Source organism: Spartinivicinus ruber, assembly GCF_011009015.1.
Lineage (GTDB): Bacteria > Pseudomonadota > Gammaproteobacteria > Pseudomonadales > Zooshikellaceae > Spartinivicinus > Spartinivicinus ruber.
The window spans coordinates 295,514-353,184 of the sequence record NZ_CP048878.1 but is presented as its reverse complement, the minus strand read 5'-3'; the positions used below and the strand labels follow the sequence as shown (position 1 = coordinate 353,184).

Annotated in this window: 49 protein-coding genes and 1 other RNA gene (1 of these 50 cut by a window edge); 24 read left to right on the top strand and 26 right to left on the bottom strand. The window is 39.4% G+C overall.

The features are described from left to right. Positions 1–98, bottom strand: partial view of a rhodanese-like domain-containing protein gene (locus tag G4Y78_RS01620; RefSeq protein WP_163831030.1) — the 5' end (the start) only. It extends 316 nt beyond the left edge of the window; 98 of the gene's 414 nt are visible here — the first part of the coding sequence; its start codon is at positions 96–98; the stop codon falls past the left edge of the window. 420 nt (positions 99–518) lie between these two features. Between G4Y78_RS01620 and gpmM the strand changes: the two genes are divergently transcribed. The 3 genes from gpmM (at position 519) to G4Y78_RS01605 (ending at position 4,942) form a co-directional block, all read left to right on the top strand. Then, positions 519–2,069 carry a 2,3-bisphosphoglycerate-independent phosphoglycerate mutase gene (gpmM, locus tag G4Y78_RS01615; protein WP_163831028.1) on the top strand — a complete coding sequence of 517 codons (1,551 nt, stop codon included), beginning with the start codon at positions 519–521 and terminating at the stop codon, positions 2,067–2,069. A 220-nt stretch (positions 2,070–2,289) separates the two neighbouring features. Beyond that, a complete protein-coding gene (locus G4Y78_RS01610) occupies positions 2,290–3,471 on the top strand; it encodes a murein hydrolase activator EnvC family protein (RefSeq protein WP_222937620.1) in 1,182 nt (393 codons plus the stop codon). A 154-nt stretch (positions 3,472–3,625) separates the two neighbouring features. Then, complete coding sequence (locus tag G4Y78_RS01605; RefSeq protein WP_163831024.1) at positions 3,626–4,942, top strand: S41 family peptidase; 1,317 nt, start codon at positions 3,626–3,628, stop codon at positions 4,940–4,942. Between the two features lie 82 nt (positions 4,943–5,024). On the opposite strand, the gene guaD is transcribed toward G4Y78_RS01605, so the two are convergent. Further along, a complete protein-coding gene (gene guaD / locus G4Y78_RS01600) occupies positions 5,025–6,335 on the bottom strand; it encodes a guanine deaminase (protein WP_163831022.1) in 1,311 nt (436 codons plus the stop codon). A gap of 345 nt (positions 6,336–6,680) precedes the next feature. After that, complete coding sequence (locus tag G4Y78_RS01595; RefSeq protein WP_163831021.1) at positions 6,681–7,355, bottom strand: TetR/AcrR family transcriptional regulator; 675 nt, start codon at positions 7,353–7,355, stop codon at positions 6,681–6,683. A 425-nt stretch (positions 7,356–7,780) separates the two neighbouring features. Here G4Y78_RS01595 and G4Y78_RS01590 point away from each other — a divergent pair, with 425 nt between their 5' ends. Beyond that, a complete protein-coding gene (locus tag G4Y78_RS01590; protein WP_163831019.1) occupies positions 7,781–8,908 on the top strand; it encodes an ABC transporter substrate-binding protein in 1,128 nt (375 codons plus the stop codon). An 82-nt stretch (positions 8,909–8,990) separates the two neighbouring features. Next, positions 8,991–9,806 carry a S1/P1 nuclease gene (locus G4Y78_RS01585; protein ID WP_163831017.1) on the top strand — a complete coding sequence of 272 codons (816 nt, stop codon included), beginning with the start codon at positions 8,991–8,993 and terminating at the stop codon, positions 9,804–9,806. Between the two features lie 325 nt (positions 9,807–10,131). On the opposite strand, the gene hisF is transcribed toward G4Y78_RS01585, so the two are convergent. The 4 genes from hisF to hisB all read right to left on the bottom strand — a co-directional run bounded on the left by hisF (position 10,132) and on the right by hisB (position 13,147). Further along, complete coding sequence (gene hisF, locus G4Y78_RS01580; RefSeq protein ID WP_163831015.1) at positions 10,132–10,905, bottom strand: imidazole glycerol phosphate synthase subunit HisF; 774 nt, start codon at positions 10,903–10,905, stop codon at positions 10,132–10,134. A gap of 212 nt (positions 10,906–11,117) precedes the next feature. Beyond that, positions 11,118–11,852 carry a 1-(5-phosphoribosyl)-5-[(5-phosphoribosylamino)methylideneamino]imidazole-4-carboxamide isomerase gene (gene hisA, locus G4Y78_RS01575; protein ID WP_163831013.1) on the bottom strand — a complete coding sequence of 245 codons (735 nt, stop codon included), beginning with the start codon at positions 11,850–11,852 and terminating at the stop codon, positions 11,118–11,120. A gap of 23 nt (positions 11,853–11,875) precedes the next feature. Next, positions 11,876–12,526: an imidazole glycerol phosphate synthase subunit HisH gene (gene hisH / locus G4Y78_RS01570; RefSeq protein ID WP_163831011.1), complete on the bottom strand. Its 651-nt coding sequence runs from the start codon at positions 12,524–12,526 to the stop codon at positions 11,876–11,878. 27 nt (positions 12,527–12,553) lie between these two features. Next, positions 12,554–13,147, bottom strand: coding sequence for an imidazoleglycerol-phosphate dehydratase HisB (gene hisB, locus G4Y78_RS01565; protein ID WP_163831010.1), 594 nt, complete (start codon positions 13,145–13,147; stop codon positions 12,554–12,556). A 313-nt stretch (positions 13,148–13,460) separates the two neighbouring features. On the opposite strand from hisB, the gene G4Y78_RS01560 reads away from it, so the two are divergent. The 3 genes from G4Y78_RS01560 to G4Y78_RS01550 all read left to right on the top strand — a co-directional run bounded on the left by G4Y78_RS01560 (position 13,461) and on the right by G4Y78_RS01550 (position 17,561). Further along, the gene (locus G4Y78_RS01560; protein WP_163831008.1) at positions 13,461–14,126 is read left to right on the top strand and encodes a fumarylacetoacetate hydrolase family protein; all 666 of its coding nucleotides are present in this window, start codon (positions 13,461–13,463) and stop codon (positions 14,124–14,126) included. A gap of 140 nt (positions 14,127–14,266) precedes the next feature. Then, positions 14,267–15,487, top strand: a complete 1,221-nt coding sequence (locus tag G4Y78_RS01555) for a M12 family metallo-peptidase (RefSeq protein ID WP_163831006.1) — start codon at positions 14,267–14,269, stop codon at positions 15,485–15,487. A gap of 547 nt (positions 15,488–16,034) precedes the next feature. Continuing rightward, positions 16,035–17,561, top strand: a complete 1,527-nt coding sequence (locus G4Y78_RS01550; RefSeq protein WP_163831004.1) for a helix-hairpin-helix domain-containing protein — start codon at positions 16,035–16,037, stop codon at positions 17,559–17,561. Positions 17,562–17,668: 107 nt separating this feature from the next. Here G4Y78_RS01550 and G4Y78_RS01545 read toward each other — a convergent pair whose 3' ends face one another. Together G4Y78_RS01545 and G4Y78_RS01540 are read right to left on the bottom strand one after the other, a co-directional pair. Next, entirely contained in the window at positions 17,669–19,216 is a 1,548-nt protein-coding gene (locus G4Y78_RS01545) for a substrate-binding periplasmic protein (protein WP_163831002.1), read from the bottom strand. Between the two features lie 132 nt (positions 19,217–19,348). Beyond that, positions 19,349–20,266, bottom strand: a complete 918-nt coding sequence (locus G4Y78_RS01540) for a LysR family transcriptional regulator (RefSeq protein ID WP_163831001.1) — start codon at positions 20,264–20,266, stop codon at positions 19,349–19,351. Positions 20,267–20,388: 122 nt separating this feature from the next. Here G4Y78_RS01540 and G4Y78_RS01535 point away from each other — a divergent pair, with 122 nt between their 5' ends. Next, positions 20,389–21,222, top strand: coding sequence for an SDR family NAD(P)-dependent oxidoreductase (locus G4Y78_RS01535; protein WP_329604965.1), 834 nt, complete (start codon positions 20,389–20,391; stop codon positions 21,220–21,222). A 234-nt stretch (positions 21,223–21,456) separates the two neighbouring features. On the opposite strand, the gene G4Y78_RS01530 is transcribed toward G4Y78_RS01535, so the two are convergent. Together G4Y78_RS01530 and G4Y78_RS01525 are read right to left on the bottom strand one after the other, a co-directional pair. Continuing rightward, positions 21,457–22,695 (bottom strand): adenylate/guanylate cyclase domain-containing protein, encoded by a 1,239-nt coding sequence (locus G4Y78_RS01530; protein ID WP_163830999.1) that lies wholly within the window; start codon positions 22,693–22,695, stop codon positions 21,457–21,459. 17 nt (positions 22,696–22,712) lie between these two features. Next, a complete protein-coding gene (locus tag G4Y78_RS01525; RefSeq protein ID WP_163830998.1) occupies positions 22,713–26,237 on the bottom strand; it encodes a LamG-like jellyroll fold domain-containing protein in 3,525 nt (1,174 codons plus the stop codon). A 166-nt stretch (positions 26,238–26,403) separates the two neighbouring features. Here G4Y78_RS01525 and G4Y78_RS01520 point away from each other — a divergent pair, with 166 nt between their 5' ends. Continuing rightward, on the top strand, positions 26,404–27,549 hold the full coding sequence (locus G4Y78_RS01520) for an IS4 family transposase (protein ID WP_163830996.1): 1,146 nt from the start codon (positions 26,404–26,406) through the stop codon (positions 27,547–27,549). 391 nt (positions 27,550–27,940) lie between these two features. Here G4Y78_RS01520 and G4Y78_RS01515 read toward each other — a convergent pair whose 3' ends face one another. Both G4Y78_RS01515 and G4Y78_RS01510 read right to left on the bottom strand, forming a co-directional pair. Beyond that, the gene (locus G4Y78_RS01515) at positions 27,941–29,323 is read right to left on the bottom strand and encodes an aminoacyl-tRNA deacylase and HDOD domain-containing protein (protein WP_163830995.1); all 1,383 of its coding nucleotides are present in this window, start codon (positions 29,321–29,323) and stop codon (positions 27,941–27,943) included. 198 nt (positions 29,324–29,521) lie between these two features. After that, on the bottom strand, positions 29,522–30,925 hold the full coding sequence (locus G4Y78_RS01510; protein ID WP_163830993.1) for an MATE family efflux transporter: 1,404 nt from the start codon (positions 30,923–30,925) through the stop codon (positions 29,522–29,524). Positions 30,926–31,351: 426 nt separating this feature from the next. Here G4Y78_RS01510 and G4Y78_RS01505 point away from each other — a divergent pair, with 426 nt between their 5' ends. Next, entirely contained in the window at positions 31,352–32,257 is a 906-nt protein-coding gene (locus tag G4Y78_RS01505; protein WP_163830991.1) for a LysR substrate-binding domain-containing protein, read from the top strand. Positions 32,258–32,317: 60 nt separating this feature from the next. On the opposite strand, the gene G4Y78_RS01500 is transcribed toward G4Y78_RS01505, so the two are convergent. Beyond that, positions 32,318–33,121, bottom strand: a complete 804-nt coding sequence (locus G4Y78_RS01500) for a substrate-binding periplasmic protein (RefSeq protein WP_163830989.1) — start codon at positions 33,119–33,121, stop codon at positions 32,318–32,320. A gap of 321 nt (positions 33,122–33,442) precedes the next feature. Next, the gene (gene rpiA / locus G4Y78_RS01495; protein ID WP_163830983.1) at positions 33,443–34,117 is read right to left on the bottom strand and encodes a ribose-5-phosphate isomerase RpiA; all 675 of its coding nucleotides are present in this window, start codon (positions 34,115–34,117) and stop codon (positions 33,443–33,445) included. Between the two features lie 233 nt (positions 34,118–34,350). Between rpiA and ilvA the strand changes: the two genes are divergently transcribed. Beyond that, positions 34,351–35,874: a threonine ammonia-lyase, biosynthetic gene (gene ilvA, locus G4Y78_RS01490; protein WP_163830981.1), complete on the top strand. Its 1,524-nt coding sequence runs from the start codon at positions 34,351–34,353 to the stop codon at positions 35,872–35,874. Here the strand turns inward: ilvA and G4Y78_RS01485 are convergent. Beyond that, positions 35,857–38,283: a diguanylate cyclase gene (locus tag G4Y78_RS01485; protein WP_163830979.1), complete on the bottom strand. Its 2,427-nt coding sequence runs from the start codon at positions 38,281–38,283 to the stop codon at positions 35,857–35,859. The genes ilvA and G4Y78_RS01485 overlap by 18 nt on opposite strands. Before the next feature lie 71 nt (positions 38,284–38,354). Beyond that, the gene (locus tag G4Y78_RS01480; RefSeq protein WP_163830977.1) at positions 38,355–38,819 is read right to left on the bottom strand and encodes an EVE domain-containing protein; all 465 of its coding nucleotides are present in this window, start codon (positions 38,817–38,819) and stop codon (positions 38,355–38,357) included. Positions 38,820–39,293: 474 nt separating this feature from the next. Between G4Y78_RS01480 and G4Y78_RS01475 the strand changes: the two genes are divergently transcribed. Beyond that, a complete protein-coding gene (locus G4Y78_RS01475) occupies positions 39,294–39,476 on the top strand; it encodes a hypothetical protein (protein WP_163830970.1) in 183 nt (60 codons plus the stop codon). A 91-nt stretch (positions 39,477–39,567) separates the two neighbouring features. Here G4Y78_RS01475 and G4Y78_RS01470 read toward each other — a convergent pair whose 3' ends face one another. The 4 genes from G4Y78_RS01470 to G4Y78_RS01455 all read right to left on the bottom strand — a co-directional run bounded on the left by G4Y78_RS01470 (position 39,568) and on the right by G4Y78_RS01455 (position 41,061). Next, positions 39,568–40,287: a 5-formyltetrahydrofolate cyclo-ligase gene (locus G4Y78_RS01470; protein ID WP_163830968.1), complete on the bottom strand. Its 720-nt coding sequence runs from the start codon at positions 40,285–40,287 to the stop codon at positions 39,568–39,570. 12 nt (positions 40,288–40,299) lie between these two features. Next, positions 40,300–40,479: non-coding RNA, 6S RNA (gene ssrS, locus G4Y78_RS01465), on the bottom strand. Between the two features lie 55 nt (positions 40,480–40,534). Next, positions 40,535–40,855, bottom strand: a complete 321-nt coding sequence (locus tag G4Y78_RS01460; RefSeq protein ID WP_163830966.1) for a cell division protein ZapA — start codon at positions 40,853–40,855, stop codon at positions 40,535–40,537. Next, the gene (locus G4Y78_RS01455; RefSeq protein WP_163830964.1) at positions 40,852–41,061 is read right to left on the bottom strand and encodes a TIGR02449 family protein; all 210 of its coding nucleotides are present in this window, start codon (positions 41,059–41,061) and stop codon (positions 40,852–40,854) included. The genes G4Y78_RS01460 and G4Y78_RS01455 overlap by 4 nt, the downstream gene beginning before the upstream one ends. Positions 41,062–41,272: 211 nt before the next feature. Here G4Y78_RS01455 and G4Y78_RS01450 point away from each other — a divergent pair, with 211 nt between their 5' ends. The 7 genes from G4Y78_RS01450 to gcvH all read left to right on the top strand — a co-directional run bounded on the left by G4Y78_RS01450 (position 41,273) and on the right by gcvH (position 49,113). Further along, positions 41,273–41,860 (top strand): UPF0149 family protein, encoded by a 588-nt coding sequence (locus G4Y78_RS01450; RefSeq protein WP_163830962.1) that lies wholly within the window; start codon positions 41,273–41,275, stop codon positions 41,858–41,860. Between the two features lie 33 nt (positions 41,861–41,893). Next, entirely contained in the window at positions 41,894–43,207 is a 1,314-nt protein-coding gene (gene pepP / locus G4Y78_RS01445) for a Xaa-Pro aminopeptidase (protein WP_163830960.1), read from the top strand. 21 nt (positions 43,208–43,228) lie between these two features. After that, positions 43,229–44,488 (top strand): 2-octaprenyl-6-methoxyphenyl hydroxylase, encoded by a 1,260-nt coding sequence (gene ubiH / locus G4Y78_RS01440; RefSeq protein ID WP_163830958.1) that lies wholly within the window; start codon positions 43,229–43,231, stop codon positions 44,486–44,488. A gap of 12 nt (positions 44,489–44,500) precedes the next feature. Then, positions 44,501–45,742 (top strand): UbiH/UbiF/VisC/COQ6 family ubiquinone biosynthesis hydroxylase, encoded by a 1,242-nt coding sequence (locus G4Y78_RS01435; RefSeq protein ID WP_163830957.1) that lies wholly within the window; start codon positions 44,501–44,503, stop codon positions 45,740–45,742. Between the two features lie 115 nt (positions 45,743–45,857). Further along, positions 45,858–46,871, top strand: a complete 1,014-nt coding sequence (locus tag G4Y78_RS01430) for a Fe(3+) ABC transporter substrate-binding protein (RefSeq protein WP_163830956.1) — start codon at positions 45,858–45,860, stop codon at positions 46,869–46,871. 69 nt (positions 46,872–46,940) lie between these two features. Further along, a complete protein-coding gene (locus G4Y78_RS01425) occupies positions 46,941–48,569 on the top strand; it encodes an ABC transporter permease (RefSeq protein WP_230425677.1) in 1,629 nt (542 codons plus the stop codon). Positions 48,570–48,720: 151 nt separating this feature from the next. Next, on the top strand, positions 48,721–49,113 hold the full coding sequence (gcvH, locus tag G4Y78_RS01420; RefSeq protein ID WP_163830955.1) for a glycine cleavage system protein GcvH: 393 nt from the start codon (positions 48,721–48,723) through the stop codon (positions 49,111–49,113). 73 nt (positions 49,114–49,186) lie between these two features. On the opposite strand, the gene G4Y78_RS01415 is transcribed toward gcvH, so the two are convergent. Beyond that, on the bottom strand, positions 49,187–50,038 hold the full coding sequence (locus G4Y78_RS01415) for a transporter substrate-binding domain-containing protein (protein WP_230425676.1): 852 nt from the start codon (positions 50,036–50,038) through the stop codon (positions 49,187–49,189). Between the two features lie 245 nt (positions 50,039–50,283). Between G4Y78_RS01415 and G4Y78_RS01410 the strand changes: the two genes are divergently transcribed. Beyond that, on the top strand, positions 50,284–50,778 hold the full coding sequence (locus G4Y78_RS01410; RefSeq protein ID WP_163830953.1) for an NlpC/P60 family protein: 495 nt from the start codon (positions 50,284–50,286) through the stop codon (positions 50,776–50,778). 95 nt (positions 50,779–50,873) lie between these two features. On the opposite strand, the gene G4Y78_RS01405 is transcribed toward G4Y78_RS01410, so the two are convergent. Then, positions 50,874–51,446 (bottom strand): hypothetical protein, encoded by a 573-nt coding sequence (locus G4Y78_RS01405; protein WP_163830952.1) that lies wholly within the window; start codon positions 51,444–51,446, stop codon positions 50,874–50,876. Positions 51,447–51,754: 308 nt separating this feature from the next. On the opposite strand from G4Y78_RS01405, the gene elbB reads away from it, so the two are divergent. Together elbB and G4Y78_RS01395 are read left to right on the top strand one after the other, a co-directional pair. Continuing rightward, entirely contained in the window at positions 51,755–52,408 is a 654-nt protein-coding gene (gene elbB / locus G4Y78_RS01400) for an isoprenoid biosynthesis glyoxalase ElbB (protein WP_163830950.1), read from the top strand. Between the two features lie 183 nt (positions 52,409–52,591). Then, a complete protein-coding gene (locus G4Y78_RS01395) occupies positions 52,592–53,059 on the top strand; it encodes a thioesterase family protein (RefSeq protein WP_163830948.1) in 468 nt (155 codons plus the stop codon). Between the two features lie 230 nt (positions 53,060–53,289). Here G4Y78_RS01395 and G4Y78_RS01390 read toward each other — a convergent pair whose 3' ends face one another. After that, complete coding sequence (locus G4Y78_RS01390; protein ID WP_163830946.1) at positions 53,290–54,024, bottom strand: GDSL-type esterase/lipase family protein; 735 nt, start codon at positions 54,022–54,024, stop codon at positions 53,290–53,292. Positions 54,025–54,614: 590 nt separating this feature from the next. On the opposite strand from G4Y78_RS01390, the gene G4Y78_RS01385 reads away from it, so the two are divergent. Continuing rightward, on the top strand, positions 54,615–55,646 hold the full coding sequence (locus G4Y78_RS01385) for an acyltransferase family protein (protein ID WP_163830944.1): 1,032 nt from the start codon (positions 54,615–54,617) through the stop codon (positions 55,644–55,646). A 17-nt stretch (positions 55,647–55,663) separates the two neighbouring features. Here the strand turns inward: G4Y78_RS01385 and G4Y78_RS01380 are convergent, their stop codons facing one another. Both G4Y78_RS01380 and G4Y78_RS01375 read right to left on the bottom strand, forming a co-directional pair. Beyond that, complete coding sequence (locus tag G4Y78_RS01380) at positions 55,664–56,620, bottom strand: radical SAM protein (RefSeq protein ID WP_230425675.1); 957 nt, start codon at positions 56,618–56,620, stop codon at positions 55,664–55,666. Then, the gene (locus G4Y78_RS01375; protein ID WP_163830943.1) at positions 56,621–57,667 is read right to left on the bottom strand and encodes a methyltransferase domain-containing protein; all 1,047 of its coding nucleotides are present in this window, start codon (positions 57,665–57,667) and stop codon (positions 56,621–56,623) included. It lies immediately after the preceding gene. Positions 57,668–57,671 lie beyond the last annotated feature (4 nt).

Below are 57,671 nucleotides of genomic sequence, written 5' to 3'. Positions count from 1 at the left end.
GCTTTGCGCCCTTCGGTATAAATTAAAGCCGCTAATAGCGCTATAAATGCAGTAACCAAGTATGGATGGTTGACAACAAACTCTATCAATTTCTCCATTTGTATTCAGACCTTGCGATTAAATAGGGTGGCAAGTATACAGGTTTCAATAACCAGGCTAAATAGCTGTTAACAGGTTAAATGACAAACATTGAACGCTATAAAAACCCCATTGCCCCCTAACCCGAATATTTCATCAGATATCAAAGGTTCTGGGCATTCTGACTAAACAGTTCGCTTTATTTTCTGACAAGCCTTGGTGGCTCTATGGCTCGAGGTAAATGGAGCAAAATGTAACGCCAGAAAGTGCAGAAATTTGATAAACAAGCCTGGGTACAAACTTAACAATGGTTTCACTCAACTACATGGATTTTTTCTGTGGTTTGATGAAATATTCGGGCTAATAGACCTCTAATTAGAATCTCGCTAATATCTCATTACTCGCTTTTTGTACCATTTACTATTGAGCAGCACTGAATTATGAGTAACCAACGACGTACTACCGCCTTACTAATTCTTGATGGCTTTGGCTATAGCGAAACCTCAGAGTCCAATGCAATTGCTGCGGCAAACACCCCTGTTTGGGATAAACTGTGGCAGCATAATCCACACAATTTGATTTCAGGATCAGGCATCGATGTGGGGTTACCCGATGGCCAAATGGGTAACTCTGAAGTCGGCCATATGAACCTAGGTGCAGGACGGGTTGTTTATCAGGACTTTACCCGCATCACCAAAGCCATTGCGGACGCGTCTTTTTTCACCAACCCAACGCTGACAGGCGTTGTTGATAAGGCTATTGCTGACAACAAGTCAGTTCACATCTTAGGCTTATTATCACCTGGTGGTGTCCACAGCCATGAAAATCATATTTTGGCTATGATTGATTTGGCTGCTCAGCGTGGTGCCAAAGCAATTTATGTGCATGCATTTTTAGACGGTCGAGACACTCCACCACGGAGTGCTGAAGCTTCTTTGAAGCGCATCGAAGCAAAGCTTGCTGAACTGGGTAAAGGACGCATCGCCAGCTTAATTGGTCGTTACTTTTCCATGGACCGTGATAATCGTTGGGACCGAGTTGCTGCTGCTTACAACATGCTTACTGAAAGTAGTGCTGAATTTTCTGCAGAAGACCCAGTTGCTGGTTTGCAGGCTGCTTACGCACGGGATGAAAATGATGAATTTGTTAAAGCTACTGTTATTACCCCTGCTGATAATAAGCCAGCAGCAATCGAAGACGGTGATGCAGTAGTGTTTATGAACTTCCGTGCTGACCGAGCCAGACAATTGACTCGCGCTTTTGTTGAAGACGACTTTACTGGCTTTGAGCGTAATTGCCGCCCTAACCTGGCTGGCTTTGTCATGCTCACCCAATATGCTGCAGATATTCCTGCACCTTGCGCCTTTCCACCGGCTTCTTTAAAAAATACCCTAGGTGAATATCTATCATCTTTAGGTAAAACCCAGTTACGAATAGCGGAAACTGAGAAATATGCTCATGTAACCTTTTTCTTCAGTGGCGGCGAAGAAACACCTTATGACGGCGAAACCCGAATATTGATTAACTCTCCAGATGTTGCCACTTATGACCTCAAGCCCGAAATGAGTGCACCGGAAGTAACTGATAAATTAGTTGAAGCAATTACCAGTGGTCAATTTGACCTTGTGGTTTGTAATTACGCTAATGGTGATATGGTAGGCCATACGGGCAATTTTGATGCAGCAGTGAAAGCCGTTGAATGCTTGGATGAGTGCGTTGGCCGAATCATCCAAGCACTAGAACAAGTGAATGGTCAGTGTTTAATTACCGCTGACCATGGCAATGTAGAACAAATGAGTAATGAAGAGACTGGTCAGGCCCACACTGCCCATACTTGCGAACCTGTACCATTAGTCTATGCTGGCCCCAAGGCTATTAAAATTAAAGATGGTGGTATCTTGTCAGACGTTGCTCCCACTATCCTCAGCTTAATGGATATACCTGTTCCAGAAGAAATGACAGGAAAGGTATTGATTGAACCTGCAAACTAGGGGTGGTACATACGTCAAATAAGGTAAACCCATGCTTATTTCCTCATAATCCAAAAAAGAAAACTCAAAAATTAGCGGAATTAATCTACCGTTTCTCTCTCTAAAAACCCAACTTATAAGTTGGGTTTTTACTTTGCGACATCTTTAATTAGCAGGCATACTTAAAAAACACCTCCTGGTGTGTTTATTTTAATTTTTCTAACTACAAGTGTTGTAATCAATGTTGAAGTTAATTTTTTCTCTAACCAGACAGCTATATAAACCTATCTGCATTTGTTTAGTTAGCAGCACCATGTTACTCAATAGTGGCATGAGCTGGGCTAATCCTGAATTACAGGAAAAAGAAAAGCAGTTAAAACAACTACAGACTGAAATTCAAAAAACTCAGCAACTACTGCAAAAAATCAAACAGCAACGCTCTAATGTTCAGCAATCCCTGCAAACCAATGAACAAGAAATGGAACGGCTTCATAAGAAGGTACAAGAAATTGAAGGCCGGCTGCAGGAGGGCCAGAAACAACTAAAAAAGCTCCAAACTAGGCAACACCAGCTTAGTGTTGCCAAACGCCAGCAACAGCAGCAGTTAGAACAAACCATGTTACTGGCACTATATACCGGCCAAGATTCCCATATAAAAATGCTGCTTAACCAGCAGCAGCCTACAGATGTAGCCCGCACTCAAAAATACCTTGGCTACCTGGCTCAAGCACGTCAGCAAAAAGTCACTGAGTTTAACCAAACCATTCAATCTCTTACTCAGGTGAGTCAGCAAATTGAAACCACTAACACTGAATTAAAACAGCAACAATTGGCCCTCGTCGAACAAAAGCAAACACTTACAACAAAAAAAGCAAAAAGACGCTTATTACTAAGGCAATTGGAACAAGAGCTTGCTCAACAGGACCAAGCTCTGGCTAACAAACAAAAAGAACGCTCAGAGTTAGAACAAGTCCTTAAAACCCTAGCAAAAACCATAACACCACTACCGCTTCCTGGTACCCCTTTTTACAAGCAGCGAGGCAAATTACCTTGGCCAATCCAAGGACAAATCACAAACCGCTATGGCAGCCCGAAAAAACAAACTAAATTAAAGTGGCAGGGTCTATTCATTCAGAGTACAGAGGGCGCATCAGTGTCTGCAGTGCATCATGGTCGAGTAGTATTCGCAGACTGGCTACGAGGCTCAGGACTGTTAATTATTGTGGACCATGGCGACAGCTACATGTCTCTTTATGCACACAACCAAACCTTGCTGAAAGAAACCGGGGAATGGGTAAAAGCAGGAGAATCTATTGCAACTGTCGGGAATACAGGCGGAAACAGTCAAACCGGGCTTTACTTTGAGATAAGGCACAAGGGGCGGCCACAAAACCCAAGTGGCTGGATAGTTGCCCGCAAGTAAATAACCTGCTAATTAAAGTGATTCAAGGACTGATTTAATGGATAAAGATCACGAATTGCGAGGGCCTCAGCAGAGGATGTTACAAGGGCAGTGGTTTTACAGTATCTCATAGGATATAAATACCTTATTAGAGTTCTTAAATCGAGAGTTTTTAATGATCAGCAAACGCTTAAAGTTTTCACCATCAGTTCGTCATCTCGCTTTCGCAGTGACTGCCTTAGTTAGTAGCCTAGCGTTTGCCGAAGTCGATTCAGATCAACCCCTGAAAGGTCGCCTGCCATTAGAAGAACTTCGCACTTTCGCTGAAGTGTTTGATCGTATCAAGGTGGCATATGTTGAAAATGTAGACGATAAAACCCTCTTAGAAAATGCTATCAAAGGCATGTTAACAGGGTTAGACCCCCACTCAGCCTACCTTGATCCCAAAGACTTTGAAGATTTACAAATCAATACCACCGGCGAGTTTGGCGGACTTGGTATTGAAGTTGGCATGGAAAACGGTTTTGTTAAGGTAATTACCCCGATTGATGACACACCTGCAGAGCGTGCTGGGATAGAAGCGGGTGACCTTATTATTAAGCTTGATCAAAAGCCAGTAAAAGGAATGAGCCTAAACGAAGCCGTTGACATGATGCGAGGCAAACCTGGCGAGCCCATTACCTTAACAATTGTCCGTGAGGGGTCAAGCAAACCTTTTGATATCGTGGTTAAGCGTGACATTATTAAAGTGCAAAGCGTCAAATCCAAAGCGCTTGATGACGGCTATGGCTACATTCGAATTACTCAGTTCCAAATTGATTCTGGAAGCGAAGTCGTTAGTGCAATCAAAAAACTAGGCAAAGCCAATAAAGGTCACCTAAACGGATTAATACTCGACCTGCGTAATAACCCAGGTGGCGTTTTGCAAGCAGCTGTAGATGTATCTGATGCCTTTTTGAAAAAAGGCGTAATTGTCTACACTAAAGGCCGTATTCCTAACTCTGAACTACGATTTAAAGCAGATGAAAAAGACCCATCCAATGGCATACCTGTCGTTGTGCTAATCAACAGTGGCTCAGCGTCTGCTTCAGAAATTGTGGCAGGAGCACTGCAAGACCATAAGCGGGCCATCATTATGGGAACTGATAGCTTTGGCAAAGGCTCAGTGCAAACTGTGTTACCACTCAATAACGAACGAGCCTTAAAGCTAACTACAGCACTGTATTACACCCCTAACGGGCGTTCTATCCAAGCCCAAGGAATTGTGCCTGACATTGTTGTAGAAAGGGCTAAAGTCACCAAACTAGATCAAGGGCTAACCTACAAAGAAGCAGATCTGCAAGGTCATTTGGGTAATGGCAATGGGCTGGAAGATAAACCCAGCAGCAAAAAGGCCAAAAAAGTCGACAAACAACTGGAAGACGATCACCAGCTACAACAAGCACTCAGCTTACTTAAAGGTTTGAGCATAGCTAAAAAAGCAGTTAAATAGAAAACATTTAAAAACCAACATAAAAAGCCGCTGGCTCTAATTAAATCAGCGGCTTTTTTATGGATACTATTTTATCACTTTCTCAAACTTTTTCCTTTTGATAAGCTAACTGCCCCATAATATAAGTCGCCGCTACTGCTCGGTCGTCACCTAGCATAGTGAGCACAAATAATTTTTCTGCTAAATCTGTTGTATGTTCCAAACGATATTTTATCAAAGGCGTTGCTTGGTAATCTAACACGACAAAATCAGCTTCTTTCCCCTTAGCAAAATTCCCAATTTTACTATCAAGATTAAGTGCTTTGGCACCTCCTAAGGAAGCCAAGTAAAATGATTTTAACGGAGACAGTTGTTGCCCTTTTAACTGGCTGACTTTATACCCATCCCCAAGCGTTTGCAGTAATGAAAAACTGGTACCTGCTCCAACATCGGTTCCCATCCCTACTTTAACACCATACTTTTCCATTTTAGCCAGATCAAATAAACCACTACCTAAAAACAAATTAGAAGACGGGCAAAAAGCTAAAGCTGAATCAGTTTCAGCTAAACGCCGGCACTGATCATCACAAAGATGCACCCCATGGGCAAATATAGACTGACTACCCAATAACTGATGTTTATCATAAACATCAAGATAATCTTCGGCATCAGGAAACAGCTGTTTGATTAATTCAATTTCATCAGTATTTTCAGATAAATGTGTATGCAGATAAACATCTGGAAATTCCTGTAGCAACTGCCCGGCTTTAGCCAACTGTTCATTACTTGACGTAATTGCAAACCGTGGCGTCACTGCATATAACAAGCGATCCTGTTGATGCCAACGCTCAATCAAAGCTTTAGATTGTTGATAGCTGGCGTCTGGGGTATCCAATAAAGCCTCTGGCGCTTGTCGGTCCATCATGACTTTGCCAGCAATCATTCTTAGCTTTCTTTGTTGAGCTTGGCTAAAAAAAGCATCCACTGATTCAGGATGAACGGTGCCAAAAACTAAAGCCGTAGTTGTACCATTACGCAGTAACTCGTCAAGAAAGACCTCTGCCACTTCTGCCGCATGGGCCTGGTTGACAAAAGCCATTTCTGCAGGAAAAGTATATTTATCAAGCCAGTCCAGCAGTTGCTCTCCATAGGAGGCAATCATGCCTGTTTGAGGATAATGAATATGTGTATCAATAAATCCAGGTGTAATTAAGCAGTTTGGATAGTGATTGACTGTAATAGACTGAGGCAACAGGGGTAACAACTGCTCAGCATCCCCTATTTGATCGACATAACCATTTTTAACAATTAGCAGTCCATCGGGAAAATATTGATAAGCCTGATCACCTGTAATGGCAGGGTCGGCAATGAAGTGAAGCAAAGCTGCGCGAACAGCGGTAATAGTGTCTGACATGCTATTTAGACTCTTTCTCTTAGCTTATTACTGTCCCCATCACGAAAGGTTTTTAACTCACGTTTCGGGTAATAAAAAGACGTCTTTTCGGAAAGCCGACACTTCATAGAGCATCACATGCATTATGAAAACACCAGCACCCCGTAACCCCAGCACTACTGCAAAGTGCATAAAACACTGCACTATACGCACAAAAACCAAGCCATTGGCTTGGTTTTGTTAATTACAAGAGGTTAGCTTATCCTACAAAATCTTAAAAACTTGACCATGAGGACAAACTGTAACGAGCATAGCTTGAATATTGCCTGGTGTAAACACTCCCAAAATACCCCAGGCCATAAACAGTTAATCACTTACACGCTTAATTCCACATCCCTTAAGGATAATTTGAGTAATTTGTTCAGCTGCCAGTTGATAGTCGTCTTCTTCAAGTGTTTCTTTACCCAACACTGCTTTCACTTGCTCACCAAAGTCTGCGTAATGCTGAGTAGATGCCCAAATTAAGAACAATAAGTGATAAGGGTCAACACGGTCCATTTTGCCTTGGGCTATCCAAGCTTTAATGACACTAGCTTTTTCTGCTACCCAATTTTCGAAGTCAGTTTCAATATATCGACTTAAAAATGGAGCGCCGTGAATGACTTCGCTGGCAAATATTCTTGACGCTAACGGGTTGGTTTTAGAATACATCACCTTGGAATGAATATAGGCAGCTAAAGCCTCTGCCGGGTCATCATCTGGTTTAATATCGTTGAACGCTGAATTCCACAGTTCGATAATGTTATGTAACACAGCACCATAGAGGTCCAGCTTGCTTTTAAAGTAATAGTGAACATTTGCTTTTGGAAGACCAGCCCTTTCAGCTATTTTCCTAACAGATGCTCCTTTAAAACCATGGTTAACAAACTCAATTTCAGCTGCATCGATAATCAACTGCTCGTTTTGTTGGCGAATTTTACCAGTAGGCTTGCGCTGTTTATCAGCCGCCGCCTTTGCCAGAATATTCTCAGTACTACTCATCAGCTAAGCCACATCAAATGTTAATTGAACCGGAATAGGCTATGGCCCTACAGGCAACCTTTTCTCCAAAAGGCGATACCCTTTCCTAACCTCTATAGACTAGCCTATCAAAGCTTGTCGCTACTCCCAAGCAATAACTGTCAAAGTAGCTAATAACCATCTACCACCGTCACAACAACTAAAGATTGAAGACATTCGCAGCATATTAGCCAATGTGAGCAGCCATTACTCCAGCAAGGTACAAAACTGACTACAGATGAGACATGCTATATTGTAATAACAGGTATTAATATGAACCGGCTATACGTGTTTTAACTAGTAATATGTGGCCAAAAATTATTGCATTACTACTCCTGACGATATCCTGCAATACAGCGAGTAAAGTTAAATACTTAGATGTTTCGGTAATGAATTTAGGTGGACCAATGGGGTCTGCTTTTCGCTACTTAGCCACTGAATTCCAGCGTCGCCATCCAGGAGTAAAAGTAAGACTATATTCCGAAGTTGATGCAAATTATAAAAAAAAACTTATCGAGTGGCTAACGGCTGAAAAAGGCATGGATGTTTTATACTGGCAAGCAGGTGAACGACTGTTTCGACTAGCCAGAGCAAACTATATCATGCCTATCTCCTCATTATGGCAACAGCAGCAATGGAATAATGCCTTTTCACCCGGCATGCAAAACCTGGTAAAATTGAACGATAATTTTTATGGCGTACCATTTAGCTATTACCACTGGGCAATTTATTATAAAAAATCCACCTTCAAAAAACTGAATATAACCCCACCCACTCACTGGGATGAATTGATTGAAGCATGCAAAAAAATACGCTCTGCTCAAATCACTCCCATCATATTGGGTAATAAGTTCGAATGGCCTGCTGAATCCTGGTTTGACTATATTAACTTAAGAGTAAATGGAATCGAGTTCCATCAAGCATTATTAGCTGGAGATATTTCCTATAAAGATCAACGAGTCAAACAAATATTTATTCACTGGAAACAATTAATTGATAACAAATGTTTTAATCCATTACCTGCAGAATATGATTGGTATGAGCTATTACCTGAGTTAAATCGTGAAAACTCAGCAATGATGTTAATCGGCCATTTCATGACCAGCAAAGCATCCCAAAGTTTAATCAATGATCTCGATTTTTTTCCATTTCCTACAATAAATCCCTCAATACCACAATATGAAGAAGCACCAACAGACGTATTTACCATTCCTAACAACACCAAAAACCTAAAGTTGGCTGAGCAGTTTTTAATAATGGTTGCAAAACCCGATGTTCAAACCATTCTTAATCAAAAAATGAAGTTTTTACCCCCCAGACTTGGCGCACATGTAAGCGAACAAGCACTCACAGAAAAAGGCAAAAGATTATTAGATCAAGCAAAAGGAATTACTCAATTTTTTGACCGAGATGCCCCTAAACCAATGGTAGATATTGCTAATGCACTGTTTGCTGATTTTTTAGAAACAACTGATATTGAAACAGTTACAGATAAACTGGAAGCAGCACGGCGCAAGCTGTACAACAAACAATAATTACCTATTCACAAGAGACTCTTCATTTCAAATTCACAATTTTATATTTTAATGTTGTCTTAAATTGAATAAGGACAACTTCATGAAATTTTACAAATTAAAACTAATCAATTTTTTATCTGGCATTACTTTCTGTGCAATCACTCTTTTCTGCTTAATCTCACAAAAGGTATTGGCCTTTGGCCAAAATGGTCACCGCATTGTGGCCCATATTGCAGATGTACACCTAACGTCTAAAACAAAAGCTGCCTTAAAACAAATCACAGGCAATAATCAGCTAGCACAGCTCTCCACTTGGCCAGACGAAATCAAATCAGAACCTACCTGGGATTACGCAAAACCCTGGCATTACATTTCCATTGATGACGATGAACCTTTTGAAGGGCTAAAACGCAGCCCAAATGGCGATATATTATCTGCCTTAGAGCATTTCGAGAGCATATTAACCAACCCAAAAACCAGTCAGCTTGATAAATGGCAAGCATTAGCGTTTTATACCCACCTGGTTGGCGATATTCATCAACCATTGCATGTAGGACGCCGTAATGACCGAGGCGGAAATGACATAACAGTTAACTGGTTTGAACAAAGCTCCAATCTACATGTTGTGTGGGACACCGATTTAATTGAAAACCAACAGCTAAGTTATACAGAATATGCCAGCTTTCTTAATAACCCCACAGCCAAACAAATAAAAGACTGGCAAACATCCTCATACCTAGATTGGGCAAAAGAGTCCAAAGAACTTAGAAATCAAGCCTACGACTTTCACAGCATACTCTCAGACATACCTCAGTTAAGCTATAAATATGCTGATCAAAAAACTAAAATTATTAATGAAAGGTTATTAATGTCAGGTGTGCGGTTAGCGGGAAAACTGAATAGTTTTTTTGATTAAAAATACAAACAAAAAAAGCGGTAACATAGTTACCGCAAAAAAACGCTCGCTTTGTGAATGATGCAACAGTTATGTCCACCATTCTGTCCTTCATGAACAACTTCTTCAAGAGTAAATAAAGAGTACGCCAGAATCTCACCTAGCGAAACAGCTTTAATAAATATAAATTAAATGAGATACAGTAATATTAAAAAATTAAGCACTCACATTTTAATTAAACACAAAAAAAGGCCACACAAGCGACCTTTTTTATTAAAATAATGAAAAAAACAAGCATTCACTTTCTCAATACAAACGGTTTATTGCACTCGTGAAATATATTTAACTACAAGCGCATTTCTATGCCTTGGTCGCTTAAGTATCGCTTGGCTTGAGGAATTGAGTATTCACCAAAATGAAAAATACTAGCAGCAAGTACCGCATCAGCTTTACCTGATTTAATCCCCTCAACTAGATGATCCAGGTTGCCTGCTCCACCAGAGGCAATTACGGGAATCACTACTGCTTCGCTGATAGCACGGGTTACCCCTAAATCATAGCCATTTTTAACACCATCCTGATCCATACTGGTCAAAAGGATTTCACCCGCTCCATACTGCTCCATTTTTCTTGCCCACTCGATTGCATCGATTCCGGTTGGCTTTCTACCACCATGAGTAAATACTTCCCATCTATCCGATTCACCCAATTTACTTACTTTTTTAGCATCGATGGCTACCACAATGCATTGAGCACCAAATTTTGCAGAGGCCTCTGCAACAAACTCTGGGTTAAATACAGCTGTTGTGTTAATACTGACTTTATCAGCGCCAGCATTAAGCAGGTTTCTGATATCTTGCAAATTACGAATACCACCGCCTACTGTGAGTGGAATAAATACTTCACCTGCTATCTTTTCTACCGTATGGATGGTGGTATCTCTTTCTTCGTGACTCGCGGTAATATCCAGAAAAGTTAATTCATCTGCACCTTGCTCATTGTAACGTTTGGCAACTTCTACCGGGTCCCCTGCATCACGAATATCAACAAACTGAATTCCCTTTACAACCCGACCATTCTCTACATCCAAGCAAGGGATGATTCGTTTGGCTAATCCCATTTTCTTTTACCTCACAGCTTTATACCCTTCTCAAATGATTTTAAGGGTTTGTTGTCGTCGCTGAGCACACAAGGATGGTGTGAATGCAGTTTATGCAGGAGCAATAAACTGTCTTCGCCCCAATCATTTATAAAATACATAAACTCGGGGCCTCATCACTCGACGGCCGCCCCTAAAAACCATTCGATTTGGCTATAACTGCACTTTATTATTTAGCTGTTTTGATCACAATATTGCTGAGCTTCAGCCAAGTTTAAACCACCTTCGTAAATAGCCCGACCGGTAATGGCACCTTCAATGCCGTCTTTAGCAACTGTTTGTAAGGCTTTAATATCATCCATGTTGGTAATGCCGCCAGATGCAATTACAGGAATATCAATCGCTTTAGCCAACGCTTGGGTGCTTGCTACATTAACCCCTTGCATCATGCCATCCCGAGCAATATCCGTGTACACAATTGCGCTAACCCCATCTCCTTCAAATTGACTTGCTAATTCTGTGATTTCAATATCCGACACCTGTGCCCAACCATCAGTAGCCACCTTGCCATCTTTAGCATCCAAGCCAACAATGATATGTCCAGGAAAAGCTTTACAGGCTTCCTTAACAAATTGTGGTTGTTTAACTGCTTGAGTGCCAATAATCACGTAAGTCACTCCTGCATTTAGGTAGTGCTCAATCGTTACTAAATTACGAATGCCTCCACCTATCTGAATAGGCAAGTTTGGGTGAGCTTTGGCTATCTGGTTTACTATTTCGCCATTAACCGGCTTGCCTTCAAAAGCGCCATTTAAATCCACCAAATGTAAACGACGCCCGCCTTGTGCTACCCAATGGCTAGCCATGGCAACTGGATCTTCAGAAAAAATGGTAGCATCAGCCATATCACCCTGACGCAGTCGAACACAGGCACCATCTTTTAAATCAATTGCAGGAATAATCAACATTATGCTATGTAAACCTTTAGTTATTAGCTTTCACCATTCCAAGACATAAAATTAGCAAGCAACTGCAAACCAGCTTGAGCACTTTTTTCTGGATGAAACTGTACGGCAAATAAATTATGTTGCCCAACCGCTACATCAATTAAATGACCATATTCACAACGGCCTTTAACCAATGCCACATTTGCAGCTTTGACATAATAACTATGGACAAAATAAAACCGACTATCCTGCTCAATATTATGCCACATTGGGTGTATTGTTTGGGTTTGATGGACTTGATTCCACCCCATGTGAGGTACTTTTAAGTGTTGACCACTGGAGTCTGTTAATTCTCGACCAAAAAATTTTACCTGACCAGGTAGCAAGCCTAAACAATCAACCCCGTTATTTTCTGCGCTATGTTCAAATAGCATTTGCATACCAACACAAATGGCCAGAATCGGTTTACTGTCAAACACCTCGGTAATGACTTGATCTATACCTGCCTGGCGAACGGCAGCAACACAATCACGAATAGCACCCACGCCTGGGAACACAATCCGGTCGGCTGCTTTAATATGATGAGACTCACTGCTAACGATTACTTTGGTATCTGGCGCTGCTACTGCTTCCAGGGCTTTTGCAACAGAGTGCAAATTGCCCATACCATAATCGACAACGACTACTTTGTTCACTCGCTCGATTCCTCTTAAGTAGTCTTTTTATAAACAACCTTTGGTTGATGGCATCATGCCTAGCATACGTGGATCTGGCGTCAAGGCCATACGTAATGCTCTACCAAACGCTTTAAATATGGTTTCAGCCTGGTGGTGGGAATTTTGACCTCGTAGGTTATCCACATGCAGAGTCACTAATGCATGGTTGACAAAACCTTGGAAAAACTCATGGAAAAGGTCTACATCAAACTGGCCTATCGTAGCTCGGGTAAAGGGTACATTAAACTCTAAACCTGGCCGCCCAGAGAAATCTATCACCACTCGAGACAGCGCTTCATCCAACGGAACATAAGCATGACCATAACGTTGAATGCCCTTTTTATCTCCCACTGCTTGACTAAAAGCCTGGCCTAAGGTGATCCCAATATCTTCAACGGTATGATGGGCATCAATATGTAAATCACCTTTGGCTTTGATATCAATATCAATTAAACCATGCCGGGCAATTTGGTCCATCATATGATCTAAAAAAGGTACCCCAGTTTCAAACTGAGCCTGACCTGTTCCATCCAAGTTGATAGTGATTTTTATTTGAGTTTCTAAGGTATTTCTTTCTACAGTGGCCTGCCGATCAGCCATACAACACTCCTGGAGTATCTATCTCCATCAAATTACGGTATGAATAACCTACAATTGGCAATTATATACTGAACAGTATCCATTGGTCAGGGGTTTTCCCGTTATAACATCTATTAATATCAACTTTTCAACCTTTTAAAATAGATTATTTATGTATATACAACCTAAAGAACACCCAAAAATTAACTTGAATTTTTGTGTATATACAAAATAACTTAATTTATAGATAGAATTTCAGTTATGCTCATGTATAGCCAAATCAGATAAAACCAAACAGAATGTAAAGCAGTAGATATAACGAGGAGTCACTCCGATGCAGCAATACCATCATAAATGGATTGATGGCAGTCCTATCAGCTTGTCATGCGGCAAAGTAGTTTGTATTGGCAGAAATTACGCAGCCCATGCAGCCGAACTCAATAACCCCATTCCAACCAGTCCGTTATTATTTATCAAGCCGGCTACTGCTGTAGTACCCCTTGAGAAACCATTACAACTACCCGACAACTTGGGTGAAATTCATTATGAAACAGAGCTAGCTATATTAATTCAACAACCAATAAAATCTGCTAGCCCTGAAGAAGCTATCAATGCAGTTGGTGGTATAGGGCTAGCCTTAGATTTAACATTGCGTGAACTACAAAGCCAGCTAAAAGAAAAAGGACATCCATGGGAAAAAGCCAAAGCATTCGATGGTAGTTGTCCACTGTCGTCTTTTATTCCATACCACAGCAGTCTACCACTCAATGATTTATATTTTGAATTGAAAATCAATGGCAACACCTGCCAGCAAGGCCAAACTAAATTAATGCTTACCCCTATTGCTGAACTGATAAGTTATGCCAGCCAGTTTTTTACCTTGCAACCAGGAGACGTCGTGCTGACTGGGACCCCAGAAGGAGTTGGCAAACTGAATTCTGGCGACCAACTTACCTTTCAGTTACAAGATTATGCACAATTTTCGACAAGTGTTTCCTGACTTGTTAGCCAAAATAACTACAAAATTAAGCCATAACTGTAATTGCGTTTTTTCAATACTGCATTTAACATGCTGTCATCTTGTCTTCACGCAAATTAGTAACAACGCTTTTTAATAAGAAAAATAAAGGGAATATAACAATGAAAATGGACTTTAAAGTAGTAGCCCTGTTGTCGTCCGTCTGTCTAAGTGGGGAAGTATTTGCAGCAAAACAACTTTATGAGTTTCCTCCTGTTTATCAAATTAATACTGGCTATTCAAAACTATTGGATGCGCAACACAAGCTGGTTGAGGAACAACAAGCACAAACAGCCCAACTCATCAATATCAACAAAAATACCCTTAATGATTTAAAAGCCCATCAACAAATAGAACTTCCACTACCAAATGAAAAAATAACCCTTACGATTACTCAAGCTAAACAAACTCAAAATGGCCTATACATAAGCGCAAATAGTGATAATAACGCTAGCTATTTATCACTCATTAAAACCACTAATTACATTCTCGGCGACTTACATCATCAGGGCCAACTTTATCGAATTAAGCACTTAACTGATGGCAGCTATAGTTTGCTAACTATGCCCAAGCAACAGCATGAGTCAGTTAGCGATGTTCATTCAGACGCCTCTAGTATGATTAAAATGCCAAAGCTCGATATAAACCGGCTATCACATAATCGACGTTATGAAGTAACTGTTATGGTTGCTTATACACAACGAGCAATAGACGACAATGACGGTATTGAAGGGGTTAATGGACTGATTCAAAAAGCCGTTGAAGAATCTAATCAATCATACCAAAACAGTAACATTCCCATTGATCTAAGTTTAGTTTATACCGTAAAGACAGATTACAGTGAATCATTCTTCGATATCTATACAGATGTTGAGCGTTTAAAAGATAAAGAAGATGGCCATATGGACGAGCTTCATCAAATTCGTAACCGATATAAAGCAGATATTACTATTCTATTAACTGGCACGGGTATGGCCTGTGGAGTAGCCCATAGCATTATGGCTGACCCCTCTACAGCCTTTGCTTTAGTAAAAGACAGTTGTGCAACGGGCTATTACTCATTTGCTCATGAAATTGGCCATTTACAAGGCGCTAGACATATAATTACCCAAGATGATTCGCAAGACCCTTTTACTTATGGCCATGGTCACTGCAATCCAGTGGCAGATACCTGGCGCACAGTAATGGCTTATAATTGCGATGTTTCAGGACTAACTCGAATCCCTTTTTGGTCAACGCCTTGGGTCAATTATGAAGAAAGCACCAATATGGGAATTAAAGGCGTTAGCAACAATGCTTTAGTACTACGTCGAACAGCGCCTTATGTATCCTCATTTCGTTAAATTGATAGTGCAACTTACCTCTTTTTCAAATAGAGGTTGTCGTAAAGGTGTTAAAGATAGGCCTATTGTCTGATAAAGGAACAGGCTACTCTTCGCCAATCTTGAATAATCATTCCTTACTCCAGTAGCGCCTTAATATCAATTAATGGCGCTACCACAAGTTACACAGTAATAAAATAGCCCATCAAACGCTAACCATGCCTTAAACTTAGAATAACCTGTTACCCCATATTAATATTTGCGACAGTCTCCAAATAGAGATAGAAATTTCTTTCACAGCCTTTCCCATAATCAGTAGTATTGTTATACAAAACCTTCTTTACATACCGTTATTATTTAACTCCTGTTTCCTGTGATGCAAATCAAACATTATAAATCAATGCGTATTCTGTACGTATTGTTTATACATTAACAAACCACTACAATTGTCTGTTTTATTTACAACCTTAACCGAATATTAGCTGGAATTTAAAGATCACCGATTAATTTTTAAAAGTACATTCATTATTCAATCCACCTTCACAGCTTTATGTGTTACGGAGGCCCAATGTTTAAAAAATTGCTCTATTTTTTCCGCAAAACCAGCAGCCATACTATGGCAAATTCAAACGCTAATGCGAAAAAAGTAGCCGAAATTAATGCAACTAATGTAGATAGTTTAGAAAATAGCGTTGAAAAAATAGTTGAAGAAATAGAGCAAACTTTTACTGATTGGCAACATACTGGTTTAAGCTCAATTCACCCGACTGAAATAGAACAATGCGAAGCATTAATTGAAAAGCTCAATGAAATTGAGCAAGAACAAGCATTAACGAGCAAAAAAGCGCAAAACCTTAACGTGCAGCTTAATAATATAAAAGCAACAATGCAGCTTTATACTGATAAGAACAGCACTTCATCTGATAATACAGAACACACTGATATAAAACCTCTTGACCAAGAATCTTCTGACCATGAAACAGTTAACTCTACTGGTAATTTTGAAGAACGAACATTCATAAAGCCAAACCAATCAAGTGATAGTGATAATAATCAAGAGGTTACTGCTCCCCTGGAAATAACCGATATTTCAGGTACAAACGAGACACCAGATACAAATACACTTGTTAATAAAAATAATAGTGGTGAAACGGTTGATACTATTGAAAGAGCCTATCCTGTTGAAATAGCAACTACAATAAAAGCGACAAACACATCAGAAATAGCAGAACCATTAAACGCTAACCCAGTTAATGATCAGTCAACTGCTGGTGAGCAAGTGGTAGATGAACAGTCTAATAATACTTCAGACACAGAAACCTCTGAAATAGTTGAAGCTAATAATAGTGAGGAACTAGCTTCAGCAGAACCAATAGAAAGTATCTTTAACAATGATACTGTCGCTGATGAACTGACTGAAAATAATGAAACATCAATCCAACCAAGTACTATAGCTGACGTTATTTTTGAGCAGGTACCCGAACCTGAAGAAGCAACTAAAACTACTGAGAAGCAGGTAAGTATCATCAAACCAAATACCGAGAGTGATAGCGAAGAAAATACTTTAATCTATCTGCCAAAACTCACTATAAAAACACCGCTTGTTTGTCTTGAGCAGGCAGAAGTAGCTGAAAATAGTAATGAATATAAAAAACTACCTAAACGCACAAAAAATATGCTTGACAAACATGGCGAATGGGTAAATAAAACAGCCAATCTTCCTTATAAAACAGATATTGCTGTTGAAGATAAGTTAGTATATTTAGCATTTCTCAAACAGCTCTTAACTACCCTCAATAACAAAAAATTAGCACCTGAGAAAAAAGTAGTAGAGCTCTCTAAAATTGAAACTCAAGAAAACTGGCAACCTTTTATTACTAACCATTTTGGTAAAGATCAAGACTGGAAAATTATAAAGGGTCTTGAATCTGAAGTAAAAACAATTAAAGGAATCAGCACTAAACTAGCTGTCATGCTATATAAACAGGGTTACACCAACAAGGAAGCCATTTGTAATGCACCTGACGATGTTCTATTAGCATTGCCACGAGTAGGAAAAGCAACTTTAGAGAAAATACGCCAGTCCAATAGCTAACTCTTCACGAATAATTACTAGGATTTGTTGTCACCCCTCAGCACCAAGGATGGTGTGAATTCAATTTAATCTATAAAAATTCATCATTCATTTGACTAATTATGATGTTAAAAATTTGATCTTGGCAGCTTAGCATTAGAAATATTTCTCTCAATTATCTGCTTTACTATTCCATTTTTCTTCATATACTGTATTTCTTGGTTGAACTTATCAAAAAAATTACCTGCTTCTTTATTTGACAAAGACGCAGATAAAGCTAAATAACCAGCCTCTTCTTCGATTTGGAATACCTCCTTTATATCTTCAAGTTTGATAGTATGGTCTTCATTTTTCAGTGCTTTTAGATACCATTGTATGGTAACCCGATCATTTATATGACAGTCCAACTTTCCTGGAGCAAGCTTACGAATTGCAGCTTCAGGGCCTGTTACGTTGGTTGTGTTTAGCTCATTATTATTAACGCTCCGCCAAAACTTATCTCCCCCCATAAGTACACCCAAGCTCAACACAAACCTGGCGCTTTGTAAATCATCAGGCCAACTTTTCAGTTGTTTAAAATTAATACCTACCCTCATTAGATTTTTAACGTTACAGAATACCGTGGAAATTTCCTGCATTATAGGAACTGAATAATACTTTAGATATGGCCGTTGATCTAGGAAATAATGTGGTGGAAAAATACCTTGTGCCAGGCCAGTCTCTACCATATATAGCGCGCGCTTCCATGGCATTAACTCAATTTTGATATCACTGCGCCCCATTCTTTTAAACGCTTTCATTATGATTTCCACATAAATTCCCTTGGGTACACCATTATCCAGATAAGAAAAAGGTGGATGAAGGCTATCACCCACGATGATAAATGGCTTGTTTTTAGCTGGAGAAACCGACCTTGACTTTTCAGAATATCGCCCCATTAAGACATCATCCATTATTTTATCGATAGTTCCTTGTTTTTTTAATTTAGCTAATCCTTTATTAAATTTTTCCAACCATTTTTCTGCCTGCGGAGATTTATTTGATACCAATAAATACCACTGTCTTTCTTGAATTGCTCTATGGTGGTTCGTTAATAGCTTTTGATCACTTGCTGAAAAGTTTTTTACCAATAATTCGTAGCCTACTTCTGGCTCAATAATAAATAACTGTATTCGCTTTGCAATAAGCTTTTTTAAGTTAATTATATCGGTATTACCTATTTCTGTATCGATTAACTTATTTTCAATAGCATTTTGTATTTGTTCACCATAAAAATACCCACGGGTAACCCCAATTTTATACTGTTTCAAATTTTCTATGGTTTTCCAGTCAAATTGGAAATCTTTACGATGAAAAAATACATGGCGCAATGTTAAAACAGGGTCGCTGAATAGAAAGTACTTTGCTCTCTCTTTATTTTTTGACCATAGCAAAGTAGCGTCAACCTTACCATCCTTAGCCGTTTCCATAGAGCGCTTCCATGGGTAAAAAATATAGACTACTTTAATTCCTTCTAATGCAAATGCTTCTTTGACTATATGCGACCCTGCACCATATTCATTATAGTGCTGAGATAAAAAGGGTGGCCATTCTCCGCTGGCAATACGAATTACATCTTTACTGAACACTATAGGAGATATGAATAGCCAACATAAGAATAACAATCTATATCTCATAAAGTCCCATTTAGTTCATTTGATTGATCTATAGGTATCTATATTATAGGCAGGTAACCAGTGATTGGGTGATAGTAGAAATAGAAAGTGCTATAGGGGCACCTGAGAAATAACTTGAAAAAATTCAAGTTATTAATAAAGGAGTGAGGGTAAATATGTCTTAGCACAATCAATAACGGCTTTTATCCGATGGATTTTATCAGCCCCAAACCTATATACTAGATAAGCATTTGATACTTTGCTTTGCCACTGGGGCAATATGTGCTTTAACTGCCCTGAATTTATGTATTCTTTGACTAAAAAATAGGGGATATATGCCACTCCCTGATTAGATAAGCATAATTCCACCAAAATATTGAAGCTTTGCACAGCAATATCGCCACAAACATCCAACGATACTTCAGTTACCCCATCTTCACAGGAGATCAAAGACCAGGCACGAGGATTATTACTACTTGAAAAAGTCATACAATTTAATTTTTTTAAATCTTTTGGTAGAAAAGTTGGGTGTTGTTGTGCATATTTTTTACCTGCAACTAATACCCTTTTAAACTGTCCTAGCTTATACGCAACAAGGCTTTCATCGTTGACTTTTCCTATCCTCACACCCAAATCAAAAGCTGTGTCTTGCATATCCTCAAATTGATAGCTGAATTTACAGCCCAGAGTAATTTGTGGATACAATTTAGTTACTTGAGGAAAAAACTTAGCCACTACTATCTGGCCAAAGTCTGGGGTGAGAGCTATTCGAACCTGACCACCGGGCTCTTTACTTTGCGTTTCCGCATATTCGAACAAGAACTCACCTTCGGCGATCAGCGATTCAACTCTTGGCAACAGCTGCTGCCCTTCAACAGTCATCATCAATCTCCGCGAGCTTCTCTCCAGCAGTTTTACCCCTAGCCTCTTTTCCAATCGACTTAATTGAGTGCTAACAGCCGATTTAGCAATACCGAGTTTGTTACTTGCTGCAGTAATGCCTCCACAACGAACAACCTCCTGAAAAATGATTAACTCCATGAAGCTCATTGTTCTCAGTTTATGAACCATAAGTTCAAATTCCTCATCTTGTTCTGACAATTAACAAGATTAAACTATTGATCATTAGTTAAACAGCAGATACCAATTTGGAGGCTTAATCATGAAGCAAAATATCTTAATCACCGGTTCAAATATTATTAACAACAAAGTTACTGTTACTACAAGGTCATAATGTTGTCGCTTCCATGCGCGATCCCAAAGGAAGAAATACCAAAATTGCTAACGAAATCAAAAGCTTGGGTGGTACGATTGTAAATATTGATGTCACTGATGAAAGTAGTGTTGCTTCAGGGGTGGCCTCTGCGATTGAACAAGCAGGGCACATTGACGTATTAGTAAATAACGCTGGCATTGGGGTTCATGGAATACAAGAAAGCTTCTCATCTGATGACTTAAAAGCTGTCTTTGAGATCAATGTGTTTGGGCTAAACAGAATGATTCGTGCAATTTTACCCCACTTTCATCAACGCCGCTCTGGCTTGATCCTTAATGTATCAAGCCTACTTGGGCGTATGACTATTCCTTTTTATGGTCCATATAATGCCTCAAAGTGGGCTGTTGAAGCTTTATCAGAAAATTACCGGACTGAGCTGTCAAGTTTTGGTATTGATGTCGCCATCATTGAGCCCGGTGGTTTTCCAACAGAGTTTATCGGCCGACTTTTAAAACCATCAGATACAGCACGTTTAAAAAGCTATGGAGACATGGCCAACGCACCAAAAACTTCACTAGAAGGATTTGAGCAGGCACTGTCTGCCAACCCAGCACAAAATCCTCGGATTGTTGCCGATGCTATCATCCAGGTAATCACTACAGCACCTGGTTCACGACCATTCCGAACAGTGGTTGACAAGATGGGTATGGGAGAGCCAATTGAAGCCTACAACCAGCAATTAGCTACATTAACTAAAAACATTTACCAGGCATTTGGTACCGCCGACATGTTAGAACTGAAAGTGCAATAAATAACAGTATCCTAGTTATGTGTCTCCAATATTGGGGGCACTGCTTTTTGCATTTCTTAACGTTCGAGTATAATGCTTACTTAATTATTAATAAGACAGTTATAATTTTAACTTCAGTTTTCAATATAAATACTTTTTTAGATATTATAACAATTGATAAACCCTAAACTTTTTGTAAAGTTCAACCTCTCATTTTGAATAAAAACTAACTCCTGGTATATTTTTATAATTTAATTATTTATTTTTAAGGAACTGCTTTAAGGTATGTACTTGTAATGGCTCAGCCACACCTTTCACATTATGGCTTCCAAGAAATACAGACGGTTCTGTAATATGTTCAGCAAACTCAGAAGTCAATAATAAGTCTGAGTCTAGTTTTTTAGTTAACTCTTCAAGTCGAGCTGTTCGATTGACTGCAGGTCCCATAACAGTAAAATCTAAACGAGAAAGTGAACCAACATTACCGTAGACTACCTTTCCCATATGCAAACCCACACCAAATGATAAAAGAGGCATGTCTTGTGTAGCTAGCTCTTTATTCAATTGCTGTAATTGATTATTTGCATCAAGCGCAGCCTGTAATGCTGCTATACAAGCATTATCAATTGAACCTAATTCTTCTGCTGTGAATACAATTAGCATTGCATCACCGATAAAGCGCAAAACTTCACCATTATGCTGGGTTACCGCATTTGTGATTAATTCAAAGTAGGAGTTTAACAGTTGTAACATCGCTTCTGTCGACAAAGATTCTGTCAAAGCTGTGAAGTTTCGTAAATCACTATACCATAAGGCACATTCAATCAGCTCAGAGTCTCCTCGCTTTACAATACCGTTGAGAATTTTCTTTCCCGTACTGGGGCCAACATAAGTATTTAACAATGATTTAATAGTATTACGGGCTGAAAATACTTCCAAGACAGGTAATAAATATAAAAGCAATGCCTGCCATTTTTTAAAGTCGCTTTCAGAAAATCCTTGATCATTATCGCTTGCGATAATAAAAGTACTAACTGTTTGATCAGTAAACCCTAAGGGAAAGGCAACATAGTCTGTAATTCCTTCAGAACACAGCTCCTGTAGGACAACGTGGTATTCTGGTGCTAACTCTTTGGTTAGCTTATGACGAACTATGCGACGATGCTCAAGCACTTCCTCTATAGGGCTACCACGATAAGAAGGTGTCTGATCAACTCCATGTGGTGGCGCAAACACTTCAACTTCATCTTTGTCACGCCACCAAGTATAAACTGTAGCCCTTACTTCAGGATCAATAGTATTGAGTGTAATACGTATTCTAGCAACATTTGCGCCTGATTTAATTAAGTGCTCTCCAAGGTCTTTGAGGAACACAGCGGGGTCTGTTATGACTCGCCCCGAGGTTAATAACCAGTGCACCGTTTCAGCTATATTCCAGTCTTCAACGCCTCCCAGTAATATCTCTTGTAAGTTTTTCTGAATGTTGAGTACCAAAGTTATCAATCCACTTACTAGTCTAACTTTAAATTATAACTTGATTGTTTAGTATTATTACTTGCCACGCAAGTATTTTTCACACTCCTCCCTGCAATACTGAATAATGCTAATTTAAGCTCTGTTGTAATATTCCCTGGCCGATAATAATCACCAGTATCTATTTCTGGCTCATACCGTCCATCATTTAACCATAGTGTTACTGACTCAATTGGCTTGCAAGGGCTTGGGTTTACAATTTCCCAAATATACGCAGCATTTGAATTCATTGGGCCCGCAGGAACATGCAATATATCCCTTGCACCATAAGCAATCCTGGTCATATCGTTGGTTTGATGAAGATAAATATCATTCCCAAAACGAATGGGCTCTTCATAAGTCGAACCATCTGTATAATTGATAGTTAAATACGCAATCTTACCACCGTCCCTACCATCATCTGTTGTGTAATAGTTACGGTACATTTGTTGAATTCGTTGCATATAGTTGACCATTGAAGCCTCTTGATCAGGTCCCTCCCACGCGGCACTAATAATAAGAGAAATTGATGAAGCAGCGCTATTAATAATTTGTGTTGTAGATTTGATAGCTTTTGCGGACAATACCAGGGCATTAGGTGAGTCATCAGGTAACGTTTGCACAACTGGTGCAAATGACTCCGCCGGTTCACTCCCTATCATTTTTACTTGTGAAAAATCAAAGCCCGGGGAAGCCAAGTTCCAATGATTACTATCACCTATTAAGTCTGCATTATAGTTTACAACAGGATATACCTGATAATAGTCTCCTCCATTTACATTTGGGTTAACCGATGTAATTCTAGAAATATCCACACCATACTTGCTCGTAAACTCCCAAAAATGAGGTAAATTGGTTTGATTTGCATTCCAAAATAAATTTGCCTCATGTACAACTTTTGAAAAGGACCAATAGTCAGCATACCCTTCTGAAGCCTTGCCTTGAGATGTGTTATTCATTACAGAACACCAAAGATAGGGTGAAGACCATTTATTAGAATACATTGTGTCAGTCTCAGCCATTTTTGGTATATCATAAGGCGTTGTGTCCGCTTTATTACTTGAATAAATAACTTCATCAAAACCACCTTTTTTAAGCTTTTTAATAAAGCCTCTTTCGTAATGTTTACTCCTGCTCATCCAATACATCGGCACTAGCTTAGAACAGTTTTTTGCAATAGTCGTTAGCTGAACATCCGTTTGAAAGGGCGTACCACCATTTCGATCAGCAGTAAGACCATCAGCCCAGAACCTCACTTCTTCAATTCCTAATTCGCTTAAATACTTACATTGACGAACTATACTATCAGACCAAACAACCCGAGGATCCATGAATTGACCAGGCCCCTGTGTAATGAAATCTTGCTCTTCAAAAGGCAATCCATTCACCCAGTATTCGCCCAATGATTCATCATGCGCAATATTAAATGCCTTTTCTGTCGGGAACGCAGACAATATATCTTTGTAATATGCATCTGTCAGTGCTTGATAACCTGGATTAGTTGTATCAAAAAAATGAGAGTAATTTTTTCCATCTTTTTCAACCCATGCCCACTCAGGGTGCTTTTTCCTAAATAATGCACCACCATAAACTGTCGGCACAATTTTTTCGAAATAATGTTGCTTAGCAAAATGTGTTAGTTTTTGCATTTCCTCAGGAGTCAAAAACCTATCCCAAACATAATAATAACTACCATTACCAATAGCTAAATTTCCCAAATAAAGCTGAAGTTCATTAACTTTAAACTGACTTAATGCTCTTCGAATTAGTTCCTCCCAGGTCACCATATCTATTTTAAGCTTATCCTTATACATGGTATAATGGAACCCTCTGTTTCTTGTATCAGGATAGTCAACTATTAAACCATAAGGAGAAACCGGCAGAACCTTATTAGCATAGTCAAATTTTAACACTTGCAATAATGAAGTACTTGCGAAATAAGCACCTGCATACTCCTGCCCTATCAGTAAAATCCCCTTTGAGTCAGCTTTTAATAAATAACCTTGACCTGATTTAGGCATTTTTTGAAAGAATTGATCTAAGTCTTCACTGATTAGTATTGTTGTTATATTTTTTGCTTTTAAAGGCCCTATAACTATTGAATTATTAGGTCGATAGTTTCCTGTCCAAGGTCGTATAGGTAGATTCAAACCAAAATAACGTTTTATTTCTGACTTTAATGTCATCGCAGTTTCTATACTTCTTAAGTCAGGAATATAAATAACTGTTTTACTATTTATAGTAAACTTACCTAGCTTATCCGAACTACCCCAACTCACTTGTTTTGGTATAGGAAAAATAGTAGGATTTATTCTATTTCTAATTTCACCGATACCATTTGAGCTACCGATTTCTTGCATTGATAGATTATCTAACCAAAGAACAGGTGTAGGATCATGTTTATTCATATCCTCTACTACCTGGAGATGAGTTAGTCCTTCATTATAAATTCTAAGCTCATCAATTTTTCCGCTAAACGTGCTAGTGAGTGTTTCATCATAGCTGCCAGTATAAAGATCGTAGCTTGAGCTTTTTAATGAACCTGATATTTTATCTGTTTTATATTGTAATTTACCATTAATGTAAATTCTCAAGTCATAACCTCGATAGCTTACTGCAATATGACTCCATGTTCCTGGATTTACAGGAAATGCAACTTCATGACGAGGAAGACTTAAACCATGGCCATAAAAGATAAGTTTATTTCTTTCCAGGTATAATTCATAACTATCTTTCTTTCCTAGAATGGTTCGATGTTGTTGTCCTGACGATTCATCCGGTGAAATCCATGTCTCAACTGTAAATTCATTATTTAAGTTTAACGATTCATCATGAGGAATAGCAACTGCATCACCGCTGCCATCTAATCGTAAAGCAACTCCATACTTTCCTTCATCTAATACAGTATCGCCGATAAACGATCCATGATTAGTAAATTCACTAATATCATGAACTATATTCTTTTTAAAATTATTTTGTGTGTAATCATAATCATGATACAAATAAAGACGTTCCCAGCCTCGTATCCCAATTCCGCTGAACTGAGGGCTAATATAAATTGCCTCAGGCTTACTTGCTTTTACATGCAGTTCCCCATAAGTCCATTTATCTGTATCTTCTACACCAAATAGTGAGTCGACATAGCCAATACTTGTATTGGAACTGTCATACATTCTCATTCGTATACGAATGGATTTTAAATCTTTACTTTTATAATAAAAGCCAAACTTATAAAATTTCTTGTTTCCTGCAAAAAGATTATTGCTTGGTTTCACTCCCGATGCTGCATCTCCCCACTCTTTGTCTCTAATAGGAATCATTACTGCCTGTTCGCCATGATATGCATCATTTACTATTTTCGGAATAAAAGATTCATCATTACCAAACCACTTCCAGTCATCAGGTCTACCACCAATCTGCCCTTCTTCAAAAGAAGCATTAGGTAACATTCCATATACAGAAATAGTTATCAATAGCAATAAAAATCCAACTAATTGGCTTAAACACTTTTGGGCAACCAACATTGCTTAACTCCTTTTAAGCAGGTATAACAAACATATCTTTTTACTTATCTTCCCTATAGTTTGAATCACTGCTGTCCCATAAGATTGAAACAAAAAAGGCTTAAGTCCCCATAAGTTGTTACAATGAGAGTGCAACCAAACACTGCAAAACCAGAGGATTTAAGCCTTGGCTCATCGTAACACAATCTTGCACCAAATACTTCAGTTGCTTTCTAGACATGAGTTTGAATCACTAGCCAATCAGCATCATACGGGTCAACGGCTACGTAAAATGACTCGGTGGGGGCAGTTTGTTGCGCTATTATTTGGTCAACTCTCAGGTCGCAATAGTTTGCGTGACATCATTGATCACCTATCGATTCAGCAGCATAAACGCTATCACCATGGTATTGGAAATATCACCAGAAGTAGTTTGGCCCGTGTCAATGAACAGCAACCCGCTACGCTTTATGAAGCCTTGTTTTATAAGCTATTAAATAAATGTCATCATCATCGGCCAGGGCATAAGTTTCGTTTTAAAAATCCATTGTATTCTCTTGATGCATCAGTGATCGACTTGTGTTTATCCATGTTTCCTTGGGCAGATTTTCGAAAAAGTAAAGGTGCTATCAAGTTACATGTTGGGTTTGATCATAATGGCTACTTGCCTGCATTTATGAGTATTACTGAAGGGAAATGTCATGAAATACAGATAGCACGCAGCCTTGATCTCCCCAAGGGGAGTATTCTTGCTGTAGACCGTGGCTACACTGATTATCGCTGGTTTAATACTTTAAATGAGCAAGGAATCTTCTTTGTAACCCGACTAAAAAAGCAAGCCAAATACCGTGTACTAAAGCGCCAGCCTACCGACAATAGCAGTACAGTCACTTCTGATCAGCACATTCAGTTGACTAGCCAACAAGGGGCTGTTTATAAAGGTCATTTACGTCGTATCGGTTTTAAATGCCCAGAGACTGGCAACCAATATTACTTTTTAACTAATAATAGTAAGCTCGCAGCCAGCACCATTGCAGCTATTTACAAAGAACGCTGGAAAATAGAGCTATTTTTTAAGTGGATAAAGCAAAACCTAAAGATAAAATCGTTTGTCGGTACCTCTAAAAATGCCGTGTTAACCCAGATATGGGTAGCCATGTGTGCTTATTTGCTCGTCGCTTATCTAAAATTTTCTCATGGAATAACACTATCGATCACTCAAATAGCTCGACTCATGCAACTCACTTTGTTTGAGCGTAGAGAGCTTAAAGCATTATTTACACCCTCACCACCGAATAATACAGATGATCATAAGCAAATGAGGATGCTGTAAATGTGGGACAGCAGTGAGTTTGAATATACTATAAATTTCTTCATCCAGAAGATTTAAATACGACGAGACTTTAAATTTAGCAACAACTAAATAGTGCACCATTCAGTTCATATAAACTTAAAACTTTATCTAATTTTTTATGAACATTTTATTAGCCCTAATATTATAACAGTATACCTTGTTTCAAATCATTATCGACCAGATAAAATAATAATTTTACTATTAATATTTTTATAACAGGAATTAGCAATAACCTTACCATCAAAAAGCATAAAGCATTACTACACATTTCACACAATAAGACAATAGAGCAAGTATTCTGAAAAATAAAAAGACCGATAAACACCGGTCTGTTTTATATTAAAAGCTAATGTAAAAAGTAAAATGATTTTTATGCTGCTAAACTATTTCCTAACATTTCAACATCATCATGACTCTCTATTACTTCCTGAATAATCTCTACTGCCTGATCAGAAGCAATATTCAAACGACTATATAATTCACTTTGAATTTGCTCATATGGTGCATCACCTATTCCCTGATTTTTTAACAACCTCTGTACTAAATAAAGTAACAAGGCATATTGAGAGTATTCACCGTCATAATCCGGTGAATGTTGAAACCTTATGGCTACTACCAGTTCTTCTGGCATATCCCAATAGTGCATTAACCAACAACATACTTGATCACGTGTGACGCCTATTAAATATCGCTCTATTTCAATATGGTTAATATGCCGATTAACTTCCATATAACGGCATATATTTGAAAAATGATCTGGAAATACATAAGCCATCACTAAATAGCCAAAATTATGTAGTAAGCCACTTAAATAAGCCAAGCCTTTATCGAATTTTTTTGATACTGACATTCTACGCACTAGCTGCTCAGCAGTAATTGCAGCGTAAGATGCCTGTTGCCAGAATGGAGTGAATCCTTTTGGCTGATCCTGTGGAAACTCAATGGTTTTGTTTAAACACATTGCTACAGCAATACTCATAATAAAATCAAAGCCAAGCACTCGGGTGATGGCATCTTTTACATTTTTTATTTCTCCCTTAACACCATAATAAGGAGAAGCCGCCCAGCTAACAACTTGAGCAGCTAAACTTGCATCTGATTCAACAATCCTAACCAGCTGCTTAATATCTGCATTGGGATCAGTACTTAATTGTAAAATTTTTTGCGCAGTTTGTGGTAAAGGGGGTAAGTCAATTGTTTCTTCAAGTTGAGCACGCATTACCAGTTGAGTATGAGTATTAACTGCCTGCGTGATTTCAAAAATGTCCTGCTGCCAGATTTCAGGACTTTCAGCCATTTCAGGCACCTTTACGCTAAATTGAGATTGTGTGTAGTGGCTCACCAGCTTTTTGTAACTATCGTTATCCACACTAATTAATTGGCCGTCAATACCACAATCTAACCATAACGGTTGGTTGGCCTTAAACAATTGGCTATCCACTAAAACAGGAAAATCAAATAACTGAGGAATTGCAGGTAAATTTTCTAAATAATTATCTTTTAGCAGCTTGTGTAGGCGTTCTGGGTCAATTGCCATCAATTTACGGTTAAATTGTGAGTTTAAAAAATTAAGATCAATAATATGCGTATGAGGGCAGATAACCATGACCAAGCCCTTAGCATCTTCTAAGAAAGTGCAATAGATTACGTTAGCTATGTTTTTCTTATTATTAATTACCTTCCTGTAGTCAGCTTGTTTATATTTAACACCCTGCTTATTTAGAGCTTCCTGAACCTTTTCTGGAATAGCCATAGTGCAACTCAACTCTCTATCTAAATGAGATAATTATAGCTTGGCTATCTGTATTGCCCGTTTCAAACCAGTGATATCGCGGCTAATCTAATGCAAACTTTTAATAAATAAAGTACTTAATATAACCAAAACATGAAATATAGTTAAAAGTATAGTAATTTCGAATTTTCACCAAAGACTAATTGCCTTGGTGAATCACTAAACATACTTCTCAATAGCTGTATTGATAATAAAATCTCCAGAGCCTGTTTTATCTTCCCGAGTGGCTTTCTCAAATAACCAAATCAGACTAATTGCTGCTGCAGCCAAACCACCAGCCAACCCCCACCAAACTCCAGAACCAGCCAATTCCGAGCAAAAGCCAAGTAATAGTGCTATTGGCAGTCCTACCAGCCAATAGCTACTAATCGCTAGCACCATTGGCCGCTTGGCTTCTTTAAGACCACGTAAGGCAAAGCTGGCAATGGTTTGAGAACCATCAAAAATCTCAAAATAAGCTGCTATAGCCAACAACTGGGTTGCAATAAGAAATACCTGGTGATTTTCTGGGTTATTGTCATCTAAATAAAAACCAATAATGACATCAGGGAATAGCCAAAAAGCCAGCGCTGCAAGTAACATCCAACACCCTCCCATACTTAACCCCAACCAACCATAGTAACGACAAGCTTGAATATTATTTTGTCCAAGCTCATGACCTACTTTTATTCCTGTTGCTTGAGCAATACCCATTGCAATCATGAATGGGATAGTAATAGTTTGTAAGGTTATTTGGTGGGCAGCCAATGTGTCATTGTCAAATAACCCCATTAAAAATGTAGCTGTTGAAAACAGTCCAACTTCTGCTAAATAAGTTACACCTTGCGGCACACCTAATCGCAAGGTTTCTTTACAATAAAAACCAATACGTAAGGTTTTAATAACCGCATTACGTTGCCCAGCTAATTTAGGCTGAAATATCATATAAGCAGCCAAGAAAATAAAACTGGTTATATGCACAACACTCGTAGCAACTCCGATACCTTCAATACCTAAATTAGGAAATCCAAAGCTACCAGTTATTAACACATAGTTAATGGGTATATTTAACAGTACATCAACCCATGCAATTAATGTAACAATACGTGTATGTCCTAATGGCATTACTGTAAATCGTAATGCTTGAAACCATAAACCAGGTAGAACTCCCCAACAAACCCCTTGTAAATATTGGTCTGCAAGCTCGGTAATTGCTTCATTTTGCCCTGCTAGGCTAATTAACTCTTTAGCCCAGAACAACACCAATAAAATAAATACGCCAAACCCAGTCGCTAGAATTAGGCTGGCACAGCTGAACTGCTTCACCGAGCCATCGGGATTTTTATGAACACAGGGCGCAATCAAATTGGAAGTCGCACCCAACACACCTATTGCAAAAGTTAACAATAAATTGGTGATGGTCACTCCTAAACCACCCCCAGCCAGCGCTTCTTTGCCCAACATGCCCATCATAATAGTGTCGGTTAAACCCAATGCCACTAAGGCGACTTGCGACAAAATAATGGGCCAAGCTAACGCAGAAAGCGTCTTTGCCTGATTTGATAAGATCGACCACCGTTTCATAATTCTCTACAACACTTAAATGAAGGGCAAAAAAAGGAGCCTACTGGGGACAGTAGGCATAACTAAAAATATAATAGTTTGGAGTTACTAGGGTATCAGCAACACATTAACCTAGATGGTTTTCAGCAACCAAGCACACTACAGGAGGTTTGGGCCAAAAATTTGTATAAGTGCCTGGCTAAGTCGGTAATGCTGAGTCTGCACTGACAGTCGTTCCTTAGTCGTAAGTACAGTGTGTTATGCTGATTTAGCCTGCGAGGCTTGCTTGATGACCACGACTCGCCAAAACAACTCAACCTTTAGCAACTGGTGAAATATTTAGGCTCAGGGTAATATCAAGCAAGTGTCAACAGACACTGTTAATCTATTACGATGGCTTAGTACTAAGCAAACGATATTATTTCATGGTAGGTATGACAAAAACGCATGTCTTGGCGCAGAAAAAACTTACCCCCCCTAAAAGCTCTACGGGCCTTTGAGGCTGCTGCACATCATGGCAGCTTTACCGAGGCTGCTAATGAGCTGTTTGTTACCCAAGGGGCAATCAGTCGCCAGGTAAAAGTCTTAGAAGACTTTTTCAATTGCCAGTTATTTAAACGTACACCCAGAGGATTACAATTAACGCCACCAGGTAGTGATTTATTCAAAACCCTGACTGAGTCCTTTGACGCTATCTGCCGTACGACGGATTACTTATTACAACCACGCAATAGACTCAATGTTGTTGTGCCCCCAACTTTTTCAGTGAAATGGTTATTGCCCAGGCTGTCAAAATTTCAGCAATTTCAACCAGGTGTTGAACTCTCCCTAACTACCATGTGGGAACAACATCATTATGATGTACAGCATGAGTTTCAGGCCGCTATTGTTAACGATTACATCAGTAAAGTACCAGATCATGCTATTCCACTATTTAAAGAAACCATGGCTCCCATTTGTTCACCCGCATTTTTGGAAAAGCACCAATTGCAGTCTATCAACGAACTAAGTTTAGTTACTTTGCTTCACCCGACTAGAGATAGAACCGACTGGAAAAACTGGCTTAATGCTAACAATATTGACCATGTTGATACCGATAGCGGCTTGGTATTCGATGCAATGGAGTTAGCTATTAATGCTGCAGTACGAGGACATGGGATGGCTATGGTCGATTTAACCATGGTGCAGGAGGAGCTGGAACTGGGCTATTTAGTAGAGCCTTTTAGCCAATCTCTGGAAAATGGCATTGGTTATTTTCTAGTCCACTCACTAGAGCAACGATTTCAACAACAAATCAATGCTTTTAAAAACTGGTTATTTGCCGAAATCGCGTTAGACCAAAAAAATGCCTAACGCTCAACGCAACATACACATAAAGTATATACAGATAATATAGACAAAGCATAGGTTATATTAATGTATCAAGGGCGGTGTTAGCTTATATTTACGATATATTTCAGCAACCCGACCATTCGTTGCCATTGTCGTCATCACTTCACTAAGTTTCTCATACAGTTTTTTATGAGGGGAATACTTAGACATACCATAATAATTACCTATATCTTGTTGATAACGGTAATTAGCATAGCTATAGTTGCTATAACCTAACAGGCCCAGTTGTTTTTCTAAACTAGCTTTGTCCAACACTATAATTGCGTCGAACTGCTGATTAACAAACTTTTGTGCCAGCTGAGTATCATCTCGATAACTGCTTTTTTTTATTCGATTACTGGTATCAAACTCTTTAAAATAAGCTGTTTTTCTCTTAAAACCAATTTTCAGGTTATATAAATCTTCAAAACGATTAATTCGATTTTCCTGACCTTTTCTTACTAAAAAAACAATATCTTTTTGCTGAAAACCGATTGGTCCAATAAAGTTGATGTAAGTTTCTCGATCATCTTTTCGGATAGTTCTGGGAACCAAATCAACAGTGCCGTTTCTCAATCGCTTTAAGCTTTGAGAAAAAGGGGTAAACTGCCATTTTACCTGATATCCTAACTGACTAGCTGCTTCGTCTAAAATATCCCGCAATGGTCCTTGCAAATCCACACCATTACGTACCATCTCAGGAGGACGTTCTCGAAAGTCAGCCCGCAAAATTTTGATAGCTGCCTGACTGATACCTGCAAGACTACCCCCTACCAATAATAAAGCTGCAGGTAATACTGCTTTATACTTACTGAACCCCAGGTTGGATTTTTTATATTTGTACATCACTCGCTACCTTACTGCTGATTTAGCCAAAAGCTTTAGTAAATACAGGTTTATCTGTACATCGTTCGATGCTTGCTTAGCAGCCTGCTTGATTAGTTTTTATGTTAATTCTTGTTTTAATCTTATTATCTTGACCAAAGCAACAACTTACAGACAAGTTGCACGAATACTACAACTTAAGTTGTAATGCATTGTTACTAACAAAAGACCATTAGGGGATGTCTTGATAAAGATGTCAAGCCCTCAGAACGAGGGCCTTAGTGAAGAGATTGTTTTTTGATCAACCACTATTTTTGTCAGGCATTCTTAATGACACTGTCACTATACAGCTTTAAGTACTTTAACCCCCTCCTGAGTCCCTAACAGAAGCAAATCTGCAGGTCGTCTGGCAAACAATCCATTAGTTACCACTCCCACAATATGATTAATTGCTTCTTCTAGCTGTATTGCTGAGCCAATCTCCAAATTCCATACATCCAGAATAATATTGCCATTATCGGTAACTACACCTTCCCGATACACTGGATCGCCTCCTAATTTAACCAATTCTCTTGCAACATGGCTGCGAGCCATTGGGATCACTTCAACAGGTAAGGGGAAAGCACCTAAGGTTTCAACTAGCTTGGATTCATCTGCAATACAAATAAACTGTTCTGCTACAGCAGCAACAATTTTTTCCCGAGTAAGCGCAGCCCCACCACCTTTGATTAACTGCAAGTGTTTATTAGCTTCATCGGCACCATCGATATACCACTTGATTTCATTTACTACATTCAAGTCATAAACAGGAATCCCATGGCCTTTTAGGCGTTCTGCACTAGCATTTGAGCTGGCTACAGCTCCATCAAAACGGTCTTTATGAGCAGCTAATGCATCAATAAAATAGTTGGCGGTTGACCCAGTACCAATCCCAACAATACTGTCTTCTTCTAGCTGATCGACGATCTGCTCAAGAGCAGCTTGCGCGACTGCCTGTTTTAACTCATTTTGGTTCATGTGCAAATATTCCTGGGTGGATTAGTCTGTTGGGCACATTATCCTACAAATAATCAGGATTTCCAGGCTCTACTGGTATACCTTTCTTCAAGAGAGCATCAACAGAATCTGGGCTACTCTTGTATTCTTAGCTCAAACAGTGTGAAATGCTGAGTTTATAATTATTTGGTGCCATATGCGCCAATATACAAATTCAATTCCATATAGTTTAAATCAGTGTCTCAGTCATTATTATGCTTCAGCGGTATGTAAAAAAAATTCTCGAAGCCCCTGTTTATGATGTAGCGGTAGAAACACCACTAGATCACGCCACTTTTTTATCTGAAAGGCTGCAGAACTCAATTTTAATTAAGCGAGAAGACTTGCAGCCCGTATTTTCATTTAAAATTCGCGGTGCCTATAACCGAGTGGTGCAATTAACCAAAGCCGAACAACAACAGGGCGTAATAGCTGCATCCGCCGGCAATCACGCCCAGGGGCTAGCTTTAGCTGCACAACGATTGGGGATTAAAGCAGTTATTGTAATGCCACAAACTACCCCAGAAATTAAAGTGAAAGCCGTACAGTCCCGCGGTGCTAAAGTTATCCTTCATGGCGATGCGTTTGATCAGGCGTTAGCTTATTCCAAACAGCTAGTTGACCAACATGGTTACGTTTATATCCATCCCTATGATGATGTTGAAACCATTGCCGGCCAAGGCACTATTGGTATGGAAATTCTCCGCCAGCATTCTGGGCCAATTGACGCGATCTTTGTTCCAGTAGGGGGTGGTGGATTAATTGCTGGAGTTGCCGCTTATGTAAAATACCTACGCCCAGAGACTAAAATTATCGGTGTTGAATATGAAGAGTCTGCCTGCCTGAAAGCAGCTCTTGAAGCCGGTGAAAGAGTGGTTTTACCTCAAGTCGGGATTTTTGCTGATGGGGTTGCTGTGGCTCAAATTGGACAGGAGACATTTGAAGTATGCAAGCATTACGTTGATGAAGTCATCACCGTTACTGCTGATGAAATTTGTGCCGCCATTAAAGATATTTACGATGACACCCGCTCTATCACAGAACCTTCCGGTGCTCTCGGTATTGCTGGTATCAAAAAATATGTAGAACGCGAACAAGTCAACGGTCAAACCTTATTAGCAATTGATAGCGGTGCCAATGTTAATTTTGATCGGTTGCGTTATATATCAGAGCGAGCAGAACTTGGTGAACGACGTGAAGCCATTATTGCTGTGACGATTCCAGAAAAACCTGGCAGTTTCAGAACATTTTGCCAAACCTTAGGCAAACGCAATATCACTGAATTTAACTATCGCTATTACGACAATAAACAAGCGCATATTTTTGTTGGCGTGCAAACTAAACCAGACACTGATACCAAAGAGCAACTAATTCAGCAGCTGGATCAAGCTGGCTACCCTGTTGTTGATTTAAGCGATAATGAGATGGCGAAATTACATATTCGCCATATGGTGGGTGGTCATGCAGAAGCAGTAAAAAATGAAGTGGTTTATCGGTTTGAATTTCCCGAACGGCCTGGTGCACTACTTAACTTTTTAAACAAGTTAGGACAACGCTGGAATATTTCCATGTTCCATTACCGTAACCATGGCGCTGCTTACGGCAGGGTAGTAGTTGGTTTGCAAGTACCCAACAACGACCGTGAAAAAGTACCTGAGTTTTTAACCGACATTGGCTATCACTATTGGGAAGAAACCGACAACCCAGCTTACCAGCTATTTTTATCTTGTGAGGGTTAGTGGCGGCTTTTCATCCTGATGCGAGCAAGTGCGATTTCGTCCTTGCTCCTTTGCCTGCTTAAGCGCAGCTTCTGCTTTCTTCAATAAATCATGACGACTACTACCTGGTAGCGGCGTACAAGAAGCCAGACCAACACTCATGGTAATGTAGGCAGATACATCCGAGCGGGGATGACTAATATAAGCATCTCCAATATTGTGGTGAATGCGACGGGCAATTTCTTGGGCGCCTCGTAAATCAGTTTCAGGGAAAATAGCAACAAACTCTCCACCACTATATCTTGCCAACAAATCTGTGCTACGAGTTACTGAGCGCTTGAGAATGCTGGCAATGTCTCTCAAACACACATCACCCTGTTTATGACCCTGGCTATCGTTGTATCGTTTAAAACGATCTAAGTCAGCCATCATTAAAGCAATCGGCTCATTTTGGCGAATGGCCCGGCTCCACTCTTCTTCCAGACAGTTATCAAAGTGTTTACGATTAAACAATCCAGTTAATGAATCCCTAGTGGCTAAGTTAATTAACCGTTGTTCCATCTCCTTATTAGCCGTGACATCATGGGCTACGATAATTAAATATTTTTTATGATGATGGTTAACCATCCGTGTAGTTATTTCTACTTGCAACGCACCCCCATCTTTTTTGATGACTTCCATCTGATAAATATTCGAAGTGAGCTTACGACGAGAGCTTAATGCTTTCTTTATCACTCGATCCATTTTTTCAGCAATTAATGTGCCTTCCTCTAAAGCTGCTACAAACTCCTCTTCTGTATAACCTAAGGAAGCGTAAGTAGAAGTGTTATAGTAAAGCAGCTCTCGCGTTTCAGGGTCTACTACCATCAATGCATCACGCGACTGATTGATCAGGTCAAAAAATAATTCCAGCTGAGCATTACTTTCCTTAAGCACTTTTTCAGTTTCGTTGCTCCGCTCAATTTCCTTTTTGAGTTCACTAATAGCCTGTTCCGCCACCCTGCCTTCAAGATAGGAGCGGCGCAGCAGGACAATAGTAGTGCTAATCATAATGGTAAATATCAGGCCACACAGCAGAACAACGGCGGGTAATAGTGAGTGGCTGCGGCTGACCAGCTCTGCAGTGGGATAAGCTTCCACAATCCATGGAGAATGTTGATTAGGATTAATAGTGTGTTGGGCTACCGGCTGACCAAAAAAACCTCTGGGTTTAAGCACAGATGAAGATTGATAAATAAGCTTATTTCTTTCCTTAATTTCAAAGTAAAACCCTTTATAAACCGGCAACAATGCCAAGCTTTCCACCAATGTTTTAACCCGAAAAACGCCCACTATGTAACCATGAAAACCACCTCCCTGATCAAAAATGGGTGTGTAGTTGATAAAACCTTCTCCACCCTGCTTTAACTGAATTACCTGGGTAATCACACTGGTTTTATTACTAAACGCACGACGTAAATGCACCACAGCGGGGTTTTCAGCTGGTACTCGAAAATTTAATGCCCTTTCATTACCTTCATAAGGCACTAACCATTGAATTCGATAGTCTGGATCCATCCATTCTATTGCCTGAAACTCTGGAAAGTCTTTCAATAGCCTGTTTGCATCTGCCAACCAGCCTTCCTTATTCATACTACCTTGGTGAGCCCAACGTGCTGCCATCCGATCAATTGCCTTACGTTGGATTACCAGTGTTGAAGAGATTTCACTTCCCAACTGTTGAGCCATATGCTGCGTGTGCTGAGTTAAAAAACGTAGATCTTTTTTCTCTACAACCAAGGCAAAAAACACCGAGATAATGATCAGCACAACAGCTAAATAGCCAGCAACCCATTGCGGAATTTTCTCTTGAGCCCCTGCTTGCCAATTGGTAAAGGCAAGCAGCAGGCACAACCCAACCGTGATTAAAGCAATATTGGTTAAAACACTAAAACTAACAATTTGGGCAAAGCCATAGCTATCTGGCAGTTTTAATGCCACTGCAATCAAACCTGCCGTACCAAAAACCAGTGGAATTACCGCCAGACAGCATTTAAAAAGGTTTGAATTACTGAATAAGGAAAACTTTTCTGGTTTAATCAGACAAAGTGCTGCACAAATCAAGCTAAAAATTACACTACCTGGTACAGCTTCAGCTTCATGGCCTGTTCCATCAGAGTATAACAACTCATTTTCTACATAAAATTGCTGAAAAGAAACACCTTGGATCAGTGGAAATAAAGCCGCAATAACCGCCAAACAGGCTATCCCAATTGCTAACAAAGTGTTATGGAGACGGGCAACCAAGCCTATCCCCAGGAGCATTAAACTAGTTGCAATCGGTTGAGAAATTTCTGATACAAAAAGGTAGACACTGATGAGAGATACTAATAAGCCTCCACCAACATTAACCCACCTTACTAAGCTCGATTCTGTAGTCGGAGATAACACAGCTGCCCTTTCCTGCTCCATAACCCAAGCATAGTCACAACCGAATTAGTTGGCTAGAGAGCAAATTATACTCACTTGGCCATAGTTAAAATCTCATCCCACTGAGTTGCAGTTATCGGCATTATCGATAACCGATTCCCTCTTTTAACCAGAGGTAAATCACTTAATAAAGGGTTTTCTTTTAAGCGTTGTAATGAAACTAAATGAGTGAATTTTTCAACAAACTGAATATCAACCATAAACCAGCGTGGATTATCTATTGTGCTTTTTGGATCAAAATAGGCAGAGTCTGGATCAAGTGCCGTGTGATCTGGGTAGGCTTCTTTGACAACTTTGGCAATTCCTGAAATTCCCGTTTTTTTGCAACTAGAGTGGTAAAAAAATACCAAGTCCCCCTTGCGCATTTGATCACGCATCATGTTTCTTGCCTGATAGTTTCTTACACCATCCCAGTGTTCTGTATGGTTAGGACAATTGGCAAGATCATCTATACTGAAAACACCGGGTTCAGACTTCATTAACCAGTAACTTGGCATGTAAGAAATATTCCTTGCGTTTTATATGCTAATTGGTTTTACTTCACACATATTTTAAACTGTGGCTATAGTCACGTTCACTTAATTAACTAATGAGTACAATTAAACCACAACGCTCATACGGCACATGTGAAATACTTAGTAGGTGAAGCGCTTGATGGGTGAAGTACTTGATACATCCCAATTAGGTTTGATGAAAGTCAAACTATTTAATTGGTAAATGATGTAGAAAGACTCTTAGGGCCAGCAAATAAACTATAAATAATGTAAACGTTAATTGTTACATAGATAGAATACAAAACAAGTAGCAATTTGTTTACAACAATTTACTAAGAACATGGGCACTACCACTTGGGGGAATCAACCATCTTCTAGTGGAAATATCTGAGCTTGTAGCTATCTTGCTTTTTAGAAAAGCAAAAAACACGTGGGGAAATTTAGTCATTAACGGAAAGACCAGCAGAGTTAGTCAAAATGACACAGAAAAATAAACCTGATTTTATGCTGGTGTTAGTTTTTATTTTTGGCTTGGGGGTGCTGACCACAGGTTTTGCTCAAATGACCTTATCAAAAAGTTCTGCAGAGCTCACCACCGCTTCAAATAATGCTACGCCAACAGTAAGTCAGTCCAGCACTAAAGCGCAACGCACTCTATAAAGCGTTAATTGTGCGCGATTAAGTAATTAGGCACTTATTTGAGTGCCTAATTACTGTACCCTCCGTGCCGTTGACACCTTTCTAATAATCACTAAATAACATCATAATACTTAGCATCGCTGGCAATACCTGCTAGAGGGATATCCCAGCTGGCAATAGGTAGTTTGTTCACTCGCTGACACTCGTGAGCCAGCCCAACCAGCTTTGGCCTTGGTTTCCGAGGGCTTTTTAAAATAAACTCAAACGTTCTGTCATAAAAGCCTCCCCCCATTCCAAGCCGACCACCCTGCTGATCAAACCCCACCAGTGGTAACAATACCAAGTCCATTGCCCAAGCCGACTTAACTTGCCCATTACTAACTGTTGGCTCCAATATATTAAAGCGGTTAGGCGCTAGTTTTGTGGTTGGTTGATAACGCAAAAACCACAAACGATTGTGGTAAATTGGGTGTAATACCGGTAAATAGCAAGTTTTCCCCATCGACCAGGCTGCTTCAATTATCTGCCTGGGATTAATTTCTCCGTCATTCGCTAAATAAACAGCAATATGCTTGGCTTTAAGAAATTCTTGTCTTCTTAATAAAATCTTCAATAACCGCTGGCCAGCTAGCCGTTGCTGCTGATAAGTGAGCGCACGACGAGCCCGTCGCAACTGGTTACGTAGCGCTTTTCGTTGCTGAGGGTTTGCTGGAGCACTGTCAGACACTACCAACTGATGGCTATTAATTGCTGGCTGGTATTGCTTAGCAGATAGACAGTTAAGATCAGAATGATGACTGGTAACAAATGAGTTATTGTTCGATTCAGGCATAGTAGTTTAAAACCGCCCCCCAATCCGCCGCTGTCACTTCGGCCCTTGAACCCTAGGTTCAAGGTGGTGGCTGCTGAGATGCTTTGGGCTTTCCGCCTATAGCGGACTTGCACGCCTACACCTGCAAGGAGCCTCCAGTTCCTAAATTATCGGCTCAGGGACATTCATGACTGGCCAACAGAGCAGGGAGCTTGATTTCATTATATCGATTTGAGTTGGATTGTCGCCCCCTTTTTTATGAAAATTTTTAATCAAAAGCAGGGACATCACTATCTGTTAATACTTTTTCGACCTTATCCAGCAAAGACTGTAGCTGTGCTTGAGTATCTTCTTTGGTTTGCTGTTGCTGCTTGGCTAACTGCAAAAGTTCGTGAGAAATATTCAATGCCGCCATTACAGCAATCCGCTCTAAACCCACAACGGCACCTCTTTCCCTAATTTCCCGCATTTTATGGTCTAAATATTGGGCAGCATCCACCAAGGCACTGTGCTCATCAGGCTTACAACTTACCCGATACCCTTTATCCAGAATATTGACTATTGCTGTTTCTGTTTTTGTATCACTCATGACTCTTGTTCCAGCGTTCTTAATCGAGTGATCATCGCCTCAACCTTAGTTCGGGCAATTTCATTTTTTTCTATCAGATATACCCGCTCTTCACGCCACTGTTGCTCGTTGGCACGAAGCTGAGCATTTTCCTGTTTTAATTGCTCGCATAAAGCGATCAACTGTTCAGTTTTTTTTGCAAATTGCTGAAATAAGTGATGATCCATTTTTTAACGACTAAGGTATAAGGGTATAAGGCTTGCGATTACTATAGTGGGCCGTCTTCTCAGGGTCAATGCAACTCCAGCTATTTCAACGCTTTACTATTAATATTGGTTTTTATGACTAAGCCTCTCTACCCCGTTTAATGGGTACAGTAGTTTGCAATATCCTCAAATGATAGGATAGAGGCAAATTGAACATCTAGGTAGAATTGCAATGACGAATGCAGCTCAAACCCCTTCAGCAAATATCAGCTTTGACGATATTGCTAATCTGTTTGTCTCTATGGAGCTGTTTGCCTCTCCAGCCGAACTACATGGTTTGTTAACAGGTATGTTAGCAGGTGGCTTAAAGCTATCTGCTGACAGCTGGCTTTGCCATGTTCAACAACTGTTGGGTATTGAAGAAATTTTACCTGATCAAGCTAAGGTAATGTTGGTTTCTTTATATCAGCAAACGGAAGAACAGCTGGCCGATCCAGAATACGGTTTTCGCCTGCTATTACCTGATGACGATACTGAGCTGGAAAGTCGCTTAACGGAGCTTGCCAACTGGAGCCATAGTTTTTTGGCTGGTTTTGGTTTATCAGGACAACAACAAGAGCAGTTATCTGATGATGTTAAGGATATTCTTCTAGACTTCACTGAAATTGCTCAAGTAGAAAGTGAAGATATAAACGAAACTAATTCAAGCGAGATGGACTGGCATCAAGTAACTGAGTATGTACGCATTAACGCAATACTGGTATTTAGTGAGTGCTGCCCAAAATATGCTGATACAGACAGTGATTCTCAACTTCACTAGTCTGAATAAAATATTCAGGAGTTAAGTATAATAATGAAACAATTACCCGTATCGGAATATAAAAAGCGTCGTTCTTCTTTAATGGCTGAAATGGACGACAATAGCATTGCAATAATCCCTTCAGCGCCAATTCAAGTTCGTAACCGCGATGTAGATTATCCTTACCGACAAGATAGCGACTTTTATTATTTATCAGGTTTTCCTGAGCCTGAAGCAGTGTTAGTGCTTATCCCAGAACGCAGTCATGGAGAAACAATTTTATTTTGTCGTGAAAAAGATCCAGAAAAAGAATTATGGGAAGGCTTACGCGCAGGACAAGAAGGCGCCTGTGAAAAATATGGTTTTGATGATGCCTTTCCAATCAGTGATATTGACGAAATATTACCTGGTCTAATTGAAGGCAAGTCCCGTGTTTATTATGAAATAGGCACTAACGAGACGTTTGATCGCCGCATGATGCTATGGATTAATGCTATCAAAGCAAAAACCAAGCAAGGGGCAGTACCACCAGGAGAATTTGTTGCCCTTGACCATATTTTGCATGAAATGCGCATTTTTAAAAGCGAAGCTGAAGTTGCATTGATGAAAAAGGCAGCCGAAATTTCGGCTAATGCGCACTTAAGAGCGATGAAAGCCTGCCAACCCGGTTGTTACGAATATCAGCTCGAAGCAGAGTTACTTCATGAATTTGTTTACAACGGCTGTCGTGCAGCTGCTTATAACAGCATTGTAGGGGGTGGTGTTAATGCCTGCATATTGCACTATACCGAAAATAATGAAGTATTATCCGATGGTGATTTAGTGCTAATTGATGCTGGCTGTGAGCTGGACCATTATGCCTCAGATATCACGAGAACATTTCCTGTGAATGGCAAATTTAGTAAAGAGCAAAAAGTGATTTATGAATTAGTATTAAAATCCCAATTAGCTGCCATTGAAGCCGTTCAACCAGGCAATCATTTTAACCAACCGAATGATGTAACCGTGCAAGTGATTACTGAAGGATTAGTTGAGCTTGGTCTGCTCTCAGGTGATGTAGACCAGCTTATTAAAGAAGAAAAATATAAGCCTTTTTATATGCATAAAGCTGGGCATTGGCTAGGGATGGATGTACACGATGTGGGTGAATATAAAATTGATGGTGAATGGCGTAAATTAGAGCCAGGCATGGTATTAACCATAGAACCAGGTATTTATATTGCGCCCGACAATGAAGATGTAGACAAACGCTGGCGTGGCATTGGCGTAAGAATAGAAGATGATGTTGTCGTTACTGAATCTGGTCATATGGTATTGTCAGGGGATGTGCCTAAAGAAGTCGCAGAAATAGAGGCTTTAATGGCCTAATCAGTTTGAAGGTGATGTTAAATGACCAATGCCAACCAGCAGTACAATAATCACTTCCCTGTTGTCATCATTGGCGGTGGCATGGTAGGTGCTTCATTAGCACTTGCCTTGCAAACCAACATATCCAAGCAGGGAGTTAGCCAACCACCGATGCCGGTGGCGATTATTGAGCCTTACCCAATAAGCCAGTCAAGCCAGCAACCAAGCTATGATGCTCGCTCAACTGCTCTATCTATGGGTAGCCGGTTTCTGCTGGAGCAGCTGGGTGTATGGCCAACACTTGCTCGCCAGGCCTCTGCAATTAAACATATTCATGTTTCCGATCAGGGCCAGTTTGGATTTGCCAGAATGAATGCCGTTGAACATCGGCTGGATGCTTTCGGTTATGTGGTCGCTAATCAACAGCTTGGACAAAGCTTATTTAAAGTAATTGATCAATATACTGCTATTGAATTATTAGCACCTGCAACTGCCAGCCAAGTTAAGCCTTTATCTACTGGATATGAAATAGTAATTCAGCAGGGTGAGAAAACACGCAGTATAACCACTGATTTGTTGGTCATTGCTGATGGAGGTCGATCACCATTAATAACCCAGCTAGGCATTAATGTACACAGTACTGACTATCACCAAACCGCCATTATTACCAATGTAACCACGTCTAAACCAAACAATGGCCAAGCATTCGAGCGCTTTACCGAACAGGGCCCCATGGCGCTGCTGCCATTAGCCAAAAACCACTCAGCGTTGATTTGGTCTATTTATCAAGACCAAGCCCAACAATGGCTAGACACAACAGATGAAGAGTTTCTAGCAACATTACAAAAACGCTTTGGCTTTCGGTTAGGTCGCTTTACCAAAGTTGGGCAACGTTTCCATTATCCACTTTCCCTAAAATACTGCAGCGAGCAGATTCGTCCTGGCTTAGTGGTATTAGGAAATGCTGCTCATGCTTTGCATCCTGTCGCAGGTCAAGGTTTTAATCTAGCATTAAGAGATACCCTACAACTGGCGAATTTATTAAAAAACAGCTGGCAACAACAAGGGGCAATTAGCGATTATAAAATACTTCATCGCTATCTAGCATTACAGAATAACGACCAAGTTATTACTACCCTTGGTAGCGACTGGCTGGTAAAAGCATTTAGCAACCAACATACTGGTTTATCTATTTTTCGAAATATTGGTTTGGTCGGGTTAGACCTTTTATCGGAAGTGAAAACTCTCTTTACCAAACAAGCAATGGGCGTTGGCTTTTATCAGCCCAGCACTAACCTGTAGCAACCACAACTTATGAACAATACCAATACTACAGACATTATCATTATTGGTGGTGGACTGGTTGGTGCCACCCTTGCTTTGGCTCTGGCAAAAACCACTTCGCTAAGTATTGCTTTAGTCGATGCATCTCCGATTCCTATTAGAACACCCGATACTACTATTGATGTATTTGATAATAGGGTGAGTGCCTTAACTCATGCCTCATACAAACTATTAGAAAACCTTGGTGCCTGGCGTACTATTCAACAAGCAAGAGTACAACCCTTCAATCATATGATGGTTTGGGATGCCGAAGGTACTGGCCAGGTTAGTTTCGATGCTAACCTAGTCCAACAACAACAGTTGGGGTATATCGTTGAAAACTCTGTTATTGTTAGTGCACTTCACCAACAGTTAAATCAATACAACAGAATTAAACTATTTCCCAATAGTCCATTTAGTGAGCTACTGGAAAACAGTGCCGAACAAGTTGTAATTAAACTTGAGACAGGCACTCAGCTAACAGCAAAACTCGCAGTGGCTGCCGATGGTGCTCACTCCAAGTTGCGTAATCAGGCTAATATTCCACTTTCAGAGCAGGATTATCGTCATCATGCGTTAGTTAGCACGATAAAAACTGAGCACTATCATAAAGATACAGCTTATCAGGCCTTTTTATCTTCCGGACCACTTGCATTGCTACCTTTAACCAGCCAACAAGACCAACATTTTGTTTCTATTGTCTGGTCCAGTTTTCCAGAGCATATCCAGCATTTAAAAAGCATCACGGAGAAAACTTTTCTTAACGAACTATATGCTGCTACTGAAGGCTGTTTAGGCCAGTTATTCAGTTGCTCTGACAGAGTTAGCTTTCCACTAAAATACCGTCATGCCCAAAGTTACCATGATGATCGAGTGGTACTGATCGGTGATGCAGGCCATACCATTCACCCTCTGGCCGGACAAGGTGTTAATTTAGGCTTATTAGATGCTGCTGTATTAGCTGAAGAGATTCAGCACGCTATCCAGCGGGGTGGCAACTATAGCAACCCTCATATACTAGAGCGATATGAGCGGCGGCGGCGTGGCCACAACCTATTGATGGCAACTGCCATGCAGGGATTTCAGGAGCTATTTCATCATAACAACCTTGCCCTACGAGTATTGCGTAATAAAGGTATGAAACTAGTCAATAGCTTATCTCCACTCAAGCAAAAGCTTATTCAGCAAGCAATGCTAATTGATAACGACCAGTTACCAGAGCTAGCGAAGTGAGAATTGTATAACAGTTGTTTACAAAAGGTTATTGATTGCTCAAATGCTAATCATTATCATTAGTAGTGATTGGCATTTCTATAATAACCCTAAATAAACGTGTTAAGGTTTTACCATGCTCAAATCTCTCAAGCATTCATGCCTGGCAGTTACTGCAGTTATCAGTGCATTTACCTCTATTTATACTGCAGCTGAAGAAAAACTCGTTGTTTATACTGCTCGTAAAGAGCATTTAGTAAAACCACTATTTGATTTATACACAAAGCAAACTGGCGTACAAATTGACTATATTACTGATAGTGCAGGCCCCTTAATTACTCGTCTTCAAGCTGAAGGCAAAAATACCCCAGCAGATTTATTAATTACTGTTGATGCTGGCAACCTTTGGCAAGCACAAGACAAAGGTGTGCTACAGCCCATTAAGTCAGAAACTCTGGAAAAAAATATTCCTGTCCATTTACGTGATTCCAACAGCCACTGGTTTGGTTTATCAGTACGTGCCCGCACCATGGTATACGCGACCGATCGGGTAAAACCTGGAGATTTATCCACTTATGCTAACCTGGCTGACAAACAGTGGGATGGCCGCCTGTGCTTACGTACATCTAAAAAAGTTTATAATCAGTCTCTTGTGGCCACCATGATAGAAAGAATGGGCACAGAGAAAACCGAGGAGATAGTTAAAGGCTGGGTGAATAACTTAGCAGCCCCAGTATTTTCTAACGATACTATGGCAATGGAAGCTGTAGCCGCTGGTCAGTGTGATGTAACTGTCGTGAATACTTATTACTATGGCAGGCTATTAAAAGAGAAGCCTGACACTAAATTAAAGCTATTCTGGGCCAACCAAAAAACTACTGGTACTCATGTGAATGTCTCAGGCGCTGGAGTAACCAAATATGCCAAACACAAAGCTACTGCCGTGAAATTTTTGGAATGGCTAAGCACCCCTACAGCACAAAAGATTTTTGCTGACTCCAACATGGAATACCCAGCTAATAGCACTGTTAAACCAGCTAAGTTAGTAGCCAGCTGGGGAGAGTTTAAAGCAGATCAATTGAATGTTGAGATTGCAGGTAGAAAACAAGCCGAAGCCATCAAATTAATGGATAGAGCAGGTTATAAATAAACAGATTTATAAACTAATACGCGCTACAATGCACAACGCTCGCCTTGGAAACTTGGCGGGCGTTTTGTTTTGTCTGTAGGTTACACCCGTGAAATGACACATCATCGATTTTGGTTTTGGTTGGTTTGTGCTGTAGCAGCCATCGTTTTACTACCCATCACTAATTTAATTTTTAGTTGGGGCAATTTCCAAACAGATGTATGGTTGCACTTAATTGAAACCCAATTAGGCCAATTGTTAAGTAATACCTTTTGGCTGGTTCTAGGGGTTTCGATTGGGGTTACTGTGCTAGGCGTTGGATTGGCCTGGCTGACCGCTATGTGTGAATTTCCTGGCCAAAAGTGGCTAGACTGGGCACTGATGTTACCTTTTGCTGTGCCAGCCTATGTTATGGCATTTGTCTTTTTAGGCATATTTGAGTTTAGTGGCCCTATTCAAACCCAGCTGCGAGTCTGGTTTGGGCCAGGCAATTATTTTCCTGCCATTCGCAGTACTGGCGGAGTTATCACCGTATTATCGCTAGTATTTTATCCTTATGTTTATATGCTAGCTCGCAGTGCCTTTATTAGTCAGGGCCGCGGCTTAATGGACGCAGCTCGTATTTTAGGGCTAAGTCCCTGGCAGGCTTTTTTCAAAGTGACACTGCCCATGGCGCGACCTGCTATTGCTGCAGGCTTGGCACTTGCACTGATGGAAACCCTGGCAGACTTTGGTGCAGTCGCCACTTTTAACTACGACACTTTTACCACTGCTATCTATAAAGCCTGGTATGGTTTTTTTAATCTACAGGCTGCTGCACAACTGGCCACACTATTATTATTATTTGTTGGCCTAGCTGTTTTTATTGAAAAAAATGCCCGCGGTAAAGCACGTTATAACCAGAACAGCCAACACCTCTTTCACCGTTATGAGTTAACAGGTGTACTCGGCATAGCTGCCAGTGGGTTTGCTTGTTTGGTAGTGTTGATTGCCTTTGTAATGCCTGTCACTCAACTGATTATTTGGGTGATAAAAACTGGCTTGGTTGATTTTGATCAGCGCTTTTTATCTTTAGTAGGCCACAGCCTAAGTTTAGGGGCAGTAGCCGCCATAACAACTGTCGTTATTGCTTTATTATTAGCCATTGCCCAAAAACAACCCAATCAGCGCTGGTTGCCAAAAGTAATTAATATTTCCACTCTAGGCTATGCATTACCAGGCTCAGTGTTAGCAGTAGGAATAATGATGGGCTTTAGCTGGCTTGATAATACAATTTTTACCTGGTGGTTTAATTGGCTGGGAGAAGAGCCACGACAAGTGTTGCTAGGCAGTTTGTTTGCTTTAATAGTGGCCTATGGAATTCGCTTTTTAGCCGTTGCATTTGGCCCAGTAGATAGTAGCTTGCATAATATAAAGCCCTCAATAACAGAAGCAGCCCGCAGCCTTGGGGCTAACTCACAACGAATCATTTTTCAGGTTTATTTACCTATGATGGCACCAGGCGTATTAACTGGAGCACTATTGGTATTTGTTGATGTGTTAAAAGAAATGCCTGCTACTTTACTAATGCGCCCCTTTGGTTGGGACACCCTAGCAGTGAGAGTTTATGAAATGACCTCGGAAGGGGAATGGGCCAGAGCTGCACTACCTGCACTCACACTAGTGATTGTTGGGTTATTACCGGTTATTTTATTAATGAGACGCTCTAATAAGCTTTAACAACCTAACAAAACCTTGCAACTACTGTTTCATATCCTACTGCTTGAAGGTTGACACAAGTGCCGTATGGTATCTAGGGTAATGCCTATACACCATCAAAGACAACAAAAGCAGCCTAAAACTGATACACCATTAGAGGGTAAACAACATTATGAGTAATATTCCTTCAGAGTTGCGCTATGTAAGCTCCCACGAATGGATTCGCCTGGAAAGCGATGGCACTGCTGTTATTGGCATCACTGACCATGCCCAAGAACAACTAGGCGATGTGGTTTTTGTAGAACTACCCGAGTTGGGAACAAGTTTAGCTGCCAGTGACGATGCTGGAGTGGTAGAGTCAGTTAAGGCTGCTTCTGATATCTATGCTCCTATTTCTGGTGAAGTTGTGGCAATAAACGAGGCATTAGAAGATGAACCAGAACTAGTTAACTCAGATCCTTATGGAGATGGCTGGTTTTTTAAAGTAAAGCTTACGAATGAAGAAGAAACCAACGAATTATTAGATGCAGAAGGTTATGCCGAACTGTGTGAAAGTGAAGAGTAAAATTTTCACTTAGTTGAGTTGCAGGGTGGCGTAAAATGACTTACACCACCCTCACTAATACTAAGATTTGCTTTTAGATTGGGTTTACAACCTTATCTAGGTCTTCCAACTCAAACCATAACCTGGATTCATCCAGTGGTGTTTTTACAGGTAAAATAGGGTTAGGAATAGTAAATATTTTTCGTTGCTTCAATTTAGCTTTATTTAATATTGACCGGTGATGTTCCATAAACAACTTTTCAAAGCTACCATCCTCAACCGCTTGATACAGACCCTTTGTAAGTAGTCTGGCTAAACGCTGACTATCTTTGTTCACAAAATAGTAGAAGGCTGTTTTGTATCTAATAACAATCGTTGGTTCAACTATTATTCCCTTATCAGCATGGCTTTCTGCTTCTGCCCAAATTTCAACGATAGAGCGGGGAAAATAGTCGAAACGCCTTAGCGCTAACATTTTGAAAAGGCCTTCGTAAGAAGCAACCCCACTCACTTGAAAGCCATTCTTTCTTAAAATTTCCGTATCAGGCCAATCATGGCCCTGACCAGCATATAGCGGCTTAAGCAAATCCAAGTGAGTAATTGCAGCAAATTTACGTTGATCAGCGTCTCTAATCAATGGTAATCGCCAACCAATCATTCCCTTATAAATGGGTACCCTAATGGGTAATAATTGTTTTTCTCTTTCAATAGAGGTCATCGACCACACCACATCAACAACCTTACCAAGTGCTAATAGCTTCAGTGCTCTGCCTTGAAGCATGACACCTTCACTGGGCTTTATTTCAAATTGCTCACCTGATTTATTCAGCCCAAGCTCTAATAACTTTGCAGGATACTGAGTACGCTTATCATCAGCTGTTACTGGCCGAGGATAAGTCACAACAATTGGCTGAACAGCAACAGCAATAGATGCTGTCAGTAACAAACTGAAACCTACAATTACACTAATAAGAGAGAGATCTATCATAAGCCGTACATTGCAGCACTACTCTTAACAAGTAAGTGTAGCTGTTGTAGTAGGACTAGAAATATATCAACAAAGTAGAAGCTGATAGCTTTTTGTAAGCGAACACCATCAAAAACCTCATTCAGTTTCGGTTAATATCAACTATATAAACTATTGATTACCAAGCAGAATCTTTCTTGATGTGTTGATGAAGCGAGAACTGAATGCCTATAACTCAACTAAGACAAACAGCACGAAACGTTTTAATTGGTTACTTAATCTCTTTACTGGTTGGATGCAGCTTTACACCAACTACAACTGAAGACCCAATTCCTTTATCAGCTTCAGAACAAGTCATTGCAAAAAGGCTTGAGCAGCATTATGAAACTTGGGACAAGGTACCTTACCGATACGGGGGCACAAATAAATCAGGTATAGACTGTTCATCATTCATCCAAAATACTTATAAAACGGTCTTTAACATCAGCTTACCCAGAGCAACCAAACAGCAAGCACAAATAGGCAAAACAATTTCTATAAAGAATCGTCGCCCAGGAGACCTGTTATTTTTTAAAATCAGTCGCAACTCTCGACATGTGGGGGTTTATGTGGGCAATAACCGTTTTTTACACGTATCTAAATCTAAAGGGGTTATTATTTCTAAATTTACCCAATCTTACTGGCAACGGCATTATTGGAAAGCAGTGCGGGTTTTGTAAAACAAAAAACTAGCCCGGGTATACTCTTCGCGAATGACATACTCGGGCAAAGTATTACTCTATATTATTTAATAATAAAATAAATAATTATGAGGTTATTTATTTGGATAAGTGTTGCCTAACACACTTCCTTTAATCATATGGTAATTCTTAGGTCCCATAATTGTTGTTTCCGACCATTTTATCACACCTACTTCAGGAGCTAGCCATAACTCAGTTACCCCACCATCAGCACAACTATTACGGAACGATAGTTTAACTATATTATCAAAAGTACCTGCAGGTACTTTTAGTTCTTCTGAGCGACTAGTAATGATTACCTCTCCACTATTACAAGGAGCAATACTAACTTTTTGCACATTACCTTCCGCAGAATTTAAGTCTACGAATAGCTGCACTTTCTGATCATTTTCCGACCAAACATATATCTTATTATCATCACTTAAATGCAGCCAAAGATCACCCAACCCACCAAAGTTATTAAAGTATTTCCAGGTACCATCATCTTCAATTACTTTTGAAGGAATCAGGCGATCATTTTTTTCACCTTGATAAACAACATAGTCGCCAATTGTCATGGGTAGATAATTATTTGCACTTACACTACCAATAAAAACCGCACTAATTAATGCTGCTGTTGTAAGCATTTTTTTTGCTATTTTTCTCATAACTCTGATCCTTATTATTTATTTTGGTAGAAAGAATGTTTTTAGTGCTCTGCATAATAGCAAGTTGCAAATTCTTTTGTTATTACATTTTCAAAAGAAACCCTACCAAAAATAATACTTCGTTGTAAACACTACTTTACAAGCAGTTATTTACTAAATAACAATACGTTTGAATACTTATATATCCTCTGTAAACCACTAGTTATGTACTGATGACCTATCAGTCCATTTTGCTTTTCTCACAAGTTTGCTACTATGCTACAAACAATCTACAACTAAAGTTGAATAAAATTTTAAGGGTATAAATAATGACAAAAAAAATAGCTGTTATTTTATCTGGCTGTGGATTTCTTGATGGCGCTGAAATTCATGAGTCTGTCTTGACCCTGCTAAATTTAGACTTATTAAATATAAGTTATCAGTGTTTTTCTGTTGATATAGATCAAACAGATGTTGTTAATCACTTGACTGGAGAAGCCTCCCACGAAAAGCGTAATGTTTTAGTAGAGTCAGCAAGAATTGCTCGGGGTAGTGTAAAGAATATAAGTGAATTGGTTGCCTGTGACTTTGATGCGTTAATCTTACCCGGTGGTTATGGCGTAGCGAAAAACTTATCAGACTTCGCAACTAAAGGTGCGGCAATGCATGTACCAGAAGCTGTATTAAAGGCATGTCAGGCATTCGCAACAAACAGAAAGCCAATTGGTTTAATTTGTATTGCCCCAGCTCTTGCCGGAAAAATTTATGGTGAACCCGTTAAATGCACTATTGGTAATGATGAACAAACAGCAACTGCGCTGGAACAAATGGGAGTCAAGCATCAAAGCTGTGCAGTTAATGATATTGTCATTGATGAAAAGCATAAGTTAGTAACCACGCCTGCCTATATGTTAGCCAATCGCATTAGTGAAGCTGCAGAAGGGATTGCTAAGCTGGTCAAGCAAGTCATCGCCCTCACTTAAGAACAATACATTTTTAGATACAATTTAATACAACGAGTTGCGAATAATAGCAAAATACCTCTAGAATTCATCCGCTAACCTGAACATTTCTGAAAATCAATGAAATATTTGGGTTGGTGGTTAGTCCATTAGCGGCTGACCAAACCAAACATTGGTACTAACTGATGATTAGAGTATTGTAGCATGACTGGATATGAAGAGTTTTTACCCGAAATTAAAGCCGCCGTAATGAACTTTATTGACAAAGTACCCTTCAACCAGTTGGTCGGAATGAAAATAACCAACGTCACGCCTAATTCGGTTGAAATGCATTTACCAATGAAGGATGAGCTAATTGGTAACTATATAACAGGTATTTTACATGGTGGTGTTATCTCGTCGATGATTGATGTTAGTGGCGGTGCCATGGCATTAGTGGGAGCATTTCGCAAATTAGAACATATTGATATACAAGAGCGCATTCAACGTTTAGCCCGTGTAAGTACGATAGACCTACGAGTTGACTATTTACGTCCAGGCCGAGGAGAGAGCTTTTATGTAAGCTCAACCTTATTAAGGTCTGGCAATAAAGTCGCCGTAACACGTTCCGAGTTTTATAATAATCGCAATGATCTATGTGCAGTGGGAACAGGAACTTATTTATGTGGGTGATTCACCCCATCACTATAGCTACCTAAACTCCCCACTGTTACAAGCTTGGTTCTGTCAATATTACTATGAAAGTCATAAGGCCAACAGTTGTTTGCTAATTAGCTTAAAACTCATCACTTAAGGGTAAAACAACACTTAACTAAGAAACTTACAGTAAAACACTAGTAGCCTATTCTGACTACCAGACAAGGATCAAGAATTAAAGAAGTTAAGTCCTGATTTTTCTGGTTCTACTTCTCCAAAATTGGCTCAATAACCTGCTGCCATTGGATATAACCAGCCCCATACAAGTGGATGCCATCTATAGTATATTTTGCTTCAAGCACTCCATCAGGTGCTAGTCGTTCATTCAGATCAATGTATTGGATACCAAAATTCTTAGCTAGGGCTAGCAACTCATCATTAAGTCGAGTAACAGTTAGATTAAAGGGTTTAAACCGTTCACCAAAAAATAGAGTTGACTGAATTATCGGCGTAATACCTCTAGCTTGTAACCTAGCCAGTATTATTTGATAATTTTTCACCATTTCATCAAATGGTGTCCTCCGTATAATATCATTAGTACCTAGCATTAAAAAAACTTGCTTCGTATCGCTTGGAATAACGTCTAATCGATTTAATGTACCTGCTATTGTATCTCCAGCAATTCCTCGATTAACAATAGAATAGCCGGGGAGTAACTCATGCCACTCTGCATCATCGGTTATTGAGTCACCCAACATAACATTTCTGGCGTTAACTGTATAAGTACTAAAAAAAGAAACTTTTCGATTATAGTAATAGGAATATCCCTTACTAAAAGGTTTCACTTTCTTTTCAGGAAATAAGCTCTTTTTTAACCATATTATTTGAGAATAAGGAAAAAATTCATATTGAATACTTGCCATACCATAAGACAAACCAACGGCCAGACAAAAAGTGGCCATAAATACAGTTTTATAGTTTGGTAAATATCTAGTTTCCATAGTATCACTATTGCAATATTTATCAGTTAACAATAATATTATTAGCTATATTTATAAATATAATATTAAGGAACGAGCAATAAAACATACGTTAGTTAAGAGTTACCATTTTTGCAGTTATGAAGCCTTTGAAAATCATAACTGGTGAGAAATATTTTAACCTTCTTAGATAAACTTATAGCTTTCCATTTTCCAGACTATTTTTATCAAAAAAATTTACTTTTTGTTATTTATATTAGCAACTCAAACTTCTATAGCCTTAACCTATTCTATGATACATATAAGCATAGCGCAAATATTTCAACAATATAATAATAAACCTAAAAATAGATTTATGTTACAAATTTTTAGATTTTACATATCTATTTTCAACATGCTCTTTTATACTATCACCATTTATATATGGCCTTATGATAGTTGGTACTTCTTCTATAGCACCTCCTTAATCTTGATATTATTATCAATACAGAAAATCGATTAAAACTATTGTTTATATTCAGCCCTCATGGTATTTTTACTTATAAATATTCTCGCTATAGGAGATAAGTCCGAATTAAAAAATATTTATCATATAATTTAAGGGGAATACCTTGAATAATCGACTAGCCGAGTTAGATGTATTTCGTGGTTTAGCCGCGCTCGCCGTTGTTTTATTTCACATTACAACGCGTTATGAGGAGCTTTATGGACATCCTTCCGAGCTTGTGTTTGACTTTCCTCTTGGACATTATGGTGTAACATTATTTTTCATGATTAGTGGCTTTGTTATTTTTCTAACCTTAAGTCGCACACAGAATGCCTACGATTTTATTGTTTCAAGGTTATCGCGGCTTTTCCCTGCATTTTGGGTCGCGGTAATAATTACTACTCTTGCAGTAATGTTGATCGGACTGCCAGAAAAGTCCTTTTCTTTGACCACAGTTGCTCTCAACTTAACAATGATACCTGACTTATTAGGTGTTCCAGTAGTAGATGGTGTGTATTGGACATTACAATATGAACTCATATTTTATTTTTTTATGTTAATATTATGGCAGATAAAGTTACTTAAAAAAATAGAGTGGGTGTGCTTCGGATGGCTACTACTACAGGCAGCATTTATTTATAGTGATTATAAATACAATTATTTCCCTTGGAAACTAAGGCTTTTTTTAATTTTAGATTATGGCCACCTCTTTATCGCAGGTATTTTATTTTATCGACTTAAATACCAATCACAGCCTGGATTAATCAATAAAGCTAGACACCTTTTAATTGTTATAAGCCTATTATTCCAATACCTTACAAATGACAGCCCTGAAAGTGCCTGGATTGCTGCAGGACTGTATTTAAGTTTCTACTTATTTGTTTACAACTACCTGTCCTTTATTGTATGCAGACCACTTATTTTTTTGGGTACAATCTCATACACCTTATATTTATTTCATCATAACCTGGGCTTTGTCATCTTACATTTGTTTTATCGTCTAGAAATTTCACCTTTATTCGCGATCCCCTGTGTCATTACTATCTGTATTGGAATAGCCACTCTCGTGACATATTCCATAGAAAAACCCGCACTCAAGCTTATTAGAAGCAAATATAATCTTAGAAGCTATAAAAGCGCGTTGCACACCAACTAATAAAATTTATCAATGAACTACTCACTGCAACTTGCTCCAAGAGCAAAGCAACTAAAACAGCGATGATGTTTCAGGCTTATGTTTTTTTCCATGGCTGCTGTTAAGCTATCTGCCAGCTCATAATCTTTATCATCATCTACTAAGGTACAAGCATAAACTTTTACTTTGCCATTTATTTTAACCAGCATTTTGCTGTAAGCACACATAAACTGACGTCTACTTTTTTGTGTATGGTAAGTTGTCATACAAGCTTCAGTTATTTCTGGCACTTCGACTATAGAGCCAGGCTCATAAAAATTGGGAAATGCCACAATATTAATTTTATCAGACAAACCATGCTGACTCAGTAACTGGTAGAATTCATTATCCTGTTTGACTTTATCTTCTTTAGGATCAACTATTTGTCGAGCAATGGATACTTTAAAACCATAATGATGAAGTAACTGCAAGCTTTCTAATGACTTAGCAAATGATCCCTCTCCTCTTTCCAGATCATGTAACTTTGGGTTTACATAATCAAGGCTAATACGAAAGGCAATTGGATATTTTGAGTTTTTCAGAGAAAGGATCTTGTCGATTCTTTTTAAAACAGGATCAGTTCCATTGGTTAACACTAAACAAGGCTTATATTGGGAAGCATAGCCAAGGATTCTAACCATGTCTTTGGCAACAAATGGCTCTCCACCAGTAAACGAAAACTGCTGAACCCCTAGTGCCAGCGCTTCATGAATAAAAGGCTTAACATCAGCTAAACGCATCAGTTGTAGACGGTTGTCACCTGGTTTGGAGCCTTCCAAGCAAAACGAGCATGCCAAATTACAGGCAGTGCCAATATGAAACCATAGTTCATCTAAAGCATGGGGTTGAATATAACCCCGTTTTTCTCCCTTGCTGGTAAAGCACCACTCTGAACTTCTATCTAAACTGCTAGTTGCGATTAAGTCCACTTTCATGCCTCTGGCATTGTTTAACATTCAACAACAACCTGCTTCCAACGAATCCGCCTCATGACTGGTAAATGGTAGCGTTATACCACACTCCTGAAAAGGCCCATAATGTTTTGAGAAATCACCAATGAATTCAAAGTAGGATTTAAAGCGAGTTTCAGCAAGCATACGCCAGGTGTTGCCACAAACAGGAAATACTTTACCAGCTTCAATAACATGGTGTTTATCTAATACAAACTGATCTTCATTATAAGGAATTGATCCCTTATAAATAACTGCTTGCCCATAGTCTTCACAGTGGCTATCCAACTCTGGCAATTTAAATAAACGATAAATAGCTGAAAAAAAGTTAATATTAGCTAATTTTTGCTTGATGTTTTCATCTTCTATTTTTATAGACCTATCACTGACTAATCTTGGATCAATGAAGCCAGCCTGCTTGGCTACAGTTAAAAAATCCTGCCAATAAAAAGCTCCACTTAAACATTCACCATATAAGATGGGATCATTTATTAGCCCTTGAGGTACACGCCGGTCTGAATAAACATCAGCAAAATATATTTCTCCACCAGGCTTCAGTAATCGATAGGCCTGTTTTAGAACCGACTCTTTATCTGGGGATAAATTAATTACACAGTTAGAAACAATTACATCAAAAGAATTTTCTGCAAAATCCAAATCTGCTAAATTTTCGATATATCCTTTATAAAAGACGACATTATTAGCATTATAACCAAACTGTTGCTGGTGATAGTCCTGATATTGAGTAGCAATAGCAAGCTGTTCCTCTGTCATATCTACTCCTGTTACATGACCAGCCTCACCTACTAGTTGAGCCAATACATAACAGTCTCTACCTGAACCACAACCTAAATCTAATATCTTACAACCAGCGAGCGCTTCTGGAGCAACTAAACCACAACCATAGTATCGACTTAATACGGTTTCATGCACATTTGCAAGAGCTTGCCTTATATAAAGTGGAAATCTTGTAGTTGTTGTACAAGCGTTAGTCTTTAAATCTTGTGAATTCTGTAAAACTTTACCATAGTAATCTTTAACAGACTGCTGCATATTC

What these genes read in the sequence shown, in the direction of transcription:
- gpmM (WP_163831028.1), top strand. Translation starts at nt 519, where the DNA reads ATGAGTAACCAACGACGTACTACCGCCTTACTAATTCTTGATGGCTTT.
- G4Y78_RS01610 (WP_222937620.1), top strand. Translation starts at nt 2,290, where the DNA reads ATGTTGAAGTTAATTTTTTCTCTAACCAGACAGCTATATAAACCTATC.
- G4Y78_RS01605 (WP_163831024.1), top strand. Translation starts at nt 3,626, where the DNA reads ATGATCAGCAAACGCTTAAAGTTTTCACCATCAGTTCGTCATCTCGCT.
- guaD (WP_163831022.1), bottom strand. Translation starts at nt 6,335, where the DNA reads ATGTCAGACACTATTACCGCTGTTCGCGCAGCTTTGCTTCACTTCATT.
- G4Y78_RS01595 (WP_163831021.1), bottom strand. Translation starts at nt 7,355, where the DNA reads ATGAGTAGTACTGAGAATATTCTGGCAAAGGCGGCGGCTGATAAACAG.
- G4Y78_RS01590 (WP_163831019.1), top strand. Translation starts at nt 7,781, where the DNA reads ATGGGGTCTGCTTTTCGCTACTTAGCCACTGAATTCCAGCGTCGCCAT.
- G4Y78_RS01585 (WP_163831017.1), top strand. Translation starts at nt 8,991, where the DNA reads ATGAAATTTTACAAATTAAAACTAATCAATTTTTTATCTGGCATTACT.
- hisF (WP_163831015.1), bottom strand. Translation starts at nt 10,905, where the DNA reads ATGGGATTAGCCAAACGAATCATCCCTTGCTTGGATGTAGAGAATGGT.
- hisA (WP_163831013.1), bottom strand. Translation starts at nt 11,852, where the DNA reads ATGTTGATTATTCCTGCAATTGATTTAAAAGATGGTGCCTGTGTTCGA.
- hisB (WP_163831010.1), bottom strand. Translation starts at nt 13,147, where the DNA reads ATGGCTGATCGGCAGGCCACTGTAGAAAGAAATACCTTAGAAACTCAA.
- G4Y78_RS01560 (WP_163831008.1), top strand. Translation starts at nt 13,461, where the DNA reads ATGCAGCAATACCATCATAAATGGATTGATGGCAGTCCTATCAGCTTG.
- G4Y78_RS01555 (WP_163831006.1), top strand. Translation starts at nt 14,267, where the DNA reads ATGAAAATGGACTTTAAAGTAGTAGCCCTGTTGTCGTCCGTCTGTCTA.
- G4Y78_RS01550 (WP_163831004.1), top strand. Translation starts at nt 16,035, where the DNA reads ATGTTTAAAAAATTGCTCTATTTTTTCCGCAAAACCAGCAGCCATACT.
- G4Y78_RS01545 (WP_163831002.1), bottom strand. Translation starts at nt 19,216, where the DNA reads ATGAGATATAGATTGTTATTCTTATGTTGGCTATTCATATCTCCTATA.
- G4Y78_RS01540 (WP_163831001.1), bottom strand. Translation starts at nt 20,266, where the DNA reads ATGGTTCATAAACTGAGAACAATGAGCTTCATGGAGTTAATCATTTTT.
- G4Y78_RS01525 (WP_163830998.1), bottom strand. Translation starts at nt 26,237, where the DNA reads ATGTTGGTTGCCCAAAAGTGTTTAAGCCAATTAGTTGGATTTTTATTG.
- G4Y78_RS01515 (WP_163830995.1), bottom strand. Translation starts at nt 29,323, where the DNA reads ATGGCTATTCCAGAAAAGGTTCAGGAAGCTCTAAATAAGCAGGGTGTT.
- G4Y78_RS01510 (WP_163830993.1), bottom strand. Translation starts at nt 30,925, where the DNA reads ATGAAACGGTGGTCGATCTTATCAAATCAGGCAAAGACGCTTTCTGCG.
- G4Y78_RS01505 (WP_163830991.1), top strand. Translation starts at nt 31,352, where the DNA reads ATGTCTTGGCGCAGAAAAAACTTACCCCCCCTAAAAGCTCTACGGGCC.
- G4Y78_RS01500 (WP_163830989.1), bottom strand. Translation starts at nt 33,121, where the DNA reads ATGTACAAATATAAAAAATCCAACCTGGGGTTCAGTAAGTATAAAGCA.
- rpiA (WP_163830983.1), bottom strand. Translation starts at nt 34,117, where the DNA reads ATGAACCAAAATGAGTTAAAACAGGCAGTCGCGCAAGCTGCTCTTGAG.
- ilvA (WP_163830981.1), top strand. Translation starts at nt 34,351, where the DNA reads ATGCTTCAGCGGTATGTAAAAAAAATTCTCGAAGCCCCTGTTTATGAT.
- G4Y78_RS01480 (WP_163830977.1), bottom strand. Translation starts at nt 38,819, where the DNA reads ATGCCAAGTTACTGGTTAATGAAGTCTGAACCCGGTGTTTTCAGTATA.
- G4Y78_RS01475 (WP_163830970.1), top strand. Translation starts at nt 39,294, where the DNA reads ATGACACAGAAAAATAAACCTGATTTTATGCTGGTGTTAGTTTTTATT.
- G4Y78_RS01470 (WP_163830968.1), bottom strand. Translation starts at nt 40,287, where the DNA reads ATGCCTGAATCGAACAATAACTCATTTGTTACCAGTCATCATTCTGAT.
- G4Y78_RS01460 (WP_163830966.1), bottom strand. Translation starts at nt 40,855, where the DNA reads ATGAGTGATACAAAAACAGAAACAGCAATAGTCAATATTCTGGATAAA.
- G4Y78_RS01455 (WP_163830964.1), bottom strand. Translation starts at nt 41,061, where the DNA reads ATGGATCATCACTTATTTCAGCAATTTGCAAAAAAAACTGAACAGTTG.
- G4Y78_RS01450 (WP_163830962.1), top strand. Translation starts at nt 41,273, where the DNA reads ATGACGAATGCAGCTCAAACCCCTTCAGCAAATATCAGCTTTGACGAT.
- pepP (WP_163830960.1), top strand. Translation starts at nt 41,894, where the DNA reads ATGAAACAATTACCCGTATCGGAATATAAAAAGCGTCGTTCTTCTTTA.
- ubiH (WP_163830958.1), top strand. Translation starts at nt 43,229, where the DNA reads ATGACCAATGCCAACCAGCAGTACAATAATCACTTCCCTGTTGTCATC.
- G4Y78_RS01435 (WP_163830957.1), top strand. Translation starts at nt 44,501, where the DNA reads ATGAACAATACCAATACTACAGACATTATCATTATTGGTGGTGGACTG.
- G4Y78_RS01430 (WP_163830956.1), top strand. Translation starts at nt 45,858, where the DNA reads ATGCTCAAATCTCTCAAGCATTCATGCCTGGCAGTTACTGCAGTTATC.
- gcvH (WP_163830955.1), top strand. Translation starts at nt 48,721, where the DNA reads ATGAGTAATATTCCTTCAGAGTTGCGCTATGTAAGCTCCCACGAATGG.
- G4Y78_RS01410 (WP_163830953.1), top strand. Translation starts at nt 50,284, where the DNA reads ATGCCTATAACTCAACTAAGACAAACAGCACGAAACGTTTTAATTGGT.
- G4Y78_RS01405 (WP_163830952.1), bottom strand. Translation starts at nt 51,446, where the DNA reads ATGAGAAAAATAGCAAAAAAAATGCTTACAACAGCAGCATTAATTAGT.
- elbB (WP_163830950.1), top strand. Translation starts at nt 51,755, where the DNA reads ATGACAAAAAAAATAGCTGTTATTTTATCTGGCTGTGGATTTCTTGAT.
- G4Y78_RS01395 (WP_163830948.1), top strand. Translation starts at nt 52,592, where the DNA reads ATGACTGGATATGAAGAGTTTTTACCCGAAATTAAAGCCGCCGTAATG.
- G4Y78_RS01390 (WP_163830946.1), bottom strand. Translation starts at nt 54,024, where the DNA reads ATGGAAACTAGATATTTACCAAACTATAAAACTGTATTTATGGCCACT.
- G4Y78_RS01380 (WP_230425675.1), bottom strand. Translation starts at nt 56,620, where the DNA reads ATGTTAAACAATGCCAGAGGCATGAAAGTGGACTTAATCGCAACTAGC.
- G4Y78_RS01375 (WP_163830943.1), bottom strand. Translation starts at nt 57,667, where the DNA reads ATGCAGCAGTCTGTTAAAGATTACTATGGTAAAGTTTTACAGAATTCA.